At 52.1% G+C, this 57671-nt stretch carries 35 protein-coding genes and 1 pseudogene (2 of these 36 cut by a window edge); 33 read left to right on the forward strand and 3 right to left on the reverse strand.

Going from position 1 to position 57671, the window contains the following annotated elements; all coding sequences use genetic code 11:
• The 20 genes from EGM51_00210 to EGM51_00305 all read left to right on the forward strand — a co-directional run.
• On the forward strand, positions 1–126 hold the end of the coding sequence (locus EGM51_00210; GenBank protein ID QBG45907.1) for a hypothetical protein. The gene continues 2568 nt to the left of window position 1, outside the view; 126 of the gene's 2694 nt are visible here — the last part of the coding sequence; its start codon lies beyond the left edge, outside the window; the stop codon is at positions 124–126.
• 63 nt (positions 127–189) lie between these two features.
• On the forward strand, positions 190–1035 hold the full coding sequence (locus tag EGM51_00215) for a hypothetical protein (GenBank protein ID QBG45908.1): 846 nt from the start codon (positions 190–192) through the stop codon (positions 1033–1035).
• Between the two features lie 312 nt (positions 1036–1347).
• A complete protein-coding gene (locus EGM51_00220) occupies positions 1348–3072 on the forward strand; it encodes a hypothetical protein (protein ID QBG45909.1) in 1725 nt (574 codons plus the stop codon).
• Positions 3057–3386, forward strand: a complete 330-nt coding sequence (locus tag EGM51_00225; GenBank protein QBG45910.1) for a hypothetical protein — start codon at positions 3057–3059, stop codon at positions 3384–3386. Before EGM51_00220 ends, EGM51_00225 begins: the two co-directional genes overlap by 16 nt.
• The gene (locus EGM51_00230; protein ID QBG45911.1) at positions 3383–4018 is read left to right on the forward strand and encodes a response regulator transcription factor; all 636 of its coding nucleotides are present in this window, start codon (positions 3383–3385) and stop codon (positions 4016–4018) included. Before EGM51_00225 ends, EGM51_00230 begins: the two co-directional genes overlap by 4 nt.
• Before the next feature lie 140 nt (positions 4019–4158).
• Positions 4159–7224, forward strand: coding sequence for a hypothetical protein (locus tag EGM51_00235; GenBank protein QBG45912.1), 3066 nt, complete (start codon positions 4159–4161; stop codon positions 7222–7224).
• A 94-nt stretch (positions 7225–7318) separates the two neighbouring features.
• Complete coding sequence (locus tag EGM51_00240; protein QBG45913.1) at positions 7319–7924, forward strand: PEP-CTERM sorting domain-containing protein; 606 nt, start codon at positions 7319–7321, stop codon at positions 7922–7924.
• A gap of 156 nt (positions 7925–8080) precedes the next feature.
• Positions 8081–9943 carry a sulfatase gene (locus EGM51_00245; GenBank protein ID QBG45914.1) on the forward strand — a complete coding sequence of 621 codons (1863 nt, stop codon included), beginning with the start codon at positions 8081–8083 and terminating at the stop codon, positions 9941–9943.
• Positions 9944–9953: 10 nt separating this feature from the next.
• On the forward strand, positions 9954–13406 hold the full coding sequence (locus tag EGM51_00250) for a hypothetical protein (protein QBG45915.1): 3453 nt from the start codon (positions 9954–9956) through the stop codon (positions 13404–13406).
• 31 nt (positions 13407–13437) lie between these two features.
• On the forward strand, positions 13438–16374 hold the full coding sequence (locus tag EGM51_00255) for a hypothetical protein (GenBank protein ID QBG45916.1): 2937 nt from the start codon (positions 13438–13440) through the stop codon (positions 16372–16374).
• Position 16375: 1 nt separating this feature from the next.
• The gene (locus EGM51_00260) at positions 16376–19246 is read left to right on the forward strand and encodes a right-handed parallel beta-helix repeat-containing protein (GenBank protein ID QBG45917.1); all 2871 of its coding nucleotides are present in this window, start codon (positions 16376–16378) and stop codon (positions 19244–19246) included.
• A 172-nt stretch (positions 19247–19418) separates the two neighbouring features.
• On the forward strand, positions 19419–19652 hold the full coding sequence (locus EGM51_00265; GenBank protein ID QBG45918.1) for a hypothetical protein: 234 nt from the start codon (positions 19419–19421) through the stop codon (positions 19650–19652).
• 177 nt (positions 19653–19829) lie between these two features.
• A complete protein-coding gene (locus EGM51_00270; protein ID QBG45919.1) occupies positions 19830–22373 on the forward strand; it encodes a DUF4982 domain-containing protein in 2544 nt (847 codons plus the stop codon).
• A complete protein-coding gene (locus tag EGM51_00275) occupies positions 22370–23671 on the forward strand; it encodes a glycoside hydrolase (GenBank protein ID QBG45920.1) in 1302 nt (433 codons plus the stop codon). The genes EGM51_00270 and EGM51_00275 overlap by 4 nt, the downstream gene beginning before the upstream one ends.
• Before the next feature lie 167 nt (positions 23672–23838).
• A complete protein-coding gene (aldA, locus tag EGM51_00280; GenBank protein QBG45921.1) occupies positions 23839–25281 on the forward strand; it encodes an aldehyde dehydrogenase in 1443 nt (480 codons plus the stop codon).
• 109 nt (positions 25282–25390) lie between these two features.
• Positions 25391–26494: a mandelate racemase/muconate lactonizing enzyme family protein gene (locus EGM51_00285; GenBank protein ID QBG45922.1), complete on the forward strand. Its 1104-nt coding sequence runs from the start codon at positions 25391–25393 to the stop codon at positions 26492–26494.
• 83 nt (positions 26495–26577) lie between these two features.
• Complete coding sequence (locus EGM51_00290; protein QBG45923.1) at positions 26578–27594, forward strand: Zn-dependent alcohol dehydrogenase; 1017 nt, start codon at positions 26578–26580, stop codon at positions 27592–27594.
• 18 nt (positions 27595–27612) lie between these two features.
• Entirely contained in the window at positions 27613–28413 is an 801-nt protein-coding gene (locus EGM51_00295) for a gluconate 5-dehydrogenase (protein ID QBG45924.1), read from the forward strand.
• Between the two features lie 81 nt (positions 28414–28494).
• On the forward strand, positions 28495–29667 hold the full coding sequence (locus EGM51_00300; GenBank protein QBG45925.1) for a helix-turn-helix domain-containing protein: 1173 nt from the start codon (positions 28495–28497) through the stop codon (positions 29665–29667).
• A 315-nt stretch (positions 29668–29982) separates the two neighbouring features.
• Entirely contained in the window at positions 29983–31455 is a 1473-nt protein-coding gene (locus EGM51_00305; protein QBG45926.1) for an alpha-L-fucosidase, read from the forward strand.
• A gap of 19 nt (positions 31456–31474) precedes the next feature.
• On the opposite strand, the gene EGM51_00310 is transcribed toward EGM51_00305, so the two are convergent.
• A complete protein-coding gene (locus EGM51_00310; protein QBG45927.1) occupies positions 31475–31882 on the reverse strand; it encodes a hypothetical protein in 408 nt (135 codons plus the stop codon).
• Between the two features lie 384 nt (positions 31883–32266).
• On the opposite strand from EGM51_00310, the gene EGM51_00315 reads away from it, so the two are divergent.
• The 12 genes and pseudogenes from EGM51_00315 to EGM51_00370 all read left to right on the forward strand — a co-directional run bounded on the left by EGM51_00315 (position 32267) and on the right by EGM51_00370 (position 53034).
• Positions 32267–33652 (forward strand): sulfatase, encoded by a 1386-nt coding sequence (locus EGM51_00315; protein QBG45928.1) that lies wholly within the window; start codon positions 32267–32269, stop codon positions 33650–33652.
• Positions 33653–33915: 263 nt separating this feature from the next.
• Complete coding sequence (locus EGM51_00320) at positions 33916–37137, forward strand: DUF4981 domain-containing protein (GenBank protein QBG45929.1); 3222 nt, start codon at positions 33916–33918, stop codon at positions 37135–37137.
• Between the two features lie 85 nt (positions 37138–37222).
• Positions 37223–39529 (forward strand): annotated as a pseudogene (locus EGM51_00325) (glycoside hydrolase family 42).
• 11 nt (positions 39530–39540) lie between these two features.
• Entirely contained in the window at positions 39541–41124 is a 1584-nt protein-coding gene (locus tag EGM51_00330; protein ID QBG45930.1) for an MFS transporter, read from the forward strand.
• Positions 41125–41146: 22 nt separating this feature from the next.
• On the forward strand, positions 41147–43126 hold the full coding sequence (locus EGM51_00335; GenBank protein QBG45931.1) for a glycoside hydrolase family 127 protein: 1980 nt from the start codon (positions 41147–41149) through the stop codon (positions 43124–43126).
• A 191-nt stretch (positions 43127–43317) separates the two neighbouring features.
• Entirely contained in the window at positions 43318–45180 is a 1863-nt protein-coding gene (locus EGM51_00340) for a hypothetical protein (protein QBG45932.1), read from the forward strand.
• Between the two features lie 200 nt (positions 45181–45380).
• Positions 45381–47237, forward strand: a complete 1857-nt coding sequence (locus EGM51_00345) for a glycosyl hydrolase family protein (protein ID QBG45933.1) — start codon at positions 45381–45383, stop codon at positions 47235–47237.
• 176 nt (positions 47238–47413) lie between these two features.
• The gene (locus tag EGM51_00350) at positions 47414–48169 is read left to right on the forward strand and encodes a PEP-CTERM sorting domain-containing protein (GenBank protein ID QBG45934.1); all 756 of its coding nucleotides are present in this window, start codon (positions 47414–47416) and stop codon (positions 48167–48169) included.
• Positions 48170–48432: 263 nt separating this feature from the next.
• Positions 48433–49548: a hypothetical protein gene (locus tag EGM51_00355; protein QBG45935.1), complete on the forward strand. Its 1116-nt coding sequence runs from the start codon at positions 48433–48435 to the stop codon at positions 49546–49548.
• A gap of 19 nt (positions 49549–49567) precedes the next feature.
• Positions 49568–50338, forward strand: a complete 771-nt coding sequence (locus EGM51_00360; GenBank protein ID QBG45936.1) for a hypothetical protein — start codon at positions 49568–49570, stop codon at positions 50336–50338.
• Between the two features lie 219 nt (positions 50339–50557).
• Positions 50558–51274 (forward strand): hypothetical protein, encoded by a 717-nt coding sequence (locus EGM51_00365; protein ID QBG45937.1) that lies wholly within the window; start codon positions 50558–50560, stop codon positions 51272–51274.
• The gene (locus EGM51_00370) at positions 51232–53034 is read left to right on the forward strand and encodes a sulfatase (protein ID QBG45938.1); all 1803 of its coding nucleotides are present in this window, start codon (positions 51232–51234) and stop codon (positions 53032–53034) included. The genes EGM51_00365 and EGM51_00370 overlap by 43 nt, the downstream gene beginning before the upstream one ends.
• 220 nt (positions 53035–53254) lie before the next feature.
• Here EGM51_00370 and EGM51_00375 read toward each other — a convergent pair whose 3' ends face one another.
• Entirely contained in the window at positions 53255–55288 is a 2034-nt protein-coding gene (locus tag EGM51_00375; protein ID QBG45939.1) for an elongation factor G, read from the reverse strand.
• A 186-nt stretch (positions 55289–55474) separates the two neighbouring features.
• Here EGM51_00375 and EGM51_00380 point away from each other — a divergent pair, with 186 nt between their 5' ends.
• Positions 55475–56725 (forward strand): U32 family peptidase, encoded by a 1251-nt coding sequence (locus EGM51_00380; GenBank protein ID QBG45940.1) that lies wholly within the window; start codon positions 55475–55477, stop codon positions 56723–56725.
• 71 nt (positions 56726–56796) lie between these two features.
• Here the strand turns inward: EGM51_00380 and EGM51_00385 are convergent, their stop codons facing one another.
• Positions 56797–57671: the 3' portion of a DUF2851 family protein gene (locus EGM51_00385; protein QBG45941.1), read on the reverse strand. It continues 469 nt past the right edge of the window; only the last 875 of its 1344 coding nucleotides appear in the window; the start codon falls outside the window, past its right edge — the gene reads right to left on this strand; its stop codon occupies positions 56797–56799.

Genomic DNA, 57671 nt, shown 5'->3' on the forward strand with positions numbered 1-57671 from the left:
GTCACGGCAGGTGACCTGAGTCTGGTGATTGACGAGATCATCTGGAGTGCGCCTTACGATCCGGACGGATCGGTACTGACCTGGAACAACCGGATTGATAACCTTGCTGTGAAGATCGCTCCGTAATCTGTTCCGGCCTGTCCTTAAGTGCAGTTTTCAGCGATCCGCAATTCTGCGCATTATGGAATTATGAACTCAGAAAAGTGTATCTGGCTGTTTACGGCCGCCCTGACAGCTGCAGTGATCAGTGAAGCAAAAGTTGTACTTTCGGACGATTTCAGCACTTATTCTGCGGGAAAGCCGATCGGTAATGGAAACTGGAAACCTAAATGGGTGAGTGAGATCTCTTCTCAGCAGGGTCTTTTTACAGCACATGAAGATGGTTATGCTGTATTAAGCGGGTCGGCGGAGCGGGCATACCATATTCCGTATCAGACGGGGTTCATCATCCGTCCGGGGCAGTCTGTGACGCTGAGTGCGGATTTTCGGTATACCTATGTCGGGGGCGGTGCGATTGACGAGTATCGAAATTCCAAGGTATTCGGGCTGCAGCTGTCAACAGCGCCCAATTGGTACAATGGAAAACGGACGGATCTCTGCCTGAGCAACCGCGGTGAGGCCATGGGTTTTGTGCTGCCGTCCGATCCCTGGGTCGAGGGATGGATTCCGCATAAAACGCTGGGTATTGATCTGAATAAAGAAACGACCGGGGAGTGGCTGCATTTTGAATGCAATGTGTACGACAGAGACGGGGAGTTGGCGGCAACCATGACCGTTTCCGCTGAGGGGTTCCCGGCCTATACCACAAAAGAATTTCCGCTGGGCCTGCCGGTGGGTTCCGTGGTGTATCCCGGTTTTACGACCGGCTGGAGCAGTGCAAAGAGCTGCATCCGGGAGTATGCCCGCATTGCTGAAGTTCATATGGATAATTTCAGTGTTCAGACTGATTCGGCTGCTCTGCAGCTGGTGAAAGCTCCGCCGCCGAAAGTTAAGCCCGCCCGTCCGCAGGTTTCGACACTTGGTCTGGTTCTGTAAACGATCCGCAGAACATCAGCATATATCTCAGTGTCGGTTGCGGTCATCGGGAACGGCCCGGATTTCGCTTTTTCTTAATCGGGACGGAAAAGGAAGAAGTCCTTTGCGGTTTCCAATGCTTGGAATTTTCCGAGGGTTGGAATATAGATAGCCGATGATGTTAAAGAGGCTGTTTCAATGCGTGTGGGTACTGCTGCTGCCGTTCGGCCCGGTTTGGGGGCAGTCGGTCATTACCAATGTAATGGACCTGAGGGAGCTGTCGGTTGAAGAAGCCGCAATCGGAATCCCGGTCAAGGTTTCCGGTCAGCTTGTTTGTCTTTCACCGGGCGGAGCCCACTTTTTCATCCTCACGGAGCACGGGGGGCATATGTCCAGCGTCCTGGCGACCATACCAAACTGCTGCGGCTGCATACCGGTGATTCGGTCACAGTTACGGGTAAAACCTATCCCGGAGAGTTTTATCCGGCGATCGAGGCCATTGAGGTAGAGGTGAACGGCTGGAAACCGCCACCGTCGGGCCGGCCGTTCCGGCTGGATGAAATCAACCGCCCGGCGAGCGACTGCGACTGGGTTTCGGTGGAGGGGCGCGTGATCGGGTATTCCGATGTGGCGGCTCCTTACGGTCGTTTTTATCTTTTTTTGGAGATCAATGATTCGATTCAGCTGGGGGTGAATATGCCGGCAGTGGAACCGGTTTGGAAACAGCTTCCCGATTATATGTTCCGCCGGGTCCGGTTTAATGCGATTGTCGGAACCATTTATAATGCACAGCGGCAGATGACCGGCCGCGTTTTTATCACTGATTCGATTTCGGACTTTGAGCTGATCGAGGAAGAGGGGCTCCATCAGGCGGTGGTCAACGTGCCGATTGAAGAGCTGATGCAGGTTACTATGGACCCGCAGGAGCCGGTCAGGACGCGTGGTGTGGTGACGCATGCCGCCGGCAATGAAATTTATCTGCGGGGCCGGGCGGCAGGTCTTCGGGTGGCGGTGCTGAACAGTGATGGTATCGAAGCGGGGCAGACGGTAGAGGTGGAAGGGTTTGCCTGGCCGCAGCCGGTGAGTCCGGCATTCCGGGCTCTGAAGGTGCGGGTGCTGAGCGATGCCGGTGAAGAACCCGAGCCGGTGCCGGTGGAGCTTCATGGTTTGTTCGGAACCAATCTTCCGGAAGACCTGATGGATTCCCGGCTGAATTATGAACTGATCCGTATACGGGCGCAGCTGGTGGATGTGGGGAAATATTTTGCACCTACCGAAAAAGATGCAAATTCTGTTCAGGTAAGTCTGTTGTGTCGTTCCGGAGAGGAATCTTTTGAAGCACGACTTCCGGTCGGTGAGCAGGGGCCGGTGGGGTTGGAGCCCGGCGCGGTGCTGGAACTTACTGGGATCTGTAACCTGATGCATAATGAAGATATGCGCTGGCGGCTTTATGCCGACGGACTCTGGCTTCAGCTGCGGAGTGTGAATGATATTGCCGTCATCAAACCGGCTCCCTGGTGGACGGCGGAGCGGTTGCTGTGGGCGGTGGGAATCATCTTTTCCATGTTGCTTCTTTTTGTGGTCTGGACTCTGTTATTACGTAAAACGGTTGACCGGCAGACCGGTATCATCAGCGAGAAAGTGGAGCAGGAGGCGGTGCTGAATGAGCGGCAGCGGATTGCCCGGGAGCTTCACGATAATCTGGAGCAGGGGTTGGCCGGTACGGCGATTCAACTGCAGGGTTCCCGCCGTCTGCTGAAGCACAATACAGAAACATTTTCCTCTGAACTCAGGAAAATGGCGGATGAATACCGGCCGCTGGAAAATCTGGCGGAGCGTTTTGATGTGGATATGAAACGGAATGTGAATGAATTTACCACAGCTCAGGAGATGCTGGCCTTCTGCGGTGATGAATCGCGGACGTCGATTATTGATCTGCGCGGTGGACTGTTGGAGAAAATGGATCTGCCGGCCGCGCTCAGGCAGGCGCTGCAACCGTTGGCCGATGGGGGAAGGCTGAACTCGATATCCGGGTATCGGGCATGCCTAAACGGTTGAAGCAGATCGCGGACCGGAATCTGCTGATGGTGGCGCGTGAAGCGGTTACGAATGCGGTTCGTCATGGAAATCCGACAGAAATCCGTGTTGAATTAACCTATTGGGCGTCGTCTCTCTCTATGACAATATACAACAACGGTAAGGGCTTTGATCCTGAGCAGCTTCCGCCGGCCGGTCATTTCGGTGTGCGGGGCATGCATGAACGGATCAACCGGATTAAGGGTGAATTGAACATTGAAAGCGATTTGGAAAAGGGGACCACTGTTACGGTGGAACTGCCCTCGCTGAAAGAATGGGAGCTGGAGCAGGCATGAGTGAAAACATAAGAATCATGGTGGTGGATGATAATCAGTTGCTGCGTTTTGGGCTGCTTGGAGCCATTGATATGGAGCCGGGGCTTGAGGCTGTCGGTGATGCTTCGAGCAGTGAAGAAGCGGTGGAACTCTACAAGAAGGTAAAGCCTGATATTGTGACGATGGATTACCGTATGCCGGGAGAGGACGGGGTGGCCTGTACCGAAAAAATTATGACGATTGATCCGGATGCCAAGGTCATTCTGTTTTCGGTTTTTGAGTCAGAAGAAGAAGTCTGGAGGGCGGTGCAGGCCGGTGTTAAGGGTTATCTGACCAAATCGGCCAGTGCCGTGGAGGATGTAATGGAGGCGATTCATGAAGTGGCAGAGGGGTATTCCTTTTTTCCCGCTGCGATTGCGCGGAAAATTTCCATGCGCAAACAGCAGGAAGAGCTCACACCGCGGGAGCTGGAACTGCTGCAGATGCTCGGCCAGGGCACCAGCAATAAAGAGCTGGTGGAGCATTTCAATATCTCTATGTCGACCGTGAAACACCATATTACCAATATCCGTGAAAAACTTGGTGCCGCCGACCGTACGCAGGCGGTGGTTATTGCCTATAAAAAGGGGATTCTCAAACTCGAAGAGGACTGAGCTACCTGTCCTATAGGACAGAATGGCCCTTTTGGCCCATAGTCCGTATTTTCTCTCCTTGTTAGAACGTCCATGTTAACAGTCGTGTTAGTAGGCCCGTGCCATATCAGGGCTGCATGACAGTGAAACGAGGAGATTAAATGATGAAAAGATTACTGTTCTCTGCCCTGGGGGCCGCATCGATGGTTGCAGTTTCCCAGGCGCAGGATACCACGCTGTGGGATGATCAGAATCCTGCCGGCGGCACGATGAATTTAATGGCCGGAGTTTTCGATTCCAGCGCAACGACGTCAGGAACCAACCTGTCGACCTATGCAACTTCAGGCAATGACTGGTCGGCTTACGCCGGTCGTGACTGGACGTTTACAGCGGATATCTATATTACCGCCGCGCAACTTGCTAATACTAATGTGACTGACGATACGATATCCTGGCAGCTTCTGGATGGAACCGATGTGCTTGCTTCCGGTGGAAATCTGACGTTGGCCAATGCCTCCTGGTGGACGGCTGATGCCTGGAATACCGTCATCTGGAAGGGGACGTTCCCTGCCGGCTCTGCTTCACTTACAAATGCGACCTTCGCTTTCGTTAACAACGATAAAGATACACACGATGCCGGAGACAACTACACGCTGGATAACCTGAGTCTGATCTGCAACATCCCGGTGTACGATGCCGTCCTCTGGGATGACCAGGCTCCGGTCGGCGGAAATATTGCACTCAGTGCAACCACTGAATCCGCGGTTACGGGTGGCGATACCGGTCATGGTGATATCGGAGAGTATAAGTCGGATGCGAATACCGGTCAGTGGGGAAACTATAATTCCGGAGCAGACAATTGGGAGCAGTATGCGGGTGTAGAATGGCAGCTGTCCGTTGATGTTTACATTACATCGGCCCAGCTTGCTGATACCAATATCACTGACGATACCATGTATTACAGTGTTGCGGGCAATACCGGCGGGTTTACGGATGTCGGAGAACTTAATCTGGTTCCGGATTCCTGGAATACCGTGACCTGGTTCGGTACTATGCCGATTAATCCGAACGATCTGACTGCTGCGAATGCTATGGTTCTGTTTAACGACCAGCTTACGCATCCTGCGGGAGCAAACCTCTATCTCGATAACTTTAAATTCGAAACCCAGTCTACTCCGCCTCTGCCGACAGATACGATTTGGAATGAAGAAAATCCGGAAGGCGGAGGTATGGCATTAACTCTGGTAACCAACGCATTCGGTTCGGGAATCGGTGCCTTTAATTCCGGTACCGACAGCGGTGAATATTCCAACTATGGAATATCCGGGAACGATTGGTCTGCCTATGCCGGTCAGGGCTGGACCCTGACGTTTGATATTTATCTGACATCGGCCCAGCTCGCAGATCCTGCCATTATTGACGACCAGATTTATTACCAGGTAGGTGATGTTTCCGGTGGATGGATGACCATCAGCAATACCAGCTGGGTGGCCGATTCCTGGAATACAGTGATCTGGAGTGGCGTTTTTACCAATGAACCGAGTGCTTTAACCAATGCATATGCTCGTTTGCTCAACAGCGATCGCACTACGCATCCCGCTTCGGGGTACAACTACTATGTGGATAACTTCAACCTGGAAGTTGTAACTCCGGCTGAAGTTGATGATGCGGATGATCTGTGGGTTGATGTCGCTCCGGAAGCCGGAGGCATGATGCTGACTTCGATCGATGATCCGTTCGCTACGGAACAGGGCGAAATCGGCATGTTCAAATCCGTCGATCTGCTGGGTGGGGATGTTTCAAGTTACGGCGTATCCAACCGTTACTGGGCACTCTATGCCGGACAGGACTGGACACTTTCATTCGATATTTATGTGCCGTCCCTCAAAATGGCGGATGCCAATGTAAGTGATGACATCATTTCCTACAGTGTGGCCGGAGTAACCGGTGGTTCGAAAGCCATCAGCACATTGGTTCCGGATGAATGGAATACCATCACCTGGACCGGAACGTTTGATTCTGATCCGGAAGCATTGACAGCAGTGGAAGCGTTGCTGATTAATGATGACAACGGAACGGATCCGGTTTCCGGACCGAACTACTTCATCGATAATATCCAGTTGCGTTCTGTTCCTGGCGTTGTTGTTGTGCCGCCGGACTACGTAACGGTCACCAACGAGATCGAATTCATCGCCGGTGAAAATTATGCCAACGGTGCGATCAACGGCCAGAATTCCTGGGTGGCCGGAGGAAGCTGGTTGGTGGATACGGCTTCCGGAGGAACGGTTACCTGCACGAATAACAATGTCAATATGACATTGCTGAAGAATACTCCGCTACCGGTTGGGGATTCCATTGAATTTGCCGTTCGGTACAAAATTCTTGGAACGCATGCTCCGGCCGGATATGTGTATGTCGGACGGTTTGGTTTGACCACCAAGACTGATGGTACAGATGTAGGCTATGATGGAAGTTCTACTCGTGAGAACAGAGCTATGGCGACCCTTCAGGCAAGCAATACAGGTGCTGATACCTATCGCATTTATGGCGATGGCTGGAATGGTCCTCAGACTGACTTTCTTACAGGTGCTGCCGGAGACGAGTGGGAAATGCGTTTCAGCCTGACGATGGGTGACAGTGCGGCTTCGACCGTCTTTTCTTCGACACTTTCGAACCTGACCTCAGGAGTCGGAGACGCCTATGATGCAACGGAAAGCGGCGTCAGTGAAATCTTCTACAGTGCGCTGGAAAACGGCGCGGCCTACCCGTACTTCGAAACCGGAGGATTCGGTTCCGGACTGACCGGAGTTGAAGTCATGAGTATTGAGCTGATCGGTCCGGAAGCGGTTGTCAGCGGGTATGCCAGCTGGGTGGCTTCCTATGGACTCGTAGGCGAGCATGGCGAGCCCGATGCCGATCTCGATGGTGACGGTATGAACAACCTGGGCGAGTATGCCTTTGGCGGCGATCCGATGCCGGGAACCGGCGCCGGAGATATCGGGGTTATTCCGACCTTCGATGGAAGCACTGGAGACTACACCTTCTCGGTAATTGGTGATGACACGCTGACGGTGAACGTAATGACCAACGTCAATCTTGCGGTGGAAAGTCTCTGGGGCGTACACGAAACGGTTCCGGTTTCCAACAGCGGGATGCTTGAGGAATATATCAGTAACATTGATCAGAATGCTGATAATGTATTCATCCGCCTGGAAGTGACCAAATAATGCAATACGCATAATCCGTCCGGCGGGGCTCCCGCCGGACACCGGTTTCAACCGGGAGAGATAAGCTCGTCCGGTGTAGTAAAAAGGAGAAAACATGAAAAAGACAGGAATACTCATCGTATTGGCGGCATTTGCTGCAAGTACGCAGGCCGCTGTTATTTTATGGGAAGATACAGCACCTGTTGGTGGAAATATGTCGCTCACAGCAACAACGGAAACAGCTGTAACAGGAAGTGATACCGGTCATGGTGATATTGGTCTGTTTGATGCGGCAGAAGGTGCTCAGTACCGAAATTATAATATTACCGGTCAGGATTGGTCGGCTTACGCTGGTCAGGAGTGGACATTGAGTGTTGATATTTATATTACCTCCGATCAGCTGGCAGATCCGAATATTGCTGATGACAGTATTTATTACAGTATTGGTGGTGTAAGTGCTGGATGGACGACAGTTGGTACGTTAACCGCAGATGCGTGGAATACTTACACCAAAAGCGGGACGTTTACTACGGATGCCAATGCGTTAACCAATACAAGTGCTTTGTTTCTGAACAATGATAAGAATACCGATGGAGCATTGGGGGCAAACTACTATGTCGACAACTTCAAACTTGAAGTTGTGCCGGAACCGGGAACACTTGGGTTGATTGCGGTATTCGGAGGAGGGGTTCTGTTTATCCGCCGTCGTTTCATGATGTAATTTTTTCAGCAGTGGAATTATTGCAACAGGGCGTCTTCGGGCGCCCTGTTTATTTCATGATTAATCCTTATGACCAGTGGATGATATGTCTGTTTAGTGGATGAATCTACGTTGGATTAAGAGATATCAACCTGAAAGGAAAGCTGAGGACTCATCATGATAAAGCAGTGTATTTTTATATTTTCAACAGTCATACTTGGCGGTGCTGCAGTAGCAAAACCGTCCGTCCCGAATATTTTATGGATTATTACCGACGATCAGCGAAGTGATTCGCTGGCGTGCTGGAACGAGGCGGTGACCGGAAAAAGTGAAAGTGAACTGGGTTATGTGGAATCGCCCAATATCGATCGACTGGCGGAGGAAGGAACGCTGTTTACACAGGCATGGTGTAATTCGCTGGCGTGCGCGCCGAGCCGCAGTTCCATGCATACGGGGAAATATCCGCATCGTTCCGGGATGTACGGATTCCGCAAAGCGCATCAGGCGGCCGGATGTGCAAGCCGTGTTATTCCGGAAGTAATGAATGAACATGGTTATCAATCCTCCATGTTCGGTAAACCGGGCTATTATATTTTTGACTGGGAGGGTTATCATCAGTGGGCTCCGCTGGGGAACTATCACCCCTGGATCACCAATAATGATCTGCAGAAGACCGATGCCAGCAGTTTCTGGTTTAACAAGCCTTGGGGTACGTATCAGGGAAAGGGAATGGTGCTCGGCAGTGAAGAGGTATTCCGTTTTGAAAACGGTCGGGTTGAACGGTTCTGGAAAAAGCGTGCCGATCGGAAAATTACAGCGGAGGAAAAAGCACATCGGAAAGCGGTGGAGGAAGAGCTTGATATACTGCGTTCTTATACCCGCAGTAATCCCGACCTGATTATCGGCGGTGTGTCGCCGCGGCCGGCGGAAGGTACGCTGGACGGGGCGATTGTTCGTTCGTTGAAAAATTATCTTTCCAATGTCGGCAGGGAATATACTGCGGTAACCGGAAAAACGGAACGGGGGCCGGATCCGGATAAGCCGCTTTTTATCAATCTCGGCCTCGTTTTTCCGCATACACCGGTGCTTCCGTCTAAAGCGTTCCGCGATCGTTTTGCCGACAAAGTTTATAAGGTGCCGGAATACAGTGAAAAAGAGGCGGAGCTGATGCCGGGGTCGTTGCGTGACCTTCGGAATGATATGGATTTCTCGAGAATGACCGATGCAGAAAAGCAGCAGGCGATCCGGGATTATTATGCTTATTGTGCGATGGGGGATCATCTGGTCGGTCAGGCGGTAGATGCGTTTAAAGCCTATTGCGATAAACAGCAGCAGGAATGGTTGATTATTTATGTCTGCGGCGATCATGGCTGGCATCTTGGAGAGCAGGGAATTGAAGCTAAATTCAGTCCCTGGTTTCAGACGACACATGACAGTGTGATCATGGTTTCTTCGGACAAACGGAGGGTGCCGGCCGGCAACGTGTGCCGAGACTGGATTGAATATGTTGATTTTGCGCCGACGTTCTACGAGGTCGCCGGTATTGATCCATCGGTTCACCCGGGGCTGGATGGAATCAGTCTTTTCGAGACGCTGGAAAAGGGACCGCAGCGCGAATATGTGATTGGCGAAATGAACCAGGTGCGTGGGGACCGGGCTTATCTGCGTTGTAAGGATTTCGCATTTGCCATGCGGGTGCGCCCGTTCTGGACCAAGCCGGGCGAGGGCTATGAACCGGGAGAAAAGATCCGGTGGGGACTGGATGCCTCGCCTGAAGAGGTGGATATGTCGCTTTATGATCTGCGGGTAGATCCGAAGGAACGTGTGAATGTGGCGTATACCGAGGATTATAAAGAACTGGCGGCATTTTTCAGAAATAAACTGGGAAGTATTGTTCTCGGTGATGGTCGTATTGAGTGCGACTGGACGCAGAAGAGTAAATATACAGTTCATAATTTTGCGAAAGGGGCTCATGACCGGAAGCTGAATATACCGGAACGGATTATTCCGAAGCCGGTAAACCGAATGGATCAACTCTGAGGAGAACAGGATGGAAAAAAGAGTGGGGAATATAATTGCGGTGGCTGCGCTGGGTCTGACCGGTGCCGCCGCTCAGGTTTCGGTCGATATTAATCTGGATACCCGTCATGAAGTCGGCGGGGTTTCGGAGTTCGACCGCGAAACCTATATGGTGCTGCATGCCAGTGCCGGTGAGAATACCTGGGATTCAGAGGAGCAGGAATCGGCTTTTCTGAATGATTACGATGTTTATCTGGGGCGGGCCAACGGAACGCTTCCGTGGAACCTGAGTCAGACGACAGAAGATCCATCGAAACCGGGGTGGTGTGACCATGCCAATATGCTGAGCCGTGGTAATAGTGCCCGGTCGACGTATGCTTCCGATACACATGCCCATTCTCTGGAATCCCGTGCCCGGAAAATGATGATCGGCGGACAGGAGGGTATGTATCCCAACGGGCAGACCAACGGCAATGGTTTCGCGGTGGGGAGTTATGAAGCGCTGGCGGACTTTTATGAACAGTTTCTGACCGATTTCTACGGTACCGGAGGAACTGACGGCGCGCCGAAACCCGCGATGGTTGAAGTGATGAATGAACCGTTTGTTAAGGCCGATGAACTGGGAACCACCCGTGCGAATATCTCCCGTCTGCATACCAATGTGGCGGCCGCGATTCATAATTCACATCCCGATGTTATGGTTGGAGGCTACTGTGCGGCTCATCCGCAGTATGAAGGCAGTAATTTCGGGCATTGGGAGGACAACTGGAAAACATTTATCGACATTGCCGGAGAGCATATGGATTTCTTTTCGCTGCATCTCTACGACAATCCGGGAGGGAGTACGAATGTGCTGGAGCATCAGTACCGTTCGGGTAGCAACGTGGAGGCGCTGCTGGATATGATTGAGCATTACAGCATGCTGACGCTGGGCGAAATAAAGCCTTTCAATATTTCGGAATTCGGGAGTCTTTCGGTTGAAAGTGACGTTCCGTACAATCCGAAGAATGACTGGGTGGATGTCCGTTCCTACTCCACGATTCTGATGCAGTTGCTGGAACGTCCGGACCGGATGATCCAGACCATTCCGTTTATGATGGTTCAGGCTGAGTGGGGGCGGAGTGCCAATGGTTATCCCTATCCGACCCGCTTGCTGTACGACGAAGATGAACTGCTGGGTTCTCCGAAGGATAAGGACGGGCCGTTTGTTTTTACTGAGCGAATCAAGTATTGGGAATTATGGAAAGAAGTGCAGGGGACGCGCGTGGACAGTATTTCCGATGATCCCGATATTCAGGTTGATGCCTATGTCGATGAAACGAATGCGTTTGTAATTGTCAGCAGTCTGGATCATACCGGTCCGCAGACGGTTGATTTGAATCTGTTTGGCACTTCCCGGTTGTTTAATGCCGTTGAAGTAAAGCATACGTATGCGGACGCGGCGGGCAATGTTGTGCTGGATCATTATGTAACCAATGAACTGGCATCCATGACACTTCCGGCATCATCGACTGCAGTTATTAAATATCAATTTTCCGCTCCGGTGGTTCCGGAAAAAACGGAAATCGAGTCCAAATATTATGCTACTACATATCTGCAGCCGATCACGGCCGGCACTCCGGTGGTGTTTTCCATTACAAATGTAAACACCTCGGCCCGCTATGGCGAAGCTGTACTGCGCCTGGGCCTGGGGCGTGCTCACGGACTCTCGCTGCAGCCGGTACTGACTGTCAATGGAACCGAGGTGCCGGTGCCGGAGGACTGGCGCGGATATGATCAGTCCACGCGGGACTCTTTTTTCGGGGTGCTTGAAATTCCGGTTCCATATGAACTGCTGCAAAGCAACAATACGGTGTCCGTTCAGTTTGAGGACAATGGCGGACATGTTTCTTCGGTTGCACTGCAGGTTTTCGAATTTGAATCCGATATCCGTACCCGGGCCAGAATGATTCCGATTGATTCCGCCGTTATCAGAGGTTCGGAATTTGTACTGGAGGTAACGGACGGACCAACCAATGGGTGGATTGAACTGCATGCGGCAACCAATCTTGTTTCCGGAAACTGGAGGGTACAGCAGGAGAGTCTTCCGACCGATGCTTTGGGACAGCGTATTGTCACCAACCTGATTACTGCTCCGCAGGAGTTCTACAGGATTGTAGAGGGCTCTGCGCCGGGTATCCCGGTGTCGGGTTTCACTCTCGATCCGGATTCGGGATCCGTCAGTACCGGCGGGACGTTCCGTCTGCTTTACCTGCTGTCTCCGGATGACGCTGCGGACAGGAGTATCATCTGGTCATCGAGTGATCCTGCTGTTGCAACGGTTTCCGGCGGAATAGTGAGTGGCCTGTCAATGGGCAGTGCAATCATCACCGGGGAAACCGTCGATGGAGGTTTCACAGACAGCTGCTCCATTTCGGTGGGGACGACAACGGCGGATATTGTTTTTGATGATGTGAATGCCTATAAAAATCGGCATTTCACCAACGGGACGTATATGACGGTGAAGACTGAATATGATGCCGGTGCGGGGCATGCCGTTCTTTCGCCGTCGGACGGGATCAGTTATAAACTCAGACAGATTGATTCTTCCGGAGGTTCCTGGAGTGTGGTGAAAGACTATGCTGCAAATGATGCCGGAGCTGCGGGAACGTCGGCGGGGGTGTCGGAAGCACAGATCCGGATTCCGGAGGACATCATTCCGAGTGATCAGCTGCCGGCCGATAATTTTTATTATCTGTTCGCCAGTTTCGATTCGACGGACGGGGGAAGAGAATCGGTAGGTACCCAGCCGGTAATCATCGAGAACCCGGCCTGGGTTCCGGTTATTGCGTTTACGGCTCCGGATTATGTGGATGGAATACTGGATGGTCAGTTGTTCTTTACGGCAGAATCCGGTTGGGCCGTTTCGGATTCGACGGGGGACGGAATGGCATTCACCCCGGATAACCAAAGTGCGGCAGTTCTGACCAATGCGGTTCAGCTGGGTGTCGGAGGGACTTACAGTCTCACCATAAATATGGAATTCAGCGGAACCTATTCCACGCCAACGGCCTGGGCGTATGTCTTCCTTGCCGGAATGAAGGACAGCAATGCAGCTGCTTCTGTGGGTGTCGCCGGAACGGCTGCCGATGCCAATCTTCAGATCTATACCGGCGAAGATAAATACCGGTTGCTGAACGAATATAGCAGCATCGGGGCTTCAACGATTGCGAACACGCTGGATGCAGGGGATATTCTTCAGTTTGAGTATCAACTTACGCTAGGGATCGATGCGGCCAGTACGTCGTACACGGTGCGTCTTCAGAACCTGACGGATGGAGATGATACGGGGATCGGTACGGTGAGCGGTGTGGATGATGCGATTTACAATGCGCTCACCGGCAGTGGTGCCTACGGGTTTTTCCAGTCCCACAATCTGACGCAGGGCGATGTCGGTTTTAACGGGCTGCAGGTGAATTCTGTGGCGGTATCAATTGTTCCCTGAACCGAGAACGATATTAAACGGACATGTTGCTATGAAAAAAACAGTTTTCGGGATCTTTTCGGTGGTGCTTCCGCTTGCGGTTATGTTTTCCGGTTCTTCTTTTGCGGAATCGGTTGATGTGGAGGTAAATCTGAATGTAAAACGTTCTGTTGGTGGAGTGGATTCATTCGACCGGTCCCGTTTCATTACCATTCATTCCAGTCATACTGACGGGGATTGGGGAGATAGGTATGGTCCCAATTTTACGAATGATGTACTGGCGGATTTTGTGCTGGGGAACGATGTCTATTTCGGCCGGGATACCGGATATATTACCGGCCAGTTGCGAAATGTGATTGAAGAAGACCCGGACAAACCGGGCTGGGCGCGGGTGACAGGCAGTACCTGGTCGATGGATCATCAGGGGCAGTATCAACGGAATAACTATAATGCAAAGACCTCTATTCACGCCTATGAAGACCGATTGGACGGATATGTTATCGGGGCTCAGTTCCGTCCGTTTTGGCCCGATGGAACCCTGACAGGAAACGCGGACAAATTCAGCCGGTGGGCGCTGTCGCAGGCCGATACTGAGGCGGAACCGTTCGGTTCTGCTTCCGGAAATTATATGGGCCATTTCATGAATTATTTTTACGGCAGTGATACGCAGGTCGGGCATCCTCTGCCCACCTATGTGGAAGTTATGAATGAACCGGATTGGCCACTGTTTGAATCTCCGAGCGATCCGGCTTATGGCACGTCTTCCCCCGAGGAACTCTGGCGCTATCATAATACCGTTGCCGATCAGATCCGCAGCCTGAATACCCATGTACTGATTGGCGGTTACTGCCCGGCCTTTGCTGATCTGGAAAAAGATAATTTCGGTGAATGGCAGGATGAATGGATCTCGTTCATTAATACCTGCGCAACCAACATGGATTTTTACACGTTGCATTTTTACGATACAGATTCCTCCGGAAGTTCTCTGATCCGCCGGGGCAGTCATACTGAAGCGATGTTTGATATGATCGAACACTACACACAGATTCGGGTCGGTAAACAAGTGCCGTTTATCGTTACCGAATATGCGGGTAAAGACACTGCGTTGCAGCAGCAGGGCTGGAGTCCTCTTCTCGATTGGAAGCGGATTAAATCGATGAGTGGCTACCTCATGAGTTTTATGGACCGTCCGAATCTGGTCCTGAAAGCTATTCCGTATATCATGATCAAACAGGAATGGGCGCGGAATGCCACGACCGGCATTCCCGGCAGTGCCCGCCTGATGCGGCAGGCGGACGAACCCGCGAGCTATACCGGAGACTGGGTCTACACCGAACACATCAAGTGGTATCAGCTCTGGGGCGATGTGAAAGGAATCCGGGCCGATATTGTTTCCTCGGATCCTGACATTCAGGCGGATGCCTACATCGATTCAGAAAAAGCCTATGTGATTCTCAATAATCTGACAAAATCCGACCAGATAATAGATCTCACTCTGTTTGAACATCACGGCAACTCGGTTGTTTCCGTCCGCGAGAAGAACCTTTACTGGGATGCTGCCAGCACAAATGTTGCCCTGGATGACATCGTACATGCCGGGAACCTGAGTCAGGTTCAGCTGGGTAGCGAGGGTACAGCCATTCTGGAATATACGTTCACAGAACCGGTGGTGATGGATCAGACCTCGGACGAAGTGAAATATTATGCCACAACCTATTTTCAGCCTATCACGAATGATCTTGCGAATGTGTTTACTTTCACGAATGTCAATGTAGGAACCCATGGTGAGGCTGTGCTGCGTTTGAGTGCCGGACGGGATCGAACCCTTTCGAAAAGGCCGACCGTACTGTTCAACGGTGTTCCGCTTCCGGTACCGACTGATTTCATGGGACATGAAGGAGACAGTCGTACTATTTTCTTCGGTGCTCTGGAAATCCCGGTACCTTACAGTCTGCTGCAGTCCAGCAATACGGTTTCCGTCACGTATCCGGATACCGGAGGGTATATCGGCAGTGTGACTTTGCGGACCTTTGAATTCAGTACGGATCTGCGAAGCCTTTTGTACGATATCCCGGTGGATTGGCTGCATGTAGCAGACTCCAGCCTGAGGCTTGGATTTGAGGCGGGCCCGACCAACAGTTATTTCACCCTGCTTTCTTCGACCAATCTGTCCGGCGGATCATGGTCGGTTGCTCAGACCGAGCTTCCGACAGATCATCTCGGCGACGGTGCGGTAACCAATCCCATTCAATACGCCAGTGAATTTTTCCGATTAGTGGAAAGTGACTCCCCGCAGCCCACCAATGCCCCGCCACCGGAGCCGATATCGATCGGATTTACGGCACCGGACTACATTGACGGGCCGCTGGATGGACAGAAAATATGGAATGCGGAATCGGGCTGGACGGTGGGCGATACCATAGGGTCGGGCTATGCATCCACGCCGGATAATGCCAGTGCTGCAGTGATGACCAATGCGGTTCAGCTGGAGGTCGGAGAATCGTACAGCCTCAGTATCAACTTCCAGTTTGGCGGGAGCTATTCGCAACCCACCAACTATGTATACGCCTTTCTCAGCGGCCTCAAAGATTCTGAGGCCGGAGTCAGCGTTGGTACAGGCAGTGAGGCGGCGGATGTCAACCTCCAGATCTATGGCGGGGACGAGAAGTACCGACTGCTCAATAACTGGAGTACAATATCCGGCTGCAGTACGGTTCTCGGCCAGCTTGATGCGGGGGATATTCTTCAGTTTGATTATACCCTGACCATGGGGTCCGATGCCGCCAGTACGTTCTATTCGGTCCGGTTGCAGAATCTGACTGACGGGGGTGATACAGGCACGGGAACGGTGACCGGCATTGATGAATCGATCTACAATGCGCTGAACGGAAGCGGAGCCTATGGTTTTTTTCAGACCATCTCTCCAAACGCAAATGAATCCACATTAAGTGGATTACAGGTGAATTCCGTGACGATTACTTCGCCATAGGATGAATGGTTGTAAAAGAGGGAGTGGAATGAAATACACGCTGATTATACTCGCTGTACTGCCTTCGCTGGTATTGGGGGCAGATTATCATGTGGATCAGGCTTCGCTTGAAATATATGAAGACGGCTCAGCCGCGTATCCGTTCAGAACAATCGCCCAGGCATCGGAAGTGATGTCGGCGGGTGACACCTGTTATATTCATCGGGGGATTTACCGGGAAACCATTGTGCCGGCCCGGTCGGGGTCGGCCGGATCGCCGATCCGGTATACGGCATACAACGATGAGCCGGTGGTTGTTTCGGGAACCGAAGTGGTCGATAACTGGCAGGTGCATACAGGGAATGTCTATAAAGCCACCGGTGTGAATATGCCGATGGGAAATAAGAACATGGTCTTTTTCAACAGCGAGGCTATGCAGCTGGCCCGCTGGCCGAATGATCTGGATGGTGATCCATATACCTATGATGCCGAATTTGCGGATACCGCTTCAGGAACCTACTCCGCGTCATATATTACGAATGATGAAATTCCGGACTACTGGACCAGCGGTATCATCTTCTGGCTCGGAGCACACAGCGGCTGTTCCGTTCAGCGGAGCATCACGGGGTTTGATCCCGGAACGCACCGGCTCTCATTTACGCCGATGCCCACAGATCAATGGCCGTTCAGTAATCATTCGCCTTTAACCTATGAAAACGGGCATCGCGGAACTTTCTATCTGCTGAACCGTCTTGAAGCGCTGGATGCTCCTGGCGAATGGTATTATGACTCCGGGGCGCAGACGCTTTATTTTTATGCGCCGAACGGAGTCGATCCGTCCACCGGTATCGTTGAGATTGCCGTTCGCGACAGGGCCCTTGATCTGACTGAAAATTATATCGAGGTTGAAGGGCTCAACCTGTTCGGTGGGTATGTGAACATGAAAAATCACCACTGCGCCCTGGTGAATATGCGTCTGCGTCACTGTATTTACGGGCTTATTCCGGATATTGATAGTTCGGGAGCCTCCACGGCCGGCGGGGCCGCGATTCAGGTCACCGGAGATGATAACCGGATTGAACGCTGCCTGCTGGAAGAAGGAACCGCCAACGGAATCAACGTCGGCGGAAATGCGGACCGCACCATCATCCGCAATAACATCATCCGGAACTTTGATCAGCAGGGCAATCACTGCTGCCCGATCCGTTCAAGCGGTCCGGATGCTCTCATTGTAAGCAACAGTATTTCCGGGTCGGCACGTGACGTTACCCGGGCGACCGGTGCCGGCACGGTATTCAGTTATAACGAGGTATCGGACGGGCCCAAAGCGTGCGCCGATGGCGGGCTGTTTTATGTCACCGGAAACAGCGTTCCACAGGATGTGGAGCTCAGCTATAACTGGTTTTATGACGCCTATGCGCCGTCATATGCCGGGATTAAAGCAACAGGAATCTATCTCGATAATAATACTGCGGGATACAAAGTGCATCACAATGTGGTGTGGGATGTTCAATGGGGCGGACTGCATTTCAACTGGGATGCCCTGGAGAATGAAATTTACAACAATACATTCTGGAACGTCGGTGCCGGTGAAGCGGTTATTCTGTGCTGGGTGCCGGAACGTAACGGGGTGCGGACCGATGTGCGCGATAATACGCTGATTAATAATCTCTCGGATGTGCGCGACTGGTGGGATTCGGGGGCTGGGAGTTATACTGAAGATGAAACACTGGATAACGTTTTTTCAAATAATGTGCAGGTGGCTTCCGATCCCTTTGTTTCCATTGCGGATAAAAATTTTATGCCGGTGAATGATCCCGATATTGTGGATCAGGGATGGGTTATTGACGGAGTGACCGAAGGGTATGCCGGAATTTTCCCGGATATCGGTGCCTATGAATACGGCGGAATCCGCTGGATTCCCGGTCCGGACTGGACGCCATCCTCGTTTTCCTGGCTACTGGAGGATGAAACTTCCGGATGGATTCGCATCGATCACATGGAAGTGGCCGGTACGGATGTGATACTCAGTTTCACCAATGGTCCGGCCAACGGCTGGTTTGAACTGCAGTCTAAAACAAACCTGATCGATAGTGCCTGGACGGTTGTTCAGGCTCATCTTTCCGTTGATGCTTCCGGTACCGGATCGGTGACGAATCCCATCTCGACCCCGCAGGAATTTTTCCGTCTGTTTGAAGGGGATGCTCCGCCACCGCCTCTACCGACCATGACTGTCATGGAGTTTACTTCCCCCGATTACAGCGATGGACTTCTTGACGGGCAGCAGAACTGGAATGCGGATGCGGGGTGGACGGTAAATGATTCTGCCGGGACGGGCCATGCATCAACTCCGGATGAAAACAGTATCGCTGTGCTGACTCATGCCGTGCAGTTGAATCCCGGTGAATCATACAGCCTGAGTGTCAAATTTGAATTTGAGGGAAGTTATGCCACGCCAACCAACTATGCGTATATTTTCCTGGGTGGGGTGAAAGTCGACGGCACAGATGCATCGGAGGGAACAGCAGGCTCTTCCGCAGATGCCAATCTCCAGATTCTCAAGGGTGCCGATAAATATCGCTTACTCAATGAATACAGTTCGACAGGAGCGGCCATCATTGAGAACACGCTGGATGCCGGCGATCTGCTTCAGTTTGATTATGAAATTACGCTGGGATCAGATGCCGCATCGACCACATATACGGTGCGGCTGCAGAATCTGACGGATGGAGATGATACGGGCATCGGGACGGTGACCGGAGTGGATGATGCGGTATACAATGCCTTAACCGGTTCCGGAGCTTATGGCTTTTTTCAGTCTCATAACCTGAGTCAGGGCGGTGCAGGATATACGGGGACGAAGGTGTATTCGGTTTCCGTAAGTATGCCTTGAATTTGAAAAGGAGATCGGGGTGAAAAAACTGTTTACTTTTATTACGTTGATGCCGGCTCTGGCCTGGTCGGCAACGTATCATGTGGATCATGCATCGTCGGAGTCGGCGGAAGATGGGCGGTTTCCTACCCGTTTAAAACGATTTCACAGGCGGTTGCGGTGATGTCGGCGGGTGATAACGTGCATCATTCATGAAGGCACGTATCGCGAGCAGGTGGTGCAGAAAGATAACGTGACGTTCCGGCGGTTTGAGCAGGACGAAGTGGTGGTCAGCGGCACCGATCCGGTAACGGGCTGCAGTTTGTATTCCGGGGAAATTTACAGAGCGCCGTTTTCGTGGAGCGGCCATGAATTTACGCAGGTTTTTTTCAGTCAATCCATCCGGGGAGAAATGCTTCCGGCCTGAGCGGATTACAGGTGAATGCCATATCGGTTTCCGTACTTCCATAGTGCCGGTACTCGGATCCTTTTCACCCGTATCTTTCAATAGGCGGCTGTCTGTATAGTCCAATTGAACAATGTACGCATTATTATATTACGGCGTACATTTTACGATGAGTCTGGATTATAGAAAGGTCGGAAAGTGAATACGTTTTTAATGATGGCAGTGCTTGTTGGAATGAGTGTGGCGGCAGGGGCTGAGCGTGTGCTTGATTTTAACCGGGACTGGTGTTTTGCTCTTGATGTTGAAGGCGTTCCGCAGGACGAACATTATGATGATTCGACATGGCGTTCGCTGGATCTGCCGCACGACTGGGTGGTGGAAAATTCATGTCAGTCTAATCTCCCGTTTTATCAGGCTACGGGGGTCATTCCTGGAAAAGGGATTGGCTGGTATCGTAAGACGTTTGAGACCGGGGCGCTGTCCGGTAAAAAGGTGCAGGTTCTTTTTGACGGGGTTTATAATAATTCCGATGTCTGGATCAATGGCCGGAAACTCGGGTTCCATCCCAACGGTTATACCCCGTTTTATTACGATCTTACCCCGCACCTCAATGAGCACGGAACCAATGTGCTGACCGTGAAGGTGGACCACACCCGTTATGCCGACAGTCGCTGGTATACCGGGGCGGGGATCTACCGTAATGTGGAATTAATCACTACGGATAAACTGCATATTCCGATCTGGGGCACGTTTTATACCACGGTTTCGGCATCGGAAAAATCAGCCCGGATACAGGCGGAGATCCGGGTACAGAACGACTATTCCGATAGCCGGAAATTCCGGGTTATTACCTCCATTCTCGATGCAAACGGCCAGGTGGTCGCATCGGATTCCAAACGGATGAAACTGAACGGCGGGGAGTGCAGTACGGTTGAACAGCAGGTCAGGGTGAAAAATCCCCGCCGCTGGAATGTCGACGATCCGTATCTTTACACGGCGAAAACCGAGCTGGTTGTGGATGAAGAAACGGTGGATTCCTCATTTACCCGGATCGGAATCCGCACCTTCAGTTTTGATCCGGATACCGGTTTTTCACTGAACGGTCGGAGCATGAAAATCAAGGGCGTCTGTCTGCATCATGATGGCGGTCTGGTCGGCAGTGCGGTGCCGGAAGGGGTGTGGCGCCGGCGGCTTGAAATGCTGAAGGAAGGCGGATGCAATGCCATCCGCAGTGCGCATAATCCGGCGTCGACGGTGCTGCTCGATCTGTGCGACGAACTGGGCTTTCTGGTTCAGGATGAATTTTTCGATGAGTGGGATAATCCCAAGGATAAACGGTTCAATATGAACCAGCAGGAAGTTCATTATGAGACGCAGGGGTATGGAGAACATTTCCATATGCGAGGGGAGGAGGACCTCAAAACAACGGTGCTGAGCCATCGTAATCATCCGTCCATTATCCAGTGGAGCATCGGTAATGAGATTGAATGGACCTATCCGCGCAACAAAGCGGCGACCGGTTTTTTTAACAATATGAACTGGAACGGAAACTATTTCTGGAGTGAACCGCCGTTTAGTACCGAAGAGATTAAACATCAGCTTGAAACACTGCCGCGTGGGCGGTACGACATCGGGGAAACCGCGCAGAAGCTTTCCCGGTGGGTAAAGGAGCTGGATACGACGCGGCCGGTTACGGCCAACTGTATTCTACCTTCGGCCAGTCATTTTTCGGGGTATGCCGATGCGCTGGATATGATGGGCTACAGTTATCGGCGCGTACTCTATGATTATGGTCATGAAGTGCTTCCGGAAAAACCGATTATGGGGACGGAAAATGTTCCGCAGTATCACGAGTGGCAAGCGGTTGTGGAGAGGGATCATATTGCCGGCACGTTTCTCTGGACCGGGATCGATTATATGGGCGAAGTGCGTGGCGAATACCCGGTGAAGGTTAACGGCAGTGGAATGCTGGATACGGCCGGTTTCAAAAAAGGCAGCTGGCATATGTACCGCACGCTTTGGCGTGATGAGCCGCATCTGGCATTCGGCATCAATTATATTGAGGAGATCAAATACCGCGGGAACGAGCTCTATGCGCTGGATGCCGCGGGAAATGTGGTTTTGAAGGATCCGGACAGCTGGAAGCATATGCTCTGGAGCTGGCAGCCGGTTTTCAATCATTGGAATTTTGAAGACGGTCGCATGATGGTGGTGGAGCTCTACACCAATTGCGAAGAGGCAGAGCTTTTGTTGAACGGGAAATCGCTGGGGCGGAAAAAACTGGCTGATTTCGAAGATCATATCATCAAATGGGGCGTGCCGTTTGAAAAAGGCACACTGGTGGCCCGAGGGTGGAAAGATGGGAAGCTCAGTGAATGTACGCTGTCGACACATGGAGCTCCCGTCGGAATACGGTTGACGGCGGATAAAACCCGGCTGATGGCGGATGGCTATGACGTGGCGCATATCGTTGTTCAGCTGTTGGATCAGCAGGGAAATCCGGTGTACACCGAAAACCGCGAGATCACCTTTTCAATTCCGGAGGGCCTGAAGCTGCTGGGGGTTGATACGGGTGCTCCGGATAATGTTCAGGATTTTCAGTCTAATAAAATCAGAACGTATCAAGGTCGTGCGTTGCTGATTGTGCAGGCAACTGAAGCCGAGGGGTTCTATGAAATCGGAGCTACAGGAAAAGGTCTGGTGAATGCTTCTGTTTCAATTTCGACGGAGGGCGAAAAATGAGTATGGTCGTGATTCGCCGGGCGTTGGCGGTGTTCGCGGTCTCATTCTTTGGAGGCCTGATGACGCAGGCGAAGCCTTTCCCTTACAAGTTGCCGATGGAAAAACCGGATATGCCGCTCAGCGAAGCGATGGAGCGGGCATACGACGACTATGCCGCGCCGACCTATTGGTGGAATGAACTGTTTTCCATATTCCGCTACACCCCTATTAAGGGACTGGACTACAACGACCATGACGGAACGGTTACCCGCCGGGATCCCTCAAAAGTGATTAAATACAATGGGCAGTATTATGTCTGGTATACCTGCCGTAAAACGCAGGTGCCGCCGCAGGGGGCCGGCGGTGGTTCGGAGATTCTGCCGTCATATGACTGGGATATGTCGGAAATCTGGTATGCCACGTCGGAGGACGGGTTCAGCTGGGAGGAACAGGGCGTTGCCATACCGCGTCCGCCGAAGCCTTTTCCCGGCTGGCGCTCGGTGTCCACGCCGGACATTCTGGTCTGGGAGGGGAAGTATTATCTCTATTATCAGGGCTTTCAGGAAATGCCGGGCAAGCGCGGCGATGACTGTCCGGTGGCGGTTTCCTGGGCCGATTCACCGGACGGGCCCTGGACTCCGCTGAATCGGGCTGTCATTCCGAACGGGCCGAAGGGATCGTGGGATCAGTATTCTATTCATGACCCTTATCCGCTGGTCTACAGGGGCCGGATTTATCTCTATTACAAATCCGACTTTAACGGTCGCCCTGAACTGGTGCGCGCCCAGGGGCTCGCAATAGCTGACCATCCTCTGGGTCCGTTTGAAAAATGCCCGTTGAATCCGGTGCTCAATTCGGGACATGAAACCGCATATTTTCCGTTTAAAGGCGGTATTGCGGCGCTGGCCGGGCGGCATGGTAATGAAATGGAAAGTATCCAGTGGTCGCCGGATGGAATCAATTTTCGGGAACAGGCAAACTCTACATTGCTTCCGGTTGCTGCGGGGCCTTACGTGCCGGATGCGTTTACAGATTCGGGCGATGGGCGCGGCATTACCTGGGGACTCTGCCATTTCACACAGGTGGGCGATGAGGGCAGGAAGCACAGCATACTTGGACGGTTCGACTGCGATCTGAGTCTGGATTATCATGATCAGCAGATGAAAGAGTCTACGCGTCACTGGTCGCCGGAGGTTTATTTTCGCGAGGGACTTTCCGAAGGCGCCCGGAAACGGCTTGAACAGCTGGCCAAAGAGGATCTCGCTGAAGAAACGGAAATGCTGAAAAAACCGGAAAATAAAAAACTGGTGAAAGATTGATTTTCTGAGGGGTACAGCCGTCTTTGCAGGATATGCGGGGCGGCTGTTTTTTTAATGTGGTTAAAATTCGCATATAATCACATAGTTAACGCATAATGCGTGTTTACGCGGCGTGGAGAAGTCCTAAACTGCTCGCTGATTTTTTAACTATCTAAGGAGGCTGGATCATGAAAGAGTATAAGCAGTTTATCAATGGAGCGTGGGTTGATTCCGTATCCGACCAGATTGACAAGGTTTTGAATCCGTCCACAGGTGAAGTCATCGGAACGATTCAGGACGGTAACGAGGAGGATGCGCAAATCGCCCTACAGGCGGCGGAAAAAGCGCAGAAAGGCTGGGCAAAAATGCCGCCGCGCAAACGGGCCGAAATTCTGCGTAATTTCTGTAAAGAGATTCAGGCGAACCGTGAAGAGCTGGCCCGCCTGCTGACGGCTGAACAGGGCAAGCTGCTGACGGTGGCGCGATTCGAGGTGGATGTCTGCTGCTCGTTCATTGAATATGCCTGTGACTGGGCCCGTCAGATGGACGGCGATATTGTGAAATCCGATAACGAAAATGAGCATATCTGGATTCATAAAATTCCGCGCGGGGTGGTGGTGGGGATTACGGCCTGGAATTTCCCGCTTGCACTGGCCGGCCGCAAAATCGGGCCCGCGTTGGTTGCAGGGAACGCGATTGTGGTTAAGCCGACCTCGGAAACTCCGATGTCGACACTGGAGCTTGGGCCACTGGCGAAAAAAGCGGGAGTTCCCGATGGGGTGCTGAACATTGTGACCGGTCCCGGCCGGACCATGGGCGATGCGCTCTGCCGTCATCCGATCACCAAGATGATCACTATGACCGGCAGCACGCCGGCGGGTCAGGCGATTCTCAAGGCCGCTTCGGAAAATATGGCGCACTGCCAGCTGGAGCTGGGCGGCAAGGCACCGTTCATCGTTCTCGAAGATGCCGATCTCGAACAGGCCGCTGCTGCAGCACTGCATTCCCGATTCGACAACTGCGGGCAGGTCTGCACCTGCAATGAGCGTATGTATGTTGAGGAATCGGTTTATGACGACTTTATGAAAATTTTCATGCCAATGGTGGAAGCCATCAAGGTCGGCGATCCAATGGATGAATCTTCGGATATGGGCCCGAAAGTGAATGCCAGAGAGCTTGAGCATATGAAAGAGCTCGTCGAAATCAGTGTGAAGGAAGGGGCAACGGTTGCGTACGGCGGCAAGGAGGCCGAGGTTCCCGGATTTGAAGGAGGAAACTGGTTCGAGCCGACGATTCTGACGGATGTGACACAGGATATGACCATTGTTCATGAAGAGTCGTTCGGTCCGATTCTGCCGGTGGTTAAATTCAAAGGACTGGATCAGGCGATTGAATATGCCAATGACGCTGATTATGGGCTGGCCTGCATGATCTTCACAAAGGATATGAAAAATATCCTCCGTCTCACGGACGAACTGGAGTGTGGTGAGATTTATGTGAATCGGGGTCACGGTGAGCAGCACCAGGGTTTCCACAACGGGTATAAGCTTTCGGGTACCGGCGGCGAAGACGGCAAGTACGGTTTTGAGCAGTATCTTGAAAAGAAGACGTTCTATGTGAACTATAACTAAACAGGGATGGCCGATTTCCGAATGCCGATTTCCGTTTGTTTACCCGGCGGGTGTAAAAGTGAACGGATAAATCGGCAGTCTAAAATCGGCATTCGGTAACGGGATTAAGATGAGTTTAATTAAATCTATTGAAACGCGCCTGTTTGAAGTACCGCTGGCGGAAGTGCTGTCGGATGCGAAACACGGCGATCATCATTATTTCGAGCTGGTCACTGCAACGGTCACCCTCGAAGACGGCAGTAAGGGCACCGGTTATACCTATACCGGTGGAAAGGGCGGCTACGCGATCAGGGCCATGATCGAACACGACCTTGCACCGGCGCTGATCGGCCGGGATGGAACCGACATTGATGGCATCTACGATTTCATGGAGTGGCACATTCATTATGTCGGTCGAGGCGGCATTGCGTCGTTCGCCATTTCCGCAGTTGATATTGCGCTGTGGGATATCAAATGCAGAAAGGCCGGTGAACCGCTCTGGAAGATGGCCGGTGGAGCGGGGAACACCTGCAAAGCCTATTGCGGCGGGATTGACCTGATGTTCCCGCTGGAAAAACTGCTGAACAACATTCGCGGCTATCTGGCTTCCGGCTTCAATGCGGTGAAGATTAAGATCGGCCGTGAAAATCTTGAAGAGGACATTGAGCGGATTGCCGCAGTTCGTGAGCTGATCGGGCCGGATGTTACGTTCATGGTGGATGCGAACTATTCGATGAGTGTTGAAAAAGCGATCGAAGCGGCAGAACGTTTTAAGCCGTATGACATCACCTGGTTCGAAGAGCCGACGATTCCGGATAATTACCGGGGGTATGCTGAAATCGCGGAGGCCACCGGTGTGCCGCTGGCCATGGGCGAAAATCTGCATACGATTCATGAATTCGGTTATGCATTCGAGCAGGCGAAACTTTCGTATATTCAGCCGGATGCTTCCAATTGCGGCGGTATTACCGGATGGCTGGCGGTGGCGGAGCTTTCGCGGAAATATGATCTGCCGGTCTGTTCGCACGGTATGCAGGAACTGCATGTCAGCCTCGTTTCGGCACAGTCGAATTCCGGCTGGCTGGAAGTGCACAGTTTCCCGATCGACGAATATACAACCCGGCCGCTGGTCGTGGAGAACCATCGTGCGGTCGCATCTGACGAGCCGGGGATCGGTGTCGTTTTCAACTGGGAAAAGCTCAAGCCGTATGAAGTTGAATCGCTGAAGGCTTAAGGGGAACCGGGCTGGAGTGTACGCATTTCAGTCGTTTGCTCCGTAAGGTCTTCAATACGAATTTTCAAATAAAGGAATGGAAAATGAAAGCTGCATATTATTCAGGAAATAAAAGTTTCACGATCAAAGAGGATCAGCCGAAAGAGCCGGGGCCGGGCGATGCGCGGATTAAAATTGCATATTGCGGAATCTGCGGAACCGACCTGCATGTATACCACGGTTCGATGGATGCGCGGGTAACCACAAACCGGGTGATCGGTCATGAATGTTCGGCGGTAGTGGATGCGGTCGGGGCCGGTGTTGAAGGGCTTGAAGTGGGGGACCATGTGGTGGTGCGTCCATTAAGCCATTGTGGCGAATGTGCGGCCTGTAAAAAAGGATATATTCATGTCTGTCAGAATCTGAAGTTCCTGGGGCTGGATACGGAGGGCGCCATGCAGGAAATGTGGACGCTGCCGGCGCACACCCTGCATAAGATTCCGGCCGAAATGCGTCTTGATTATGCGGCACTGATTGAGCCGACTGCAGTGGCCTGCCACGATGTGGGCCGCGCAAAAATCAAAGAAGGTGAAGATGTGCTGGTGATCGGCGGCGGTCCGATCGGTCTGCTGGTGGCGATGGTTGCACGGCAGGCGGGCGGCAATGTCGTGATTTCCGAGGTGAGCGATTACCGTCTGGAAGTGGCTGAAAAACTTGGTTTCCAGACGCTGGATCCGCGTAAAGTCAATGTGGCCGAAGAGATGTGGAAACGTACCGGCGACAAAGGTGCGGAAGTCGTCTTTGAGGTTTCCGGTTCAAAGCCGGGCATTGAAACTATGACTGAAGCTGCGGCAGTACGTGGACGTATTGTGATGGTGGCGATTTTTGCCAATAAGCCGGAAGTTGATATGTTCAAGTTTTTCTGGCGGGAGCTTGAGCTGATGGGGGCGCGCGTCTATGAGGCGGCGGACTATGAAAAGGCGATTGAGCTGGTGGTGAAGGGCGACATCGATTGCGAGACGCTGATTACCGATATTCAGGAACTGGAAGATATCACCAAGGCATTCCAGGCTCTGGATGGTAATGCGACGGCGATGAAGAGTTTGATTAAGTGTTCATAAATTAACAGGAGAAGAACAATGAGTGTAATGGATCTGTTTGATCTTAAAGGAAAGGTTGCGCTGGTAACCGGCGGTACACATGGTATCGGAATGGCGGTCGGCATGGTGCTGGGCCAGGCCGGTGCCAAAATCTGTGTAAACGATATTGATGAAGCAAAACTGGAATCCGCAAAGAAAGAATACGCGGCGGCCGGCATTGATGCCTACACGCTGGTTTTCAATGTCTGCAGCGAAGCGGAAGTGGATGCCGGAATCTCTAAAATTGAGCAGGACGTCGGCGAAATCGATATTCTGGTGAACAATGCGGGGATCATCAAACGTATTCCGATTCTGGATATGCCGGTAGAGGAATTTGAGCAGGTGATCGATGTCGACCTCGTTGCGCCGTTCATTGTCAGTAAGCGTGTTGCACCGAACATGATCAAGAAGCGTGAAGGCAAGATTATCAACATGTGTTCGATGATGAGCCGTTATGGACGTAATTCCGTTTCGGCTTATGCATCCGCAAAAGGCGGCCTGAAAATGCTGACGGCCAATATGTGCTGTGAGTGGGCGAAGTATAATATTCAGGTGAACGGCATCGGTCCGGGCTACATTGCTACGGCGCAGACCGCTCCGATCCGTGAAGGCGGACATCCGTTCAACGATCTGGTTATGACCCGTACACCGGCCGACCGCTGGGGTGAACCGGAAGATGTCGGTAATGCGGCGCTCTTCCTGGCTTCCAAAGCCAGCCAGTTTGTTAACGGTCATGTGCTGTATGTGGATGGCGGTATTACGGCCAACTTCGGTTACGTTAAAGGCGAAAACGTCGTTTAATGCTTCAGCAGGGGCGGATGGCTATCCGCCCCTTTGTGTTTATTAGGGAAAGCGTTCATCCAGCGATAGAGTGACCGGTAGATGGATGGACCGCAAAGAGTATCCCCGTTTAAACCTATGCCCGAAAAAGCCATAGAGATTGCGTTGTGCATTGATTACAACAGTAATTATTACCGGAGTATTGTCAGCGGCGTGGCGCGTTACAGTAATCTCAAGGGGTGGCGGTTTTACACCAACCGGGGATTCCCGCAGATTTCCCGGCAGGACCTGAAAGCGTGGAAGGGTGCCGGCGTGATCGGTCGTCTGACTCCCGAGGTGATTGCTGATCTGCAGGACCGCGGCATTCCTGCGGTGAATGTGAAGTCGGACTACCTCAATCTTCCGGTGGCTTCGGTGCTGATGGATAACATGGCTATCGGCCGTATGGCGGCGGAGCATTTTCTGGATAAAGGAATCAGCCGTTTTGCAGCGACCTGCTGGTCGATCAAAGGTGCGAGCGGCGATTTAAAGGTCCGTGGCTTTATTCAGGCGCTGGAAAAACGCGGGCATTTGGTTCAGCGCCTGGAAAGTCAGAAAGATATCTCCCGGCCGGAACGCTGTCTCGATCTGCAGAAAGGGGAGACGGTCGGCGTTTTTGCAGCAGAGGATTATCTGGGCCGCATGGTCATCGAAGCGTGTCAGGACCACGGGTTGCGGGTTCCTGAAGACGTTGCGGTTATCGGTGTGGATAACAGCCCGTTTATCTGCGAGATGGTAAAGCCGGGTTTGACGACCGTTGAACTCGGTGCTGAGCGAATCGGTTATCAGGCGGCCCAGTTGCTGGACGATCTGATGAAGGGAGCGGCGGTTCCTGCAGAACCGATCATGGTTGCACCGGAGCGGGTGGTGCAGCGGCATTCCACGGATATTCTGGAAGTGAACGATGAGCTGGTTGGGCGTGCGCTACGCTTTATCAGTGAGCATGCCCACCAGCCGCTGACGGTAACGGAAATTACAGACGCGTTGTTCTGTAACCGTCGTGTGCTGGAAAAACGGTTTAAGGCCGAAGTCGGCCGCACGCTGCACGAAGAGATCCGGCGTTCCCGGATTAAACGTGCCTGCAGGCTGTTGCGGGAATCCGACATGCTGGTGGAAGTGCTGGCAGAAGCCTGCGGCTATTGTTCGCGCGAGCGTTTCAATGCGGCCTTCCGCAAAGAGACCGGAAAGACTCCATCTGCCTATCGCAAGGAATACCGCTTCGGATCCAACAGCTGATGATTTCCTCCTTATTCCGGGCGGTGTTTTTTCTGCCTCTGGATGTTTCAGTAGATTCCGTCAGATTCGAACGTTCCGAGATAGGTAATATCATTTACTAAAACATTCCGGTCTTAACGACAGCGTTAGTCCGTGCAGAGATGCAGAGAGCGCGGAGCTGTTTATGATTGAATTTCTCTGCGTCCTCAACGCCTCTGCGAGGGATCAAATTTATACCGGATAGTTTTAACGTTTGGTATAACATATCCAAAAGAAGGGTTGCCTGTGGGGAGGGTTCTGTGAGTAGCTTTTGTATTCTTGTATGAAAGGTGATTTATGATGAAACGTGTATTCCTGTTTTCTGTCCTGTGTGTAATCGGTGCTGCGGCGGACAGCTTCCGCTATGAGCCCGACTGGGATTCGATCCGGAGCCGGTATCAGGTGCCGGAATGGTTCCGTGATGCCAAGTTCGGTATTTTTATTCATTGGGGCCCTTATGCGGTGCCGGCTTATATGTCGGAAAAATATGCGCCGGGCATGTATGATCCCAACTGGAACAAAGGCGGAATGAATGCCTTCCGGCATCATCAGGAAACCTATGGGGATCCGTCGGAATTCGGGTACAAGGATTTTATTCCCATGTTCAAGGCCGAAAAGTTTGATGCCAAAGCCTGGGCCAGACTGTTTAAAAAGGCCGGCGCGCGCTATGTGGTTCCGGTGGCGGAACATCACGACGGGTTTGCCATGTATGCGTCGAAGCACACCCGCTGGAATGTGAAGGACATGGGGCCGAAAAAGGATACCATGCGCCTGCTGGCTGATGCCGTGCGGGCCGAGGGCATGAAGTTCGGCGCATCCTCGCATTTTGCGCTGAACCGGATTTATTACAAAACCACCGATCCGCATTGGGATACCAATGATCCGCAGTATGCCGACCTCTACTGGTATCCGCGCGATAAGGATTCAAAGCCGGACCAGGATTTTCTCGATCTCTGGTGGAAGCGTACCACGGACATCATCGATAATTATCAGCCGGATCTGCTCTGGTTTGATTATGGTCTGGATAAGCCCGGTTGGGAACCGGTGCATAAAAAAATTCTGGCCTATTATTACAACAAAGGGCTGGAGTGGAATAAAGGCGTGGTCTTTCAGGATAAGAACATGAAATACCACTGTTTCCCGGAAGATGTTATCGTGCTCGATATTGAACGCGGGCGTATGTCCGACATTTATAAATATCCGTGGCAGACCGATACCTCCGTCGGAAAAATTTCCTGGGGCTATATCGAAAACGAGGAGTATAAAACCGCCGACTACCTGCTCGACGAGCTGATCGATATTGTCAGTAAAAACGGCTGTCTGCTGCTCAACATCGGACCCAAAGCCGATGGTACTATTCCGAAAGAAGCCGAGGAGATTCTGCTTTCAATGGGGGAATGGATGGATGTCAACGGCGAAGCGCTGTTTAATACCCGGCCGTGGAAAATCTACGGCGAAGGCCCGACTAAAGTGAATAAAGGTCATCATTCCGAAAAAAACAATGAAGAGGCGGGTTATAAAGATATTCGCTTTACCACGAAAGGCGATGTCCTCTATGCCACGGCATTGGGCTGGCCGAAAAACGGAAAATTTCTTATCAAATCGCTGGCGAAGAATAATCCCCACGAATCGCGGCGCATTAAATCCGTGCAGTTTGTCAGCGGAAAAAATCACCTGAGATGGAAACAGACCCGCAAAGGGCTTGAACTGAATGTGCACGGCAAAAAGCCCTGCGAAGCCGCTTATGTCTTCAAGGTGGAATTCATGTGATGTTCCGGTGTTAGTTGGCTCAGTGCGTTGCGGGCTGAAAAGCGTCTCTGATTGATTCTTTATTCAGTGCGATGAGGGTGAAAACCCCGAGCACGGTTCCAAACGGCATGAACATGCATTCAATTCCGGCGATGACCATGCAGTACATCCGGTTTTTCCGTTGGCTGAGTTTTCGCCCGGCCACAATCATGCTGATGGCGGTCAGCCAGCCGGTGAGGATGAAGATGGAACCCATGATTACAAACAACCATCCGATCTGAGCCGGTGGCGGATTTCCATCGGTTTCTTCGAAGAACTTACCTGAAATGATGGCCAGCCCCATAAAAACATGGATGAACGGTATGCATGAAAAGAGTGCGGTAATGCCGCCTGCAACATAATGGAAAACGGCCAGGATGTTTAACTGCTTCGCTTCTTCATGATTCATAAATGGGCTCCTCTTATATATATTGTCTAGCGGGTGAACATTTATTTTCCATTATTCCGGTGTGGTCGGGAAATGCAATGGCGGAGGAGTGCCACAATGCCGGCTTTACCGCTTTGTCCTACGGCGCAGCTGATTACGGAACCGTCGGGATGCGTGATGAGGGTTTTGGAGTTTTCATACTCCTCTTCTTCATTCAATCTTCAAAGTAAGCTACGCAAACAGCAAGGTGCAGGGGGAGTGCAATTTAAGAAGGGTCTCCTGCAGGAATCGCCATGTTCTTTAATATCCATTCTGTTTTAATGATCGTGGAAATACAGAAAGGCACTGAATTCACGAAGATTTATTTTCGTGGATTTCAGTGGTTTTGGCTGAAGGAGATTTTCGATGTGGATTAAAACGGGTTTTATGGTTCTACTGTTTTCGCTGTCTGTTTTGGCTGCTGATAAGCCGAATATTGTGCTGTTGTTTGCGGATGATGCGGGATACGGGGATTTCGGATTTCACGGCAGCCGCCATTTCAGAACGCCGCATCTGGATGCGCTGGCGAAGGACGGGGTTGTGCTGACCCAGTTTTATGTAACGGGGGCCACGTGCGGACCGTCGCGCGCCGGGCTGCTGTCGGGCCGTTATCAGCAGCGCTTCGGATTCGAGGAGATTAATGTACCGGGAATCATGAGTCCTCACTCAAAACTGCTGGGCGACGAAATGGGGCTGCCGACCGATTTTCCAACCCTTGGAAATTATCTTCAGGAGCTGGGCTATAAAACCGCAGTCTTCGGAAAATGGCATATGGGGGTGGCGGATCGGTATCATCCGCTGAAACGCGGTTTTGATGAGTTTTACGGGTTCCGGGGCGGCGCACGCAGTTTTTTCCCTTATCCGCAGCCGGAGAAACAGAAACATGAAAATCTGCTGGAACGCAATTTCGGGGAATTTAAAGAACACGAGGGCTATCTGACGGATGCGCTGGCCGCTGAAACATGCGATTTTATAGCCCGTCACCGGGATGAGCCGTTTTTTGCCTATGTTGCGTTCAATGCGGTACATACCCCGATGCAGCCGGATCCGAAAGATAAAGATAAGTTTCCGCAGCTTGAGGGAAACCGCCGCAAAGTGGCGCAGATGACATTGTCGCTGGACCGCGCGTGCGGGAGAATTATGGATACCCTGAAAGCGCTGGGGCTTTACGAAAATACGCTGATTGTTTTTTCGAACGACAATGGTGGACCGATGGATAAAAACGGGTCGAGCAATTATCCGTTTTCCGGTGTGAAGGGCACGCAGCTGGAGGGGGGAATCCGTGTGCCCGGCGTGGTGGCCTGGCCGTCGAAACTGCCGCGGGGAAGAACGTATGATTATCCCATGATTACACTGGATCTGATTCCAACCTTTGTAAAAGCGGGCGGAGGGGAACCGGCGGAAAATCTGGATGGGGTGGATATGATGCCGTATCTGCTGGGCGAAAAAACGGGGCGGCCGCATCAGACGCTGCACTGGAAAATGGAAACGCGCGCCGCGATCCGCGACGGTGACTGGAAACTGCTGCGCTTCCCGGACCGGCCACCACAACTGTATAATTTAGCTGAAGATCCCGGCGAGCAGCATGATCTGGCGGCGGAACATCCGGATCTGGTGAAACAGCTTTTCAAAAAACAGTTTGAATGGGAAATGGAGCTGCAGCGTCCGCTGTTTATGCTCCGCCGTCAGGAGGAGGCGTGGTCAGCCCGCCGGGCCGATGAATTTTCGGTTCCTCCTTCTGCGGATTATTAGGCGCCTGTCATCCGTTACCGAAAGGTTTTCTGCTCTTTTCGGCCGTAGGGTAGCGGACGGTGTTCTTTCGTATTTTCCGTGGTAAAAACTTCCAGTCCCTGAAAAAATAACCAAAACGCAAGGTACGAGTGCAATAAGAGACGGCAATCTTGCAAGATCAGCTATGTTGGCTGATTTCAACCTGTGGCAATAAATAGAACCTCTCTGAAGGATGGCGTGTGTTTCGGCGGTAAAGAAGAGATGAAAGTGTGATGATGAAAAGGATGACAGCAGTTTCTGGAGTAATGGCGGTTATGGTGGGCAGCGGTTTTGCGGCACAGAAAGACTGGGAAAATGAACAGGTGTTCGAGCGCAACAAGCTTGGGGCTCGGGTGCCGGCTTATTCCTATAAAACAGAGAAGGATGCGCTGGCCGGTGATCGTACGACATCGCGTATGGTGCCGCTCAACGGCGTATGGAAATTCAAGGCTGTGCCGACCGAGGATGAACGGCCGAAGGATTTCATGGCACCCGATTTTTCCGGTGAGGGCTGGGACGATATTGAGGTTCCTTCCAACTGGGAGCTGAAGGGGCACGGCCAACCGATCTATTCCAATATTACCTATCCATTCACACCGGGCATTCTCGATACCAATCTGGCCTACGATTGGAAAGGGCCGCAGCCTCCGGTGCCGCCGAACATTTATCGCGATAATCCGGTGGGTAGTTATTTTCGCGATTTTGAAGTTCCCGATAGCTGGAAGGACGATTCGGTGATTCTGCATTTCGGCGGCGTGTCGTCGGCCTTTTATGTGTGGGTGAACGGAAGAGAGGTGGGTTACAGTCAGGGTAGCCGGCTGGCGGCGGAATTTGATATTACCGATTATGTGCAGCCGGGGACGAACCGTCTGGCGGTGCAGGTGTTCCGCTGGAGTGACGGATCGTATCTGGAAGATCAGGATATGTGGCGGCTGAGCGGGATTCACCGTGAAGTGCTGCTGTTGGCTCAGCCGAAGGTTGCGATCAATGATATGTATGTTCGAGCATCGCTCGACAAAAATTATGAACATGGAAAACTGGAAATCCGACCGCGTCTTTGGGTGAAAAAAGGTCACGCTGATCTGGAAGGATGGACGGTTTCGGCGGAACTGTTTGACGGAGCGGAACAGGTCTTTGAAAAACCGCTTTTCTGTTCCGCGAAAAAGATCCATGAAGAGCGCTGGCCGCCGCGGGACCATCCGGTCTTCGGGTTCATGAAGGCGGATATCCGCAATCCGAAGAAATGGACGGCGGAAACGCCGAACCTCTACCGCCTGGTGCTGACGTTGAAAAATTCAAAGGGCGAAGTGGTGGAGGCCCGCAGTCAGGACATCGGTTTCCGGCGTGTGGAATTCGGTCCGGAAAATCAACTGCTGATCAACGGTGAAGAAGTGAAGCTGATGGGCGTGAACCGACATGATCACAGTCATTTGCACGGCAAGGCGCTGACGCGGGCGGAAATGCGCCGGGATGTCGAACTGCTGAAACGGTTTAATTTTAATGCGGTGCGTACGAGCCATTATCCGAACGATCCTTATTTTCTTCAGCTGTGCAATGAATACGGCCTTTATGTGATGAGTGAGGCGAATATCGAAACGCATCATCTGGGCGGATATATTGCCAACCAGCCATCATGGAACGGGGCGCTGTTGAGCCGTGTTACGCGGATGGTGGAGCGTGATAAAAACAATCCGAGCATCATTTCGTGGTCGCTGGGTAATGAATCGGGTACAGGGCCGGGGTTTGCGGCGGCGGCCGCCTGGGTGAAATATTATGATCCGTCGCGCTTTATTCATTATGAAGGTGCGCAAGGCGATCCGACGCATCCGGATTATGTGGAGGAGGATGATGTCGGTTACAAGGTTACAAAGTGGCCGGTTTTTGCCAATCCGACTGATCCGGATTATGTGGATGTAATCAGCCGGATGTATCCGGAACTGCGTCAGCTGGTGACGTTGAGTGAAAGCGAACAGATTAATCGGCCGATCGTGATGTGTGAATATCTGCATGCGATGGGGAATTCGGTCGGCGGGTTGAATGACTGGTGGAAGGAAATCCGCGCACGCAAAAATCTGATCGGCGGATTTATCTGGGACATGATTGACCAGGGCCTGCAGACGACGAATGAAAACGGTGAGGTCTTTTTTGCGTATGGCGGCGATTTCGGTGATATCCCGAACGATGAAAACTTCTGTTTAAACGGTGTTTTTGCATCGGACCGCACTCCGAACCCGCATGCGTGGGAATGTAAATATGTTTTCCAGCCGGTGGAGATTTCAGGAGCGGGTAACCGGATGGTGAAAATTGAAAACCGGTTCAGCTTCACGAATCTCAAAGAGTATGAAATCCGCTGGAGCTTTTCTGAAAACGGTACGGAGCAGCAGTCCGGTGTGCTTGAACCACTGGATCTTGAACCGGGTGAGGCCGTTGTGGTTGAAATTCCTGCCGACCTTTCGGATGTGCGCGATGATGCGGAGTACTGGATCGGGGTGAGTGTGCATGAAACCCGGGACCGTCTGTGGGCGGAAAAAGGATTTGAAATTGCCAAGAACCAGTTCCTGGTCCGGGAAGCGCAACCGAAGCCGGCTTATGTTTCAGCGGTGCACGGAGAAGTTTCGTTTAAGGAAAATGATCGCGTTGTCGAAATCAGCGGTCCTGATTTTTCGGCCGTCGTTTCGAAACAGGACGGTAATCTGATTTCGTATACGGTGAATGGGGTGCAGCAGCTGGCGGCTCCGCTGAGGCCGAATTTTAACCGTCCGCCGGTTGACAATGATCTGCGCGGCCGCGGCTGGAAGCCGTTTAATGCTTCGCAGAAGGTGTGGGGGAAACTGCCGGGCGCGTTCCGAGTTAAGCAGTTTAAAGCGGGAGCCTACAAGGGGCATACGGTGCGTGTGGCCGTGGACCGCGAAGCGGAGAAGGTTAAACTGACGACCGTTTATACCTTTTTCAGCGATGGTGCCGTGGAAGTGCGGATGGAACTGGATGCCGATGCATCGCTGCCGAACCTTTACCGAGTCGGTATGACGCTGGGCGTTCCCGGTGCGTATTCCGAAGCTGCGTATTACGGGCGGGGGCCGTGGGAAAATTATGAGGATCGGAAGCTCAGTGCCGACGTGCATGATTTTTCACTGAAAACCGACGAGCTGTTTCACAGCTATGCGGTGCCGCAGGAAAACGGCAGGCACTGTGATACACGCTGGTTCCGGCTGTCCGACGGCATGCACAGCCTGAAGTTTGACGGGGCTCCGGTTTTCGCTTTTTCGGTCTGGCCTTATTCCGCTGAACAGCTTGCTGCGGCGAGGCATCCTTTTGATCTGAAACCGCAGGGTTTCTATACCGTGAATATTGATCTCGTGCAGGCGGGGCTGGGCGGAACGCTGTCCGATACACTGCCTCAATATATCGTAAATCCGGGAAGCTATGCATTCGGATTCATGATGATCCCGGAAACCAAGCAGGAATGAAATGATGAATAAAGCCACATTAGCGGGTTGTGTACTGGCAGGCGCGGTTATGTCGTCGGCGTTCGCCGGTTCCGGAAACGTGCCATTGAAGGAGCAGGCTCTGGTGAAAATCGGTGAACTTGAAGCGCTGATGGATCAGGCCCGTGCGAAGGAACTTTGTGTGGCACGTGAAGAAACCGTGGTGTGGTTTTCAAAGGAGTTTATTAAGTTTGCAGATTGGGATGAAGCCCATAAGGAGGCGAATGAATATCTGTTCGGCGTCTACCATCAGCCCTTTAAAAGTCGGAAGAAGGAACTGGCGGAACAGTTGCCGGATTTCGAGCGGAAGAAAGTTATTGAGCTGCTGGACAAGGGCATTGCCACACTGAGCGCGGTAATCCGCGGTGAGATCGTTCGTCGTCCTGTAAACCGGGTGAACTGGGAAAATATCGAGGTGGTTGAGGATGTTCTGCTGAGTAACGGTAAACCGGTTTTTCTGTATGACTATTTTTCCAAATCGGTGGGCCGTCCGCTGACTGATAAACAGGTGTATAATGATCATCTCGGGGCCATCTTCCACGGTGGTGAAAACCTGTATCCGGTCGACCATGATCGGGCGATCAATTCATTTCTGCTGAAGGAAGACGGATCGTGGGATGAGGAACTGCTGAAAGAGATTACCGAAATTCATAATACTAACGTCGGGTTTCTGCTGTTCTGGAACGGCGGGATTCCGGAGTGGGTGCTGGAGAGAGAACCGGAGGCGGATAAAGGACGAAGCCTTTTCACGGGCTATGATATCGATAATCCGCTGATGCGTGAGGTATGGGGGAAAATCGCCCGTAAGTCAGGGGAACTTACCCGCGGTAAAAAAGTGACCCAGCTCGGCTATATTCTTTCCAATGAGCCGCACTGGTATGCGGCGAAGGAGCACTGGACTCAGCGGTATAAAGAGATGAATTCGGTTTCTTCGTACACGGATGCCCGCTTTAAAGCATGGCTGAAGAAAAACTATAACGGTGATATCGGGAAACTGAACAGCAATTGGGAAAGTGAATTCAGAAGCTTTGAAGAGGTTTCCTATCCGTTCCCGCTTCCGCGTTCGTTGCGGGGAACAGCGCTGTGGTATGATTTCTGCCGTTTTAATATGGACCGTGTAACGGATTGGTTTACCTATATTCAGAATGAATTGCGTAAAGGAAATCCGGAAGCGGAGACAAGCATCAAATTGCAACCCAATCTGTTTTCCGAAAATTACCGTTCGCACGGCATTGATGTGGAAGCACTGACCGAACTGACGTCGATGATCGGCGATGATGCCAAAACGAAATGGATCCGGAATCTGAATGCAAATCAGTCTGAACCTTGGGAGGCGCACTACGCCTATTGCTGGGAAGAGCTGAGCATGACCTACGATTTTCTGGAATCGGTTGCGCCGAACAAGATTCACTTCAACTCGGAAAACCATTTTCTATCGGCTTCGTGGGTACGCGAGCTGGATATGCCCGAGGAGTATGTGCGCAACGTCTACTGGCTGGCGACAATCCAGGGCATGGATGCCAATCTGGCCTGGTGGTGGGCACGCGATCCGGACGGATCTCCGGAAGACCGTATGGAAGGTGAACTGAATTTCTTTGATCCGGCGTTGGCCGGATCCTATGCGGCTTCGGCCAATCAGCAGCCGCATGTGGTGAATGAAGTGACGCAGGTGATGTATGACCTGAACAGCGTTTCGGAAGAAATCATGGCCATTCGCCGGCAGCGTCGTCCGGTTCGTCTGTTCTACTCGGAAACCTCATCGATCAACAAATCCCGGCACATGAGCGATCAGTTTGAGATGTATGAAAAACTGTTTTTCGAAGGTTTTCCGCTGGGCTATGTGACGGAAAAAATTCTGACCAGACAGGATCACCGTCTATGGGATACGGTGGTGGTGTATAAAACACCGTTTGTGACCGATTCCGAATTTGCGGCGTTACAGCAGTATCTGGATGGCGGCGGCACAGTGATTGTCGATGCCTGGAGTCTGGACAGAAACCAGTATGGTCGACCGCGCCGGGAAAAGCTTTCCCCGGGGAAGGGGCGGCTGATTGTGCTTCCGAAAAGTGCAACTCCGGAGCAGATGAAGCAGAAAGCTCTGGCATTGAGCCCGGGGGCAAAACAGCCGGTTGTTGTTTCCGAGGATAACGGATCAACACACAAGGGCTGCACCTGGCGTGTGGTGAGAAATCCGAACGGAGAAGGTTATCTGGTTAATATTCTGAATCTGGGAAAACACCCGGCCGAGCTGCAGCTGAAGGATTCGAACGGAAAGCCGGTGGATGCAGTTGATGTGCTTACGGGGAAATCGATGGGTTCTGCATTTGCACTGAAATCCAACGGGGTGCTGTTGCTGAATGTTGCGGCGCGGTAAGAGGGGAAACGATGAAAAACTATCAGAGGAATGCCTTTATTTTTGCCACGATCGTTGCGATCGGCGGTCTGGTGTTCGGGATCGATGCGGTGCTCATTTCCGGGACGACCAGCTATATTACTGAAGAGTTCGGTCTGACACCGGATATGTTGGGCAATGTGGTTTCATCGACGCTGCTCGGTGTTCTCATTGCATTGCCGTTTGTCGGGCCTGCGTGCAACAGTTTCGGGCGGAAGCGCGTGATTCAGATTATTGCTGTGCTCTATCTGATTTCTGCCGTCGGCTCCACTTTTGCGCCGGGGTACTGGACACTGTTCATTGCCCGTTTTATCGGCGGCCTCGCATTCAGTTCCATCACATTGGCCTCGATGTATATCGGCGAAATTTCGCCGCCGAGCTGGCGCGGAAAGCTGGTGGCGATGACGCAGATCAATATTGTGATCGGGCTGACGTTGGCCTATTTCATAAACGATGCAGTTTTTAAAGCCTCAGTTTCCGGAACCGGCTGGGCGGAATCGCTGGGGTTTGCGGATCATACCTGGCGCTGGATGCTGGGTTCGGAAATTCCGGCCGCGGCTATCTGGCTGGTTCTGCTTTTCTTCATTCCGGAAAGTCCGTCGTGGCTGTTTTATAAAGGGCGTGAAGCGGAAGCGCGCAGTGTGCTCACAAAGCTGCTGTCCGATGATGAAATCGATCATCATCTTGATGAGATGCGTGAGAGTATGGCCGAGAACGCACAGGAGCACGATATTCTTACCCAGTTTAAAGAGATTTTCGGGCGGCGCATGCGTCTGATTCTGGTGATTGCCGTGACGTTTGCTATTGCACAGCAGGCATCGGGAATAAATGCGATTATGTTTTATGCCACCACGGTGGTGGAACAGCTCGGTTTCGGTACGGATGCCGCTTTTACCCAGACGGTTCTGTTTGGTGTGGCCAGCCTTGTCTTCACGATTGTGGCTCTGCTGCTGGTCGATAAAATCGGCCGTCGTCCGTTGATTGTCGGCGGTATGCTCTGGATTATTGCGAGCCTCGGCGTCGGTGCCTACAGTTTTTCACAGGCGACCTATACCCTGCAGCAAAACACTATTGTCGAATTGACCGATGCGGGGATTTTTCCGCAACCGGAGCGGCTGGAAGCCATTGTCGGTGTGGAATATCACAGTGATGTAGAGTTTAAGGCTGCCATTAATGAGGTGCTCGGAGAAAAGGATGCACGGAATAATCAGAGTCTGCTGATTCAGAATGCCGCTCAGATGAATGCGATGCTGATTTTTATCTGCATGCTCAGTTTTATTGCGGCGTTTCATTTTTCCATCGGTCCGATTATGTGGATTGTTTTTTCAGAAATTTTTCCGATATCGCTACGCGGAATTGCTATTCCGCTCTTCGGTTTCATCAGTACATTTGTCAGCTGGAGTGTGGCCAAATTTTTTCCGGTACAGCTTGATAAGCTGGGGATGGCTTCCACGCTGCTGACCTATGCTGGTTTTGTTGCGGCAGGGCTGGTGGTTCTCTTCTTTACGTTCAAGGAAACCAAAGGCCTGTCAATCGAGGAGATTCAGCAGAAGCTGGTTATTAAAACCAAGGTCTGATTTTTAAACCTGTAACTTTAGGATGTTAACCATGAGTATTCCTGCAGTGACCGATAATGCGAACAGTCCGTTTGTGAAGTTTAAGTCGATCGGCATCGGTGAGTGCCGCTGGACGGAAGGCTTCTGGGCTGATAAATTCAAACAGTGCGAAGAGACGATGGTTCCGTATATGGGCGCGGTGCTGAAAGGCGACGTCGGTCATGCGTACAACAACTTTAAAATCGCTGCCGGCCTGATGGCCGGGGAACATCAGGGGTTCTACTGGCATGACGGAGACTTCTTTAAATGGATGGAGGCCTGCGTTCATATTTATGCCGTTAACAGAGACGAAAAGCTGATGGATGAACTGGATGAAATCCTGAAGCTGATAGCGGAGGTGCAGGAAGGCGATGGATACCTGCATACCTATATTCAGATAAATAACATCGGTCATTTTTCAAACCGGAAATATCATGAAATGTATAACTGCGGGCACCTTTATACCGCCGCCTGCATTCATTATCGCGTTACGGGGAAAACCAATTTTCTGGACATTGCGGTTAAAAATGCGGACCTGCTCTATAGTCTTTTCCAGCCTCAGCCGCCGGAGTTGGGACGCTTCGGATTCAATCAGTCGCAGATTATGGGGCTGGCCGAGCTGTACCGTACCACCAGAGATACGCGCTACCTAGAGCTGGCCGAAATCTTCATCAACAACCGGGGGAAATATCCGGTGGTGCATGATTCGACGACGGAGGGCTATCCGATCGGCGATATGGTGCAGGAGACGGTTGCTATACGCGAAGAAACCGAGGCCGCTGGACATGCCGTATTGGCGCTTTACTACTATGCCGGAGCTGCCGATGTTGCGGCTGAGACCGGAGAGCAGGCGCTGTTGGATGCCCTTGACCGGTTGTGGAACAGCGTGGTGAACCGGAAGATGTATGCCACCGGCGCCGTCGGACAGACCCATTTCGGTTCTTCGCCGCGCCGGCAGCTCATTGAAGAAGGGTTTATTGATGACTACAAAATGCCGAATACAACGTCGTATAATGAAACCTGTGCGAATATTGCGAATGCCATGTTCAGTTATCGCATGCTTGGTATTAAAGGGGAGTCAAAGTATGCAGACATCATGGAACTGGTGCTGCACAATAGTGCGCTGGTAGGAATCGGGCATAGTGGGAAAGATTATTTCTATGCCAATCCGCTGCGTTTTGTTCATGGTCAGCGCGAATACGACGATGATCCCGAAGTGACGGAATCGCCGCACCGTGAGCCCTATCTTGAATGCTTCTGCTGTCCGCCGAATCTGGTGCGCACGATTGCGAAGGTTTCCGGCTGGGCGTACAGTCTGGCACCGAACGGGATATCGGTGAATCTTTACGGCGCGAATGAACTTTCGACCTGTCTGCAGGACGGTTCCGCCCTTAAGCTGCGCCAGCAGACGGACTATCCGTGGGATGGTGCCGTGACGATTACGATGGAGGAGTGTAAAGCCGATGCATTTGATCTCTATCTGCGTATTCCGGAATGGGCGGAGGACGCAACTGTTCTGGTGAATGGCGTAGCATCCGGAGCGGTTGTACAGGCCGGTGAGTTTGCCGTGCTGAGCCGTGAATGGAAAGCAGGCGATACGGTTGAGCTGAACCTCCCGATGGATGCCGTGTTTATTGAAGGGCATCCCTATATCGAGGAAGTGCGCAATGAAGTGGCTGTAAAACGCGGGCCGCTGCTCTATTGCATTGAATCTCCGGATCTTCCGAAAGAGGTGTCGATTCTTGACGTCTACCTGCAGGGGGATGCCGAGCTCAAGGTGGAAGATCAGCCGGATCTGCTCGGCGGCGTGAAGACTATCCGCACCGATGTGCTGTTGCGTAATGATACGGATAAAAGCCGGATGTATCACCGGGTATCCAAACCGGATTTCACTCCATTTAAAGCTCAGCTGATTCCGTATTATGCCTGGAGTAATCGCGGTACTGCGGAAATGACTGTGTTCATGCCGGTGATCTGGCATTGATCCATTATACCGGAATTTGGGAAAGGAAGGTTTCGGCCTTCCTTTTTTATAATGGTGTGCAACGAGAGCAGACTTGAATGCAGGATCGGCTGTTCTCAGAGCCGGGTTCCTATGGGAACGTGTTAACAGTCGGATGGAAGAAGCGCATGCGCTGAATCCGTCCTGTTAATACGAAACAGGAGGAACCAGAAATGAAAACCGAATATACATTATGCGCGCTTTTCAGCGCAGGTCTGATGATCAGTCAGGTACAGGCGGGAATTACGTTTGAGGACGATTTTGAAAGTTATACCCCCGGAGATTCTCCGTCCCCTACAAATGTGTGGGTTGATGCAGAGGGAATGACTGTGACCAACGGGGGGAGCTGGGGATCGCAGTGGGTAAACAATGTCAGTACCGATGGCTGGAGTTTTGCAACGCTGGACATGCCGGACGCGGCTGTGATGACGATCTCATTTGATGCATATTTTGACACTGCTGATTTCGGAGACGGTTATATGCGCATGAGCATGAACGGGGATCTGGGAAATGTGAACCGGCTCGATTTCGGGAAAAACTGGGATATGCGCAAGGGTACGGATTTCAGCATGGATAAAGTACAGCATTTTGATGTGGTCATGAATCTGAGCGGAGCAACCGTGAACTATAACGGAACTTCGATTGCGCATGACAGTTTCGCGGTATGGGTTGACGGAGCGCAGGCCGGCCCGGCTTCCGGTACTGCCGGCAGCGGCGGGGAGTATCCGATGGATCAGAGCGGTTCGGAGAATAATACGCTGATTACCAAGGTCGGGTTCTGGGTTAATGCAGCGGCGGTACAGCTCGATAATATCGAAGTGCGGGATGAAGCCTACGTAATTCAGTATCCATGGGATACCGTATTCAATTATGAGTTTGACGGAACGGTGGATGGTACCGTTTTCTCGAATCTCGGTGGATGGGACAGTCTGAATCAGTGGGGCTTCGGTTTTATCAATACGAATGTCACCGGTGCGCGGCTAGTGCACCGTCCGGAAAGCACAGAGCCGGAATTTGAAGTCAACAAAAAGGGCTGGAACTGGCGTGGTGTGATCCTGACCAACGGACTGGGCCGTGCTGTGGTGACCAATGAAGCGATTGAGTTCAAAATGGATTATTCCATGTTTGCCTATACAGAGCGTTCGAACCGCAACGGGATCGATTTTTTCCTGACCACCAATCATACGGCACTTGCGGATAATACGGCTCCGCATGAGGCTTCGCAGCAGTATTTCGGCAGTGAACCCGAAGCGCAGATGGGATTCCGGACCAAACAGCTGAATTGGGAAGTCGGCGGTGCATGGCCGGATGGCGGTTTCGGGCTTACGCTGGATCCCGTTAATGTCGGAGATGTACAGCTTTCGATGAGTCTGAATGCGATCGGTATTACCAATTTGTCCGGAGGTGTTGCGGCAGACATTGAGAGTATCCCGATGACTATTACCTACACAGCTCAGAAAACCACGAATGCTGGGATCTGGCGTGTCAGCGTTGAAATTGCGAATGCCGACGGCGACGTACTGCAATCCTACAGCGACAGCAGCTATACCAATCAGGTCCTTTATGACGCGGAGGATATCTATTTCGGAATGTACGCTTTTCACAATGCAGAAGGTGAAGAAGGGGCGGAAATGGATAATATGCGGCTTCGGATTCTGCATGAGGCGGAGCCGGTTTATACGCCATATGAAAATTTCCTGATTACTTATGGCCTTCTGGGTGAAAGTAAAACTGCAGACAGCGATGAGGACGGCCTGAACAACTGGGGCGAATATGTATTCGGCGGAAACCCGACCAATGGAAACGATGTGGGCAGTCAGCCTGTATTCGATGCGGTTTCCGGAAATTATATTTTCAATCTGATTGGTGATAATTCGGTAATTGCCCATATCCAGGAAACCGATGATTTGGTGATCGGTACCTGGTCGACCATTGATACGGTGGCTGTTTCGGAAACCAACAGGGTTCTGAACGCCTATACCAACTCGGTCGGAACGTCGGCAACGAAGAAGTTTCTGAAGCTGATTGTTGATTAACATTTAGAACAGATTGAATGGAGAGAGGTGCCCGGCGTTGCAGAGGGGTACCTCTTTTCTTCTGCAGAATGCGTTCCCGGGATAATCACCGCTGCATGAATCGGTCAATCAGAGATCAGCTTTGTGCTGTATTGACCATGTTGAAATGCAGAGTAACACGACATATTGATCCAATGCTGAAAGTTTCAGGTTATTGATCAATGGGTTTCAAAGGAGAGAATATGAAAAAAATATTTTTTGTTGTTTCAGTTCTGGCGGGATATTCGGCCGCAGCCGGAATTGTGTTTGAGGATACATTTGAAGACGACGTGCCCGGTGCTGCGCCGGCGGCTCCGGAGTGGGCGGATACGGCAGGCATGACAATCACCGGCGGATCCCCAGTGGACACTCAGTGGCTGGAGATAACGTCCGATGCCGAATGGACATTCGGAATGCTGAATCCGCCGGATGCATCGGTAATGACGCTTTCGTTCGATGGATATTTCGGGACAGCTTCTTTCGGTGACGGTTATCTGCGGATGAATATGAACGGAAACTACAGTGCTTTGAACCGGCTGGACTGGGGAAAAAACTGGGACATGCGTAAAGGCAGTGAATTTGCTCTGGATACCGTTCAGCACGTTGATGTGGTCATGAATCTGAGCGGATCGCCGGTGACCTGTAATGGAAGCAGTCTGGCACACAATGAATTTTCTGTATGGATTGACGGAGTTCAGGTGCTGCAGGGTACCATGGACCAGAGTGGCTCGGAAACAAACACGGCGGTCTCGGGTATCGGAATGTGGATGTATGCGGGGAGTGGATCTTCAGCTGTTTACATCGATAATGTGACGGTTCGTGATGAGGCGTATGTTTATGAGAAATCTGCTCCGGTGTATTATCCCCATACCGATCCGGGGAATGCCGGAAACTGGGTATTGCTTGAAGCAGTGAGCGACGAGTTTGAAGGTACGCAGCTGGATGAAACCAAATGGCAGGTCTGCGGACGGGCCGGCGTCTACTGGAATAATCAGTTTTCCGGGCGCTCATATTCCTCATCCAATGGCGACAGCTGGGATACCGGCTGGGAATACAGTCCGGATAATCTGCGGGTGACCAACGGAATGCTGAAGATCAGAACGGAATATGATCCCTCTTTTAACTGGGTGAACGATCCGTATGGAAATAACGAATTCACCACGGGCGGGATGTGGTCGAAAGCGCTGTCCGGTGAAACCGGATATATGGAAATCCGATGCAAACATCCGGATGCGAGCACGGTTGCGGCATTCTGGACGACGGCAGGCCCGGAGAGTCCGGCCTGTGAAATAGATGTATTCGAAGCCATTGGAAGCCCTTCATCCAATTTTTCCCGAACCAATAAAATGTGGTCATCACTTCATGACTGGTCGAAACCGATCCCAAACTCGTCCTGGACCGAAACCTCCGGACTTCCTTTTAACTTCAAAGACGGATTTCATACCTATGCTGCCGAGTGGGATGAGGAAAATCTGAAAATCTATGCCGATGGACGGCTTGTTCATTCAACAAGCCGTAGCTGGGTCGAAACCAACGGCATTCATTCAACCCGATGGCCCCTTCCGGGAGAACAGCATATCTGGGTGGATGCAGAAATTTTCCCGTGGTGGGGGATTCCGGATCCGTCCAGTCTGCCGGCTGAATTCGAGGTGGAATATATCCGGGTCTGGGAAAAAGGCGCTCCGACTGCATGGCATAATTTTGCAGAGAAATACCAGCTGAGCGGGATGAAGACCGATCATTCCGATTCCGATCAGCTGAATGACTGGGGCGAATATGTATTCGGAGGGAATCCCACCAATGGCGACGACATCGGAGTAGTGCCGTCATTTAATAGAACAAGCGGCTGTTATACGTTCAGCCTGATCGGAGACGATACGGTTGTTGCTCACGTGGTCAGTACACCGGACCTGCGGCTGGACATATGGAACACAAACGAAACTATTTCGGTAACAGAAACAAACGGATTGCTTAATGCCTACACCTACATTGCCGGGACAGGGGACAGCAATCTGTTCCTGAAGCTAGAAGTCGAATAAGTCCGTATGCGGAATCCTGTATTTATTTCACTTCAACCCGCTAAATCAGAAATTGAGTAAAGCAGTGTTAGGTTTCTTGTGGAAATGCCGGTGTTCATTTCAACTCTGAAACTGGATTGTATTATTTCTGAATAAAAGGACGCACTGCTTACGGGAGTGCATGAAATGGAGGAAAAATGAAAAAAAGCATGATCATATCCGCGGTGTCTGCTGCCTGTGCTATGGCTCAGGCGGAAGTTATTGTGTCGTGGGGGCCGACAAATGGAGCGGTCAGTGTGCATCAGGATCTGACTGTGGTTCAGACTTTCACGGATGCAGCTTACCAAAGTCCGACTGTGGGAGGGGATTATGACGGAAGTGCAGTCGCAAATCCGTATTTTTATGCAGCCGTAAGTGCTCCGGCGGGCCCGCAGGGGCTGTCGATCTGGAATGGGGCCAACACGGACCTGCTGGGGCGTTATCAGGGTTCCTCCGCCGCCGGAACCACGGACTCTCTTATGCTGGCCTGGGATGTCACCAATACACATCGGCTGGAGTCTTTTTCTTTGTTCGGTGTCGGGGAGTTCGGCGGAATGACCGGCCGGGAAGTCCGCTGGCTGTTGCAGGACCGCTCCGGAGACTGGTATGCCAGCGTGGCTGTCACGGGTTTTGGAAACAATGCTGATCTTACTACGGCAGATGTTACCACCATGAACTGGTTCGCATTCTCGCCGCACAATGAGGGCGTAGTAACTATTGGTGAAACGGAAGCTGCCGTAGATTTTACGGGTGTTCAGAAGGTCGGATTCTATCATCAGTGGGAAACCGATGGCGGCGGGGGAATCTATCAGACCGGTTTTGAGGTCAGTGTTGTTCCGGAGCCGGCAACATTCGGTTTGGTTATGACTTTCGGAAGCGGGGTGTTCTTTGTCCGTCGCCGCTTCATGATGTAATCCGTTTTTTCATCATCATACCCCGGCCTCCGGAGATTGGAATTTACGATCTCTGGGGGCCTTTTTTTGCTGTTTAGGTCTGATGCCGGTGCGCTGCACCATAACAGGCCGGAAATCAGACGCTTCCGCTGAAGTTTCATTAGGCGAGAACAGTGCAATAAAAGCGGATTCTATTGCAGGAATGTCTATGTGCCCGTTGTCCAATCTATCGCATATTCGGAATATCGGAAAAGGAGAGGGAACGTTGCGAGGTGATTTGAACAATGAAAAAGAGCAAAGTTAAAAGTGGAAAAGGGGTCGTCAAGGGCGCTCCGAGCGGGTTTGTCATCAGTATTGCGATTCATGCGGCGGCTTTTGCGCTGGCCGGTATGCTGGTGGTGTTCAATGTGGTACAGAAAGAGGAGAAAAAGTTTATTCCGCCCAAGCCGGTTGACCGCCCGAAGATGAAACTGAAGAAGCCGAAAGTTAAGGTGAAGAAAAGTTCCCGGCCTAAATCCACCACTCGTATTGTTACTAAAGTGCAGAAGGCGAGTATGCCGGATATTCAGCTTCCGGAAATGAGTGGAATCGGGGAGGGACTGTCCGGTGATATCGTCGGTTTTGATATGGCTCCGGATCTGGAGGAGGTCAGCTTCTTCGGATCGGAACATTCGATCGGGAATGATTTTGTCGGTACGTATTATGATATGAACCGCGACCGCAGCGGAAGACCTGTTCCGATGGATCCCGATACCATGGCCAATATTGTGAAGAACTTTCTGATCAAAGGCTGGAAAAGTAGTGTTTTCTCAAGATATTATCAGGCTCCGAAAAAGCTGTTCACAACACATTTCTGTGTTCCGACCGAGCTCTCTACCCTCGGTCCGGCCGCCTTCGGTCAGGAGGACGGGGCCTCCTGGTGCTGGCTGGCCCACTACAAAGGTCAGCTGGTTTATCCCGAAGATATCCGTATCCGTTTCTGGGGGCAGGGTGATGACTATATGATTGTTCGGGTTGACGGGGAGATTGTCCTGCTTGCCACCTGGCCGCAGGGTCCTGAACCCTATCTTATATCGGTCTGGGACTCTGATGCTGCGGACAACCGTAAATATGCTATGGGCAACAATCTCTCGGTAGTCGGAGACTGGATTGACCTGAAGGCCGGAGAACCGCTGGATATGGAGGTATTGATCGGTGAGGGCGGTGGCGGTCTTTTTACCGCTATGCTCTGTGTGGAGGTTGAAGGGGAGGAGTATCCGAAAAATCCGTTTATGCTCGGACCGACGCTTCCGATTTTCAAAACCGAGGAACTGAGTCAGGACATGGTGGACTCCATTCACTTTATGCTGGCCGAGGGCGATGCGTGTGTAACCAACGGCCCTGTCTTTAAAGACTATTAATTCAAACAGGACTCCCGTGATGAAACATCGATACCTATTTTCTGTCTTAAGTGCCGCATTGCTGGCCATTCCGGTTTGTGCGGAAATGCAAACGTGGACCACATCGGATGGGAAAACATTTGAAGCTGAATACATAAACCGAATGGGGCCGAACGCAATTTTAAAAACCGCAAAAGGCAAGCAGATCAAGGTTCCGCTAAGGCGGTTGTCTGAAGAGAACAGAGAGTATATTCAGCTTCAGCATCCTCCGAAGTTTAATATCGAATTTATCAATATCAGCGAAAAGGTTCCGCCCCCGCCTTCAAGTCCGTTTGTCGACCTGTTTTTTCCCAGCCGTTGTTTTGACTGGACCTTCGGGGTACGGGTGAAGCAGAAAGATGCCAGCTTTGACTATGGGCATGAAATTTTCATTGAATACTATGCCCTGGGGAAGGAAGTGGGCGGAGATCATTATGTCTATCTGAGCCATGGAGAAAGCAGTTTTACGCCGACAAAAGAAAATCGGGGTATTTACTCTTTTCAGGCTGAAAATCCGGTACGGCTTCAGGCCAAAGCGCTTACCGATCAGGCATCGTTACGGGGGATAGAATATGATGGCTATGTTGTGATTCTGAGGGATAAACGCGGGGAGATCATTCAGCACAGTGAGTCCAGCAAGGCTTTTTTCAGTAATATTGATAATATCGGGAAGCTTCATTTTCCGAACCGCTTCAATGATGAAGGTGTGCGTGTGGGAGCATCCCGTCCGAAAGAGGTTCTGGATCGCGGAAATCCCTGGCTCTTTAAGTAGCGGCCGAGGAGTCTGCATGGTGTGCATATTTTAATCTCAGTTCGGGCTTTCACCCTCAGATTATCCCAGAGGGTGAAAGTTTTTTTATGCACAGAGGATCTGGTCCGGTGCAATGGTTGATACCCGAATTATAAAATCCTTGGTTACCGGTTCGAGTCAAACATGTGAGATTGAATGAAGTTGAATTAGAGAATCAAAAAAAAGAGTAAGGAGGAGAGAATGATCCATTTGATTAAGTTATCAGGAGTCGGTATGGCTGTATTTGCGGTTTCCGCAGCGTTGGCCCGGACGACCATTATCGGAGGATCAATCGGCAATGGAAATTTTAATGGGAACGGTGCGGAAGCGGGATCGGGGGTAACGCTTACATATGCTGAGACACCGAACTGGTTCCATGCCGCGGGGGACGAAAGCTGGAACTTTATTTTTACGTCGGGAATGATCGGGAGTGATGATTCCACTTCCGGCGGGGCCTATATCTTTAATAACCGGCTGACGGTGAATGATACGGGATACACTATTTCGGCTGCCGGCGAGGTGTTTTCGTTGTCGTATCAGTTCGGTGCCGGCGGCGGAGAATCGAACTGGGAAAGCGGCAATGATGTTCTGCGCGCATACCTTTTTACATCGGCCGCGCCGGTGGATGCTTCGTTGACTTCGAATGCCATGATTCAGATCAGTGGAAACGATGACTATTACGTGAACCGGCCGCTGAACGGTCAGTGGACCTATCATGCAAATAATGCGTTCTATACCACTATGGCTGCAGATGTCGGAAAGACGGTTTATCTGGCACTGGTGTTTATTGATGATGGGGCGGGAACCGGAACCCCGAGGCTAGAAAATCTGATGCTGACGGTTGACGGAGGTATCACCAATCCCCGGCTGAACAGGTGCAAACCGACTGGGCGGTGTATGTTGAGCGATATGGGCTGAACGGATATTACCTGACTGATACCGATGGTGACGGCGTTTCGGACCGTATGGAGTTTGCTCATGGCGGGAATCCGACCAATCCGGTCGATGCCGGGCAGTTTCCTGCTTTCTCTGTAAGTAATGCTGCTGCGGATTTTATCAGTATGGAAGTGGCCGGTACGAATTCCGGTATCTGTTATACAGCGGAATGGACGGATAATCTGATTACGGGAGAATGGCGCCAGGCCTGGGCTATGACCAACAGCACCCCGTCTGCAGTTTCAAACTACAATGAAGTGGTTTATCGGAAAGATGAAGGGCCGGAGGATCAGGTCTTTTTCAGAAATCGCATTTTTCCACCGGTGTCGCGACCGAATATTCTTCTCATCCTGGCCGATGATCTGGGTTATGCAGATGTCGGTTTTAATCATCCCTATTCCGGCCCGAACAAAAACAATGCCTATAACGGAACGGCTCAGGTTTCGACGCCGGAGCTCGACCGGCTGGCCGGTGCGGGTGCCGTTTTCACTTCGGCATACGTTGTTCATCCCTTCTGCGGTCCGAGCCGCATGGGCCTGTTTTCCGGGCGTTATCCGCACGATTTCGGAGGGCCGTTCAATCTTCCGGATGATAATTCCGGGTATTATTCCGACCAGGGTATCAGCACCAATGAGGTGCTGCTCAGCAGTATGCTGCAGGAGGCCGGATACTATACCGGTCTGATGGGGAAATGGCATCTGGGGCAGGATTCGGAATATCACCCCAACAACCGTGGGTTTGATGAGTTCTACGGGTTCCTCGGCGGGGGGATTGTTTACTGGGGCCCCTATCAGGCCGGCGGGTGGGATTATCTGCGGTATCCGCAGTATAACGGAGTGGCGGATACTTCTCTGGGATCGGATGATCATATTACCGATGTGCTGACCGGGAAAGGTATCGATTTTATCGAACAGGCAGCCGCCACTGAAGATCCTTTTTTTCTGGTCATGTCCTATAATGCACCGCACTCCATTATGGTTGATGGGCGCAATGACCGCGACCAGGCCAAAGCGGAGGACCTTGCGGTCTTCGCCGACGTGCCGGATCGCTATAGAAGAAATCTGCTCGGACTGATCCGCGGGATGGACCGCTGTGTCGGGCAGCTGGTGCAGACGTTGAAAAATACCGGACAGTATGACAACACCCTGATTGTTTTTCTCAGCGATAACGGCGGACGTTTTGACCAGGTTGGAGGATGGGGCGACAACGGTGTGCTGCGCGGCCGGAAAGGGGATGTGACCGAGGGCGGGTTCCGCGTGCCGATGTTTATGCATTGGCCGAATATGATTCCTGCCGGTGTTACCTATGATTTTCCTGTAACCGCACTGGATTTCTATCCCACTTTTGCCCGTCTTGCGGAAACTGAGGTGCCTGCAGGTCAGGAGGTGGCGGGGAAAGATCTGTGGAATGCGCTGATGGTTGCTGAAGATGCCCGGCCTGGAGAGCCGATCTATACGGTAACCTACAGTACAACGGCAGCCAGCGTCGGTATCCGGCAGGATCAGTGGAAGGCACTGAAGCTCGGTAATAACAACTGGGTTCTTTATGACGTGGTCAATGATATCAGCGAAACCATCGATATCAGCGAGGCGAATACGGTGATACTCAGTAATCTGGTTTCTGAAGGGGAAAGCTGGAGTTCCTCTCATGTGCAGCCGCTGTGGTGGAATAACCCGTCGCAGGAGACGGACTGGAAGAACAACGGTATGCCGCATTACGAGACCGTGTTTACACTTCCGTAAAGCATTTATATATCATTCGGAGAGCGAACTGTCCGGATTCCGGGCATTGGAAATTTTCAATGCCTGGCATTCTGTCTGTACCGTTCCGGATGCGGGATTTTCCGGGTCTGAAAAAAGGCGGGCGCCCCGGATGTCCGGGGCGCCCGCCGGGTGTTCCGTTCGGAACGTTTATTTCGGTTTTCCTCTTTTTACTTTTTCTTCTCTTCTCCTCTTTCCACACTCACTCCTCTTTGGCAGCCTTCGCATCATTTATAATTTTCGAGGCCAAGTGAGCCGGAACCTGCTCGTAGCGGGCGAAGTTCATTTCGAACGAGCCCTGACCGCTGGTTATTGATCGAAGCTCCGAGCAGAATTTGAACATTTCAGCCTGTGGCACATCGGCATTGATGACCTGTAAGCCATCTTCGGGACCCATTCCGAGGATACGGCCGCGCTTCGTGTTCAAAAGTCCTGATATATCACCCATAAACTGATCAGGTACTACTACTTTTACCGTCATGATCGGTTCTAGCAGAACCGGCGATGCTTTTTCAATCGCTTCATGTAACGCTTTTGCTCCGGCAATTTTGAATGCGACTTCGGAGGAGTCTACATCGTGGTAGGAGCCGTCGTAGAGCTCAACCTGGACATTGATGACCTTGGCTCCGACAAGGGGACCGTTTTCGAGGCCTTCAATAAAACCTTTTTCACAGGCCGGAATAAAGCCGCCGGGGATGGCGCCGCCGACGATTTTGTTGAGGAACCAGTCGGGATCGTCTTCGGTCTTAGGGCGGATGCGGATGTAGCATTCGCCGTATTGTCCCCGACCGCCGGACTGTTTTTTATGTTTGTAGTGGCCTTCGCCGGAACCGGTGATGGTTTCTTTGTAGGCGACTTTCGGGGTGTGGTGGGTCATTTTGACGTTGGAACGGTTGCGGATGTGTTCGAGCGTGACTTCGAGGTGTACATCCCCCATGCCCCAGAGAACCAGTTCATGGGTTTCAGTGTTGTGTTCAAACCGGATGGAGGGGTCTTCATCGGTGGCGCGGTGAAGGGCCTGTCCGATTTTATCGGCATCGGCTTTGTTTTTCGGTTCCACTGCGTAGGCCGTGACGGGCGAGGGAAAGACGATCGGTTCAAAGCGGATGTCGGAGCCGACGGCACAGAGGGAGTCGTTAAGGAAGGTGTGCTTGAGTTTGGTGAGCGCGACGATGTCGCCGGCTTTGGCTTCCTGGGCTTCGGTGGTTTTTTTGCCGTCGACGTAGAGGATGGTGCTGATTTTTTCCTTCTGTCCTTTGTTGGGGTTGTAGACTTCCATGCCGGGCCTGAGGACGCCGGAATAAATGCGGATAAACGTCATTTGACCGACGAAGGGGTCGTTAAAGCAGCGCCAGACCTGGCCGGAGAAGGGCTGGTCTTCGTCGGCGGCGATCTGGTTGCCCTCGGCGCAGCTGACGGGATAGTCGTGCGGGGAAGGAAAGAGGCGGCTGATGGAATCCATGGTTTCCTTGACGCCCAGATCGGCTTTTACGGAGGTGGCGAATACCGGAATGAGATGCGCATCGTGAACAGATTTACGCAGGCCCTCGGAAAATTCGTCGGCGGAGAGTTCTTCGCCGTTAAAATATTTTTCGATGAGAGCGTCATCGGTTTCGGCGGCGAGTTCGATGAGGTGGTCTTTAATGGTTTTGACGCGGTCTTTGAGTTCGTCGGGCACGTCATCATTCGGCGTGTTGAGGATGTCGATGGCTCTGCCGTCGGAGGTTGGCAGAACCATGGGGATGCAGCGGCCGTCGCCCCAGCGTTCTTTGATTTCAAGGAGGATGTCATCGAAGGAGGTGTCGTCTTTGTCGAGACAGGTGACGGCGATGCCGCGGGGCAGGTTGCGTTTTTCGGCGGACTTCCAGGCGCGCTGGGTGCCGACCTGAATGCCGGCGGAGGCATCGATGGTGATGAGCGCGGCGTCAGTTATTTCGGCGGCGCAGATTTTCTGGCCGATAAAGTCGGCATAGCCGGGGGTGTCAATCATAACGAGCCGGCGAATTTTTCGGGAGGCGGCGGTGTATACGCCATCGAAGGGTTTGGCCCAGATCGAGATTCCGTGTGCTTTTTCTTCCTCTGTCCAATCGGCCACACTGGTACCGTTTTCCGGAGAACCCATTCGATCCACCTGACCCAGCTTGAAGAGCATGCTGTCGATCAATGAGGTTTTCCCGCTACCCGTGTGGCCCATTAGAGCGAAGTTGCGGACGTTATCAATGGGAATATTTTTCATATATCCTCTCCGGTTGTTGTTTACTTCCCCCGTCCTTTCAGTCGCCCGCGCGGCTTCTGAAGCGGGATGATTCAAAAAATACTGAAGTGTACATTTTATTCAAATCAAATCCCGTATGACCTGACGACTTTTATCCATCCAGATGAGTTGCAATAAAGCAGGGGCAGCTTTTATGGTGTCCCGCCCATGAAAAAAAAGAAGTCCAGATTTGAGCTGATGGCTCCGGCCGGTTCGTATGCTTCGTTGGCAGCGGCGATCCGCGCGGGGGCGGATTCGGTCTATTTCGGGGTGGATAGGCTGAACATGCGTTCCCGCGCCGCCAGCCCGTTTACGCTGGATGATCTGAAGCGTATTGCACGCATCTGCCGCTGGTGCGGAGTGAAATCCTACCTTGCGCTGAATGTGATTGTTTATGATGACGAGCTTGAGACGATGCGGCAAATCTGCGATGCGGCAAAAGCGGCGAATCTTTCGGCGATCATTGCCTCGGATATTTCCGCCATTGAGTATGCGCATTCGATCGGGCTGGAAGTGCATGTTTCAGTGCAGGCGAATATTTCCAATTTCGGGGCGGTTAAATTTTATTCGCGTTATGCCGATGTGATGGTGCTGGCGCGGGAACTGACACTGGAGCAGATTAAGGGGATTCACCGGGCTATCGTTGAGCAGGATATTCGCGGGCCGAAAGGCGAGCTGGTTCAGATTGAGCTGTTTGCTCACGGCGCACTGTGTGTTGCCATTTCGGGGAAGTGTTACATGAGCCTCGGCTGCTATAATAAATCGGCCAATCGCGGCTCCTGTTTTCAGAACTGCCGCCGCGCGTATCGGCTGGTGGATGTGGAAACCGGCGATGAACTGGAAGTGCAGAACCGGTATATTATGTCGCCCAAGGATCTCTGCACACTTCCGCATCTTGATAAGCTGGCTGAAGCCGGCGTGTCGGTTTACAAACTCGAAGGGCGGGCGCGCACGGCACAATATGTCAGTACCGTGACTAAAGCCTATCGCCGTGGACTGGATGCTGTTGAAGCGGGCTCATTTGACTCGGAAAATTTCCGGCCTTTGGAAGCCGGTCTGGCCGAAGTCTTTAATCGCGGTTTCTGGGACGGCGGCTATTACTGTGGTGAACAGATGGGCGAGTGGGCCGCGAGCGGTCATTCGCAGGCGACGCATAAACGGGCGGAGCAGGGGCTGGTCACCAATTATTTTTCAAAAATCGGGGTTGTGGAATTCAAGCTTTGGCAGCAGGAGCTGCTGCCCGGCTGTGAAATGCTGATTGAAGGTCCGACGACCGGGGCTGTGCAGTTCCGGGTTGATGAATTCCGAGTCAACGGCAGACCGGCCGAGAAGGCCTTCAAAAACGACATGGTCACTTTCGCCGTTCCGGAAAAAGTCCGTCGCAATGACAAAGTGTTCCTGCTTCAGCCGGTAGCGTAGACGGACGCTCTTACTCCGGTTGTTCATCAGCTGTCCGCTTTGCGGGGCATTACAATGCCGGCAAGCTTTGCCTAAAACCGATGCTTCAATTGATCGAGGCGGTGGGTGATGACGTAGTCGTGGAAAATCTGGATGAGGCCCTGTCGGGCGAGGGCTGATTTATAGATTTTTGGGGAATGATCGGGACTGAAGAGGGTAAAGGCGGTTTGACGGATGATGCTGTTGCCGGGTTCGGGCGGGAGGTCATAGAGGTCGACTTGCTGACCGGTGGCGGCCTGGAAGGGGATGAGGATGTTGGTGATGATGGCGTTGGCGCGGGCTGGACCGACGAGTGCGGTGGGTCTGCATGGAGTTTTCCAGCTGATATGGGTGTTCCAGTGGTTGGAGGGAAAATCGGTGAGTATGTTCCAGTTTTTTGAAATTTCCAGCGTTTGGAAGGCGTAGTGGGCGGCGGCCATGAGCCGTCGGACAGGATGGTTGGCGGGGCGGATACCGGCGAGGGTCCAGTCGGATTTGCTGAGAGCGCGTTCGTGGAGGGTGCCGGGCTGTTTCCACCAGATGTCCCAGACGGATCGGATGAAGGTTTTTGAAGCGGATGTCCATTGGGGGCGGATATTTTTGGGCAGGTGCCCGGAGAGACCGAGTAGGAGCGCATAGGCGTGGTCGGGCGTTTCGGCGAGGGATCGCAGGCGGGCGAGGGGCAGGAGGGCGGCGATTTTGCGGAAGGGGGCTTTGTTGTTTTTGTAGCCGAGGGCGGCCAGCAGTTCTTCCCAGAGAACCTGTTCGGGGTCTTTGGATTGTATGGCGAGGGCGAGGCGTTCGGCTTTGAGACGGAGACGTTCTTCGCCGGCGGATTCGAGGAATTCGGTTTTTCGGTCGGGGGCGATATGACGGAGGGGGAATTCGCCGGAGGGAATGGAGTAGGGGAAGGCGGTAGTATCGATAT

Source organism: Verrucomicrobia bacterium S94, assembly GCA_004299845.1.
Classification (GTDB): domain Bacteria; phylum Verrucomicrobiota; class Kiritimatiellia; order Kiritimatiellales; family Pontiellaceae; genus Pontiella.

What these genes read in the sequence shown, in the direction of transcription:
- EGM51_00315 (QBG45928.1), top strand. Translation starts at nt 32,267, where the DNA reads ATGTGGATTAAAACGGGTTTTATGGTTCTACTGTTTTCGCTGTCTGTT.
- EGM51_00250 (QBG45915.1), top strand. Translation starts at nt 9,954, where the DNA reads ATGGAAAAAAGAGTGGGGAATATAATTGCGGTGGCTGCGCTGGGTCTG.
- EGM51_00360 (QBG45936.1), top strand. Translation starts at nt 49,568, where the DNA reads ATGAAACATCGATACCTATTTTCTGTCTTAAGTGCCGCATTGCTGGCC.
- EGM51_00215 (QBG45908.1), top strand. Translation starts at nt 190, where the DNA reads ATGAACTCAGAAAAGTGTATCTGGCTGTTTACGGCCGCCCTGACAGCT.
- EGM51_00355 (QBG45935.1), top strand. Translation starts at nt 48,433, where the DNA reads ATGAAAAAGAGCAAAGTTAAAAGTGGAAAAGGGGTCGTCAAGGGCGCT.
- EGM51_00320 (QBG45929.1), top strand. Translation starts at nt 33,916, where the DNA reads ATGACAGCAGTTTCTGGAGTAATGGCGGTTATGGTGGGCAGCGGTTTT.
- EGM51_00240 (QBG45913.1), top strand. Translation starts at nt 7,319, where the DNA reads ATGAAAAAGACAGGAATACTCATCGTATTGGCGGCATTTGCTGCAAGT.
- EGM51_00290 (QBG45923.1), top strand. Translation starts at nt 26,578, where the DNA reads ATGAAAGCTGCATATTATTCAGGAAATAAAAGTTTCACGATCAAAGAG.
- EGM51_00340 (QBG45932.1), top strand. Translation starts at nt 43,318, where the DNA reads ATGAAAACCGAATATACATTATGCGCGCTTTTCAGCGCAGGTCTGATG.
- EGM51_00300 (QBG45925.1), top strand. Translation starts at nt 28,495, where the DNA reads ATGGATGGACCGCAAAGAGTATCCCCGTTTAAACCTATGCCCGAAAAA.
- aldA (QBG45921.1), top strand. Translation starts at nt 23,839, where the DNA reads ATGAAAGAGTATAAGCAGTTTATCAATGGAGCGTGGGTTGATTCCGTA.
- EGM51_00350 (QBG45934.1), top strand. Translation starts at nt 47,414, where the DNA reads ATGAAAAAAAGCATGATCATATCCGCGGTGTCTGCTGCCTGTGCTATG.
- EGM51_00225 (QBG45910.1), top strand. Translation starts at nt 3,057, where the DNA reads ATGCCTAAACGGTTGAAGCAGATCGCGGACCGGAATCTGCTGATGGTG.
- EGM51_00365 (QBG45937.1), top strand. Translation starts at nt 50,558, where the DNA reads ATGATCCATTTGATTAAGTTATCAGGAGTCGGTATGGCTGTATTTGCG.
- EGM51_00375 (QBG45939.1), bottom strand. Translation starts at nt 55,288, where the DNA reads ATGAAAAATATTCCCATTGATAACGTCCGCAACTTCGCTCTAATGGGC.
- EGM51_00335 (QBG45931.1), top strand. Translation starts at nt 41,147, where the DNA reads ATGTTAACCATGAGTATTCCTGCAGTGACCGATAATGCGAACAGTCCG.
- EGM51_00275 (QBG45920.1), top strand. Translation starts at nt 22,370, where the DNA reads ATGAGTATGGTCGTGATTCGCCGGGCGTTGGCGGTGTTCGCGGTCTCA.
- EGM51_00330 (QBG45930.1), top strand. Translation starts at nt 39,541, where the DNA reads ATGAAAAACTATCAGAGGAATGCCTTTATTTTTGCCACGATCGTTGCG.
- EGM51_00295 (QBG45924.1), top strand. Translation starts at nt 27,613, where the DNA reads ATGAGTGTAATGGATCTGTTTGATCTTAAAGGAAAGGTTGCGCTGGTA.
- EGM51_00310 (QBG45927.1), bottom strand. Translation starts at nt 31,882, where the DNA reads ATGAATCATGAAGAAGCGAAGCAGTTAAACATCCTGGCCGTTTTCCAT.
- EGM51_00285 (QBG45922.1), top strand. Translation starts at nt 25,391, where the DNA reads ATGAGTTTAATTAAATCTATTGAAACGCGCCTGTTTGAAGTACCGCTG.
- EGM51_00345 (QBG45933.1), top strand. Translation starts at nt 45,381, where the DNA reads ATGGGTTTCAAAGGAGAGAATATGAAAAAAATATTTTTTGTTGTTTCA.
- EGM51_00230 (QBG45911.1), top strand. Translation starts at nt 3,383, where the DNA reads ATGAGTGAAAACATAAGAATCATGGTGGTGGATGATAATCAGTTGCTG.
- EGM51_00260 (QBG45917.1), top strand. Translation starts at nt 16,376, where the DNA reads ATGAATGGTTGTAAAAGAGGGAGTGGAATGAAATACACGCTGATTATA.
- EGM51_00235 (QBG45912.1), top strand. Translation starts at nt 4,159, where the DNA reads ATGATGAAAAGATTACTGTTCTCTGCCCTGGGGGCCGCATCGATGGTT.
- EGM51_00255 (QBG45916.1), top strand. Translation starts at nt 13,438, where the DNA reads ATGAAAAAAACAGTTTTCGGGATCTTTTCGGTGGTGCTTCCGCTTGCG.
- EGM51_00245 (QBG45914.1), top strand. Translation starts at nt 8,081, where the DNA reads ATGATAAAGCAGTGTATTTTTATATTTTCAACAGTCATACTTGGCGGT.
- EGM51_00380 (QBG45940.1), top strand. Translation starts at nt 55,475, where the DNA reads ATGAAAAAAAAGAAGTCCAGATTTGAGCTGATGGCTCCGGCCGGTTCG.
- EGM51_00305 (QBG45926.1), top strand. Translation starts at nt 29,983, where the DNA reads ATGATGAAACGTGTATTCCTGTTTTCTGTCCTGTGTGTAATCGGTGCT.